Source organism: Streptomyces sp. NPDC050418 (assembly GCF_044458745.1).
Lineage (GTDB): Bacteria > Actinomycetota > Actinomycetes > Streptomycetales > Streptomycetaceae > Streptomyces.
In genome coordinates this window covers 229,593-286,602 of record NZ_JBITIG010000005.1, presented here as the reverse complement: position 1 = coordinate 286,602, position 57,010 = coordinate 229,593, and the positions used below count along the sequence as shown (strand labels likewise).

The following is a 57,010-nucleotide window of genomic DNA, read 5'->3' as shown; positions in this document are numbered from 1 at the left end:
TGATGTCAGATCTGGATGTCAAAGACCCCCAGCCATGATCGGCTGGGGGTCTTCGCCCATGTGCCCCCGGCAGGATTCGAACCTGTGACACCAGCTTCAGGAGCGAGGTTGGATCACGTGGCGGCTGACCTGCGAGTTCGCTCCCTGGGCTGATCTCCTTCAAGCCGCCCGTTGATCCTCGTTATTGCCCTTGCTCCCCACCTGATCTGGCACGGATGTGGCACGCCGCTAACCGAACGGCCCCTCTAGCCACTCACCCCGCATGATGCGTTTGTTGAGTGCGTCATCAAGGCAATTGACGTGGGCCCAGATGGTCTGCGTGCTCTGCACTCCGGCGCGGATGATGTCCAAGGTGACCCCGTCGCCGAAGACGCCCACGTCGCTACTCTCCATGCAGAACGCGCAGATCACCCGCTCCTCAACGCTCATGGCGGTCACCGTTCCTGCGAGCGTTGATGCCACCAGGCTTCCGCTGCCCACGTGCTCACATCCCGGATCCACGGGTCCGGGATGGTGCGTCGTTCGAACTCGTCATCCAGACGGGACACGATGGTCCCCAACTCGGCTTCGGCAGCCGGCGGCAGCCACGCGAGGGCGTCGTCCAGTTGGTCTCGGGCCTGTAGGGGATCGCAGCAAGGGCACCCGGGGTTGTCCGCTGACAGATAGCGGCAGGGCTGTCGCAGGAACTGGTGATAGGTGCCGAGCGCTTCCACTACTGCGTCGACCCAGAGGCGCTGTTCCTCCATGCGTTGGATCGCGAGGCGGGTGCGAGCGGAGACTGCGCGTATTCGGCGAACCGGTACTCCCGGGCGGGGGCGCCACTGTTCGGCGCGCAGTGAACCAGGGCGCCTACGCGGCATTGCCCCTTCGGTTGTCGGTCATAGGCGCACGGTACAGAGGGACCTGACGCGTGGCTACCGAATACTCCATGGTCGATGCTCTGCGCTTGGGAATCTGCGGTGATCGAGGGCCACGCGGCTGCTGAGCTGGCAGAACGGTGGGATCGAGGCGGGCGTCGCTGCATGTCGCAGACCGCGATTCCCCGTGGTTCACCGCTCGATCTGGTGCGGCTGTGGTGCGTCGGCCCGCTCGGCTAGACCTTCTGATCCGTAGCTCTAGAGAGAACGGTCGGTCACGCTCATGCCGGCCGAAGTTGAGCCCATGGCGGCAATGACGAGACGTGAGCGGCTGCTGTGGTTGCTGTATTTCGCTGCTGTACTCCAACGGTGGTTGAACGCCCTCACTCACTGACAGCCAGAACGATGAGCAGCGGCCCGTAGATCAACGCGACGGCAGCGCACAGTTGGCGCCATCTCACGGACCGGCGCAGTTGAACGGTGCCATCCCACTTGCCGCCACGACGGCCACTCTTGTGCGCCTCACAGAGACGACTGAATGCCTTCTGATAGGTCGGGTATCCCCGCAAGCCGCCGATCAGTGAGCCACCGAAGGCGATTGAGCCGAGTTCTCGGTCATCGCGCAGGCGGATGCACAGACCGTCGTCCGCTGTGATCTCTGCAACAGCTGGCCATGCAACTGTTGAGGTCACGACGATGTTAGTGACGGTCAGGTGAGCGTCCGTGAACCGGATGGCCGAGTGCCATCCCATCACCCAAAAGAAGACCACAGACCCCGCGACCGTCAACGGGGGCATGTACCCGTCCTCGCGCATGAAGACCGCAACCCACATTGCGCACGCGTAGAAGCCAACCCCCATTGCCGTCGACAGCCACGTGAAGAACGGCCGACGCACTACGGCCTCACTCATTTCCACATCACCCCGGAAGGATCTTCGGTTCCGGGAAGATACAGGTCAAGGGCTGCATCACAGGTCGGCTGCGCGGCTTTAACCGGTGTCCTGCCTGTTTGGGGTCGGGCTGGGTAGGCCGTGGAGCCGGCCGCTCCCGCCGATGGGCAACGACCATGGAAGCGGGTCCGTCGACATTGCACCGTCGCCGCGATCCGGCCTTAGTCGAAGCACAACGCGTCTTTGACCTGTACGTATGGCGTCCCCGTTTGCCCCTGTGACTGACCAGCGCCGCGCTCTGCGCGGCCCTCAATCCTCTGGATTGATCCTTCTGGACTTGGATCTACTTCGTGTCCTGGTGGTTCTTGGGGTTTCTGGGGTTCCGCCGGCACTGTGCCCGGCGAGATCAACCGACGCTCTTCTTTCCAACTCCCAGGCCGGATCGCGGCGGCGGGGCGATGTCGACGCGCACGCGTCACCACGGGCGTGATCACTTCAGGCGGGAGTGGCAGCGGTCTCCGAGGCGGATCCGTGAGCCCGGCCAGCGAGCGAAGCGAGCACTTGATGATGTAGGGAAACTTTGTCCGCGCGGCTGACCGGGCGGGTCTCGGGCTGTCGGTGCTCTGATCGGCGCAGCTACGGTGAAGTTCATGCCCTCCGCACTCGATACGCCTCAAGGTGCTGCCGCCCTGGCTGAGACCCTGCTGCCGCCGCTCGGGAACCGCTGGCTGCACACGCAGGCCGTAGCCGCGAAGGCTCAAGAGTTTGCGTCGGTGATAGCCGGAGGACGAGCGGGATCTCCTCGTGGCTGCGGCCTGGTTGCACGACCTCGGTTACGCCCCTGAGCTGCGGGACACAGTGCATGGCGCGATGATCCGCAAGACTCGGGGAGAGGACCGGCCGCCGACGAAAGTGGCACGTGAGTGGCACGGATTTGATCATGCCGAAGGGCCAGGCCCGGGGGAGCACCCCAGTCCTGGCCCTTCTCGCTGTGCCCCCGGCAGGATTCGAACCTGCGACACCAGCTTTAGGAGAGCTGTGCTCTATCCCCTGAGCTACGGAGGCCGGGATCTGTCGGAAAACGTGTCTGAAATTCCCCCATAGCTGGGCGAATCCAGTCAGCGTGGGATCCGTCAGTTCCGTGGCGGCGCAGCTGATCAGAGCTGTGTCGCCGCCGACAGTGTAGCGGGTGGTCTTGAGGGGGCCGTCAGGCCGAAGGGTGAGCGGGACCTGTGCGGGAAGATCGCCGGTCGGGTGTGGCGGCTGCCTTGACAGCTGCCGCACCCGACCTGTGAGCGTCAGGCCCTGCGGTGGCCGAACGCCCGAGCAATGGAGTTGCTGACCCAGGCGTAGCCGATGTACACGAGGAGGGCACCGATGGCCCCGTATGCTGGCACCCGCTCGTGTGGGTAGGACTGGTCGAATCGGGAGTGCTGGGATTCGCTGTCCTGTCGGAATCCCTTCAGCCGCTTGCCGGCCGGGGTGCCGGGTGCGATCTGCCTGAGGTGCTCGGTGCGATTGAATCGCTGCCGTTTTGTGGTGGCGTCGATTTCACGGTCTTCCTTTGTTTCATCGACTCGGACTCGGGTGTGGTGGGTCAGGCCCTTGCAGGGAATTTCGATGCGCTGATAGAAGCGCACCTGGTTCCCTTTGCGGCATTCGAGCTCTTCGACGGGAAGCGGTGAGTAGTGGGTCTCGCCGTCGATGGTGATGTGGCGTTCGCAGACGCGCCCCGCTGCCGCGTAAAGGTCGTGTCCGATGCAGGGGTTGTCCTTTTCCTCGTATTTGAGGAGGGGCTGGGGTTCGAGACCGCTGTGCTGGGGTGTGAACACCACGAGACCATCGGCGATGAGCGGGGCGCGGTGGACGCCGCGTAGTGCGGTGTCGTAGGTGAAGGCGCGCACGCCAGGGACCTTGCCCTTGATGTACTTGACCAGCCGGACTGTGGCCTTTCCTTCGTCCTCGCGGTGCGGATCCTTGGCGCGCGACTTGTGGCGTACCGACTCCAGCGCCAGGATGACGCGGCTGTGTGGGCGGTTCGCCATGCGGACAGCAATGGAGAGGAATTTATTTCCGTAGACCTTGCGGCCGCCGCCTTCGGTGGTGTGGCTTGCGTCTGGATCCACGCGATGGCGGCGGACTTCACCGGTCTCTTCGTCGTGCTCTTCAGCTTCGGTGTGGTCGGAAGGAGGGCAGGCGACGGTGGCATCGCCGTGCAGGACTTGTTCCCGCTCGGGATAGATCCAGTTCCCGCGGGACTTCCCGGTCATCATTCCCTGCGAAATAGCCTGCTCGATCCATGAGTCTCTGCTTGTGTCGCGTACGTCGTCTGCGACTCCCTTTAGGTGCTTATGGAAGAAGTAATTCCACTGGCTGCGGGTGGGTCCTGCAGCAGGCAGAGCCTCAGCCTCCTCGGGGCCGATGAACTCGTGGACGGCGGCCCGAATGGGTTCCCACCACATGGAGCGGGCGAGGTGGGCGGCGGTGCTGCGGGCCGACCCGAAGATGGAGATCGCGCAGAGGAAGATGAAGTAGACGTACGGGGGGAACGTCAGTGGCCGACCGACCTTCCCGGGCCCGCGGCTCGGCAGGACGCTCTGTGCGACGTCGTACAGGTCCGGGTTGCGGATCAGGTACTCGAAGCGCTGGTCAATCGCCAATGGCGGGGCTTCCGGGCTCGGTTGGGGTGCAGGGTCGGAGGCCGAGCCGAAGGCGTCGTCGGGGATCGGCCCGAGCAGCCAGGTCTTGCCCTCGTCCGACTTCTTCTTTGTGCTGCGGCGTGAGCGCCGCTTGGGAGCACTCACGCTGCATCTCCGCTCTCGGGAAGCCACTGGAGCGAAGCCATCGCGGCCGCGCTGTCGAGCGAGGAGTAGCCCAACTGACGAGCAACCTTTGAGAGTTGGCCGGTCCGGTCCAGGATCTGACGGGCGACGTAGCGGGTGACGTCGCGTGGTTCTACCTTACGCTGAGAGGTGGAGAGGCCGGAGCGGCGCGCGATGTCGCTGAAACCGGCGCCGACGCTGGCCTGCGAGCGGTATGCCGAGGACGCGCCGGTGACCAGACGCTGGGGGACTCCGGGCTCCGCCGTGCGCAGCAGATGTGCGGAGCGCAGTCCGAGGACGCGGACGGACCAGCTGTCCAGAGGACAGGAGCGACCGTAGGTGCGGGTCGCACCGGGGGTCCACACCGTGGCGCTGTCCAGGTCGAGGTCGTCGGTCGTTGCCTTGGCGATTTCGGCGCTGTGCAGGCCGGCAAGCAGCAAGGCAAGGAGCGCGGCGTGCCGAGTGCCGGGCATGCCACGCTCGGACTGAAAGCGCAGGCTCTGGATCTCGCCACTGCTTAGGTGGGTACCCTTTCGCCGCGGGCTGCGGGAGATGGGCGGTAGATCGACCGTTGGGGCCGCTTGGGTGAATCCTTGGGCGCGGGCCTCGGCGAACAGGGCCTCCACAGCCGAGCGTCGCTGACGACGGGTCCCGTTGGCCGGGTTGACGATGATCCCCTGATGCCGGTCATATCCCGGCGCCTCGATGAAGGCCAGAACGAGGGTCTGGGAGACGTCGTCGAAGCGGACGATCCCGTTGACCTCGGCGAACCGCTCCAGGTGCTCGGCCAGCCGGAGATAGAGGTCGAACGTCTCCAGACTCATCTCGCCGGTGGCAGTGCGCTGCCGCCAGGTGCGGGCGATGTGCGGCAGGGCGGGACGGATGTGATTCTTCCTAACCACGGAGGACCCCCTCGGTGAGTACCGCGTCCGAGTGGCGCGGTGACGGGAAGTGGTGGCTGGCGGAGGCGGGAGCGCTACGGTGGTCAGCGCCCCGCACCCTCTTGCGTGCAGGCATGCCAAAGCCCTTCGTGTGGGCCCGCGACGAAGGCCGCGGGTGCAGTCATGGGTTGAGGTAGGGGTCCGACAGCGCTCTCCGGCCAAGGAATCGGCGCTGCCGGACCCTTCTTGCGTGTTCGCGTGGATCAGTGCGAGCGGCGGCTCCGTAGTTTCGAGGCGGTATGGGCCAGCCCGGCGATGTGACCGTGCAGGTCCAGGAGGTCCTTGGAGGAGAGCCGGGCGAGGTCGGCCAGCTGCAAGGGCTGGCTAAGCAGGGCCATCAGGTCCTCGACGCCGCTGGAGGCGGGAGCGGCGTCAACCGGCGTGCGGGGCATGGGAATGGAGTCGGCGCTCTGCGCGGCCGGTGTCGGTTCTGCTGTCTCACCGGCGACGCTGGCTTCCACATCGCCTGCGGGTACGGCGGTGGGCGTGGGCGACGCCTTCTGCTCCTCGAACCAGGCGAGGTAACCGTTGCCCCGCGGCACGAGCATGCCGACGGCTGCCAGGAGATCGAGCAGCGTCTCGACTTCGAGCCGGTACCGCTCATCAACCTGAGCCAGCTGCATCAGCTTGGTGACCAACCCGGCGCGTACGCCAGGGCCCGCAGCGAGCCGCGTACGCAGCGACTTCGCGAACCACTGAGGGCGGAGCAGATTCCGGATGGCGAGCAACCCTTCGGCGTCCCCGGCCCTCCATGCGCGAGCTGTGGCCCTTGCCTTCGTTGAGGCGCGATACGTACCGCGACCGGGGACCTGCTCAAGCAGCCCGCAGTTCCGCCAGAACGCCAGTACCAGCTGGCACTTGTCCGCTGGTACGCCGGTCTCGACTGCCAGGTCCCGGGCTGTGAAGGGCCCGTCGTTCATGCACATCGCGCGGACGATCACGAGTTGCTGATCGGGGGGTGTCCGCCGAGTGGGGAGTGGGCGCGCGGAAGGGGGCCGGGGGCTTTGGCGTGCGGTCACCTCGCACCTCCCGCGGTCGCCGCGATCCGTCCGGCGCCCGTCGCGCGCGGAGGGAAGAGGGTGCACTGGAGCAGCTTCACACCCTCATGCTGCTTGAGTAGCATGCGAGAGGGGTGTACGCATCCCGGCGCCCCCTCGGTCACACTGGTCAGGTGCCTGGAGGAAGCGAACGTGCGAGAAAGCCCTACCTCTACGTTGTCCGCGGCCAGTGGCCGTACGCGGTGATGGAGCCGGACATCGCGGCACAGGTCGCCCAAGCGGTCGGCCGATCCCTGCTCGAGGCAATGACCCGGCAGGAACTCAGCGCCAACACGCTCGCCAAGAAGAGCCGGGTCAACCGGCAGGTCATCGCCCACGTGCTCGCAGGCAAGGCCTGGCCGGACCTCATGACCGTGGCTCGGCTTGAGAACGCCCTCGGAGTGATGTTGTGGCCCCGTCATGTCGACTGGCCGGCGGATGGCGAAGGCCGGTCGGTGGAGCCGCCCGCGGAGAACCCGGGGTGATGTGGCCTGGATCTGCCAGCGGTTCGCAACGTACGGCGAAATGGGCATGAGTGTTCGACCTCCCGTTAAGTGGGCAGGGTGAATTCGATCGAACACGCGTTATGCGCCCGGTCGCGGGCGTATAGGGTTTAGGTGTGCTCGACCGGACTGTCAGCTGACGTCTGGAGCGCAGGGGCCGCCGCCCGGACTGGCCAAGGGCTCGGAATCCGGAGCCAGTTCATCGGGCGGCGGCCGCAATGCCCTTACGGGCGTGCGGATATGGAGTTCATGCCGCCTTCCAGGCATGCGCGATGCGGTAGCGGACATACGAGTTGTCCTGGCCGGCGACATTCCGCTTCCTCGGCGACTGGACCTTCTTCAGAATTCTCTTACTGCAGAGGTAGTCGAGCCGGGTCCGGATCGTCCTGGTGCCGTCGTCGTTCGTCGGCTCACCGAGGCACTCGGCAACCTCCTGGGTGGTCCAGGCGTGCTGCGGGCGGCTGGACAACAAGCGCAGGAGCTGCAGCGAGCGTTCACCCGTGATCTTGATCGGCTCGGTGGCCTCACCGGCGGACGATTGAGGCTCCTCGGGCCCTGTATTGCCGGGCGCTCCGGGGGCGTCAGATGCGGCGCGGGGCGGCGGGACCTTCATCCACGAAGCCGCGGAGTCCTTCAAGGCCTGCATGCGCTGCATCGCGCCCTCGATGGTTTCCTGCGCGAGCTGCGCCTCGCTCTGTGCATCACGTACCTGCTGTCGCTCGGCCTCGACGGCGGCGACCGAAGCGCGGAGACGCTCAAGGGTGGCGTCATGGGCTTCGATGATTTCCCGGCAGTGCTGGATGAAGGTGGGGAGCCACTGGCTGGAATGGCCCGCATCGGATGCGGATTCCGCTCCTCCCGGATGGTCTGTGGTCGACCTCATGCGGACCACCCTAGGGCTGGGGATCACCGCCGAGGAAATCCAGAAGAGCCAAAAACCTGGGCCGGTCAGAGTTCGGCACTGAATGCCCAAAATTCAGTCAAGTATGGTCGACTTGTTCGAGGTGATTTCGGCTCCTCGTACGTGCGTTGCAACGACGATGCTCAAGCTGGCCCGAATGTTGGGTGTCTCATTCAACCCGGTCTCACGCTCCCACTGTTCCGGCCTTCTCGATGGAAGGCTTCCTTTCCACTTCGGGCATCGAGGCTGAACTGGTGCCGACTGTCGGAACGTTGAAGGGCTATCGATTCCGTAACTGGTGAGATGGCATGGTCGGTTCCTCGGTGAGAGGAACAGCGATCCATGCGGCGGGATGGCGCACCCAGGCGCGCTTGGTGTCGTAGCGATCGGTGTGGATCGGGTACCTGCGGGAGCTGCGATCGGCCTTTCCCTGCGAGCCGCTCCTGTAGGGATCCAGGCGGCGGCTGTTGTACTGCCGGCCTTCCACGGAGATGCCGTTGGCCGCGATCGTGCGGTGCCGAGAGGGGAGCAGCTTAGGGTAGTTGTCAGTCGGCAGCGGCAGGTGAACCCACCCCTGCCGCGCGACGCATGCGGCGTAGGCCCCGGTCGGTGTGGCTTCGAACTCGGGCCCAGCGATGTGGCGCAGCTCGGGTGTCCGGCGGTGCTGCCAGACGTGCGCCGCCCACTCCAGGGCGAGTGACTGGATCAACGGCTCGTTCCACATCGAAGCGTCAGGAACGCCGCCATGAGTGCGGAGGTAGTTGAGGAACTCGTTCGCGAAGATCGCGACCTTGGTCATGCCGGTACTGGGGCTCATGGGTGTGTGAGGCACCAGGTCCACCCCGAAGTTGCGGCACCTAGTCGCGAATCTGCGCGAACGCCCAAGGTGCGCGGGGTCGACGGCCACGCGCTCCGGCAGGATCAGCGGCAGACCGGCCCATGACGCTGATCCTGCACCGGCCAAATCGCCCTTTGGGGAGGCCGTCTCGGCGTCTGGCACGCGAGCTGTCCACCAGCGGGCTGTGAGAGAGAGACCGTCGACTGTTGTGTCGGCGGGATCGACGGCGAGGGCGCAGACCGACCACGTCAGCTCGTCCAGCGCGACTGTCAGCCCCAACCATTGCTTGGTGAACGGCAGTTGTATTTCCAGCGAGCCGACGATCATTCGCTGACCCGGACGGGACAGCCATGTCCCGCCCGCGATCGTCGCCGGCCTACCGTCGCGTGACAGGTTGTCCCGGTCCTCCGGGTCGGCATGAGCCGCCGACAGCTGCTTCAACAGCCGGTAGAAGGTGGCCCGAGATGGCAGCCACGTCTCATCACCGCCGTAACGTCCCTTCAGTACCTGCAAGGTGCGTTCGCGATAGAAGGACATGCTGTGTGCGCTAGTGGTCTCGTGTGCAGAGAGCACCAGCAGCAGGCACTCCAGCACGCGTGGGTCGGTCCGGGCGCCCGGCGTCGGCGTCCGTTTCGTCCGCTTGTCGATGAGGCCCGTCCATCCTTCGGCCTGATAGCGCTGGCGCTTGCGCCGCACCGTCCGGGCGGACGCAGCGGCGACACCCATCTCGGTGAGTTCGGCAGCCTTGGCAGCCTCGCGCTCGGCCAAGTCGTGAACGGCCGGGTTATAGCAGGGCCTGGGCTGCAGCACGCCAGTCCCGCCTGGTGGCACTCCGGTGATGACCTCGGTGAGGTGTCCCTCCCACCACTTCGCCCACGCAACTGAGTCATCGGCGGTGGTCTCCCGGGGCATGGCGTCCGGCGTGCGCGGGTACGGCCTCTGAGTCAGGACCTCGAACTCGTCGGAGCCTGCGAGTTGATGCACTGTCCGGCTGATTCGCCGCCCGGACTCATCGGCGAGGTCCACCAGGCCGCTCGGGAGGGCAATTACCGTCCAGGCACGCCCCTCATGGCGAACGCGGTCCCCCAACCCGATCCGCTTGCCTATCGATTGCCCCATCGTCTCCGCGCGCTCCGTCCGGCATGCCCACATGGCACTGCGGTGAGGCTGTTAAAACTATCGCGAATGAAAATGCCTGGCATCCACCCCGTTGATTTCGCCGCTCTCGCACTCTGAGCTTTGCTTCGGTTTGCAAGTGGTGAATCTCAGAGGCGCTAATGCACATGCCATCAAAGGTGGCTGCGCATCGCTTCGATGCACGCGGCTCGTGCCGCGGTCGACCGGTCGCGCGGGTACGCGGCGCCAAGGTTCATAGCGTCGTCGGTCGTGAACGTGGGCTGCTGCCAGGCGAGGCTCATCTGCGCTCCGGCTTCTGCGCGCGCTGTGGACACGAGGGTGGCATACGGGCCGGCGACGGATGATGCTTCGATCTGGAGCCAGGCCTGGTGAAAGGCCATGCGCGCCAGAAGACCGCTCACCTCGTCGGTCAACTGTTGGCGGACTTCCGCCGAGGACGCGGGTCGGCGACGTATGCGGTACGGCATCTCGAGGTACTCCTCGACTGCGGTGAGCGCCTCGGCGAAGGTCTTGGCTCGGCGCTCGCGGCGCGCCGCACGCTGGTTGAGGGCGTAGCTGGCGAAGGCACCGAACAGGGCGATGCAAGGGACGATCAGCGCGGTGGTCTGGGCCCAAGTCCACCCCGCCGCGCCAGGCGCTGCTTGCGCTGTCGTGATGACGTCCACACACCACTCCCCGGCAGCCCGTGCGGTGCATCCTCTACCAGCCACTGGCCACCATGATCACCGCCCGTCAGGCGCCAGTAGTGCTCGAGGAACAAGTGTGTGCGGACCATCTCGATGAGGTCCAGAAGGCCCTTCGAACTCCTCCACCGCCGTTCGTCCGGGTCGTATGGGTGCCACAAGCAGAGGGCATCGTCTTCGGCGTATCGGTGCTTGGAGGCGGCCTTGGGTTTGGCGTGCACACGGGGGAAGTCCTGGGGCTGCTGTCCGAACAGTTGGTACCTCGGGTGCTTGTAGAAGCTGATCGTGACATTGGTGGGGTCGGGTTCACCGATGACGTCGAGCCCGGACAACACGTACGTCAGTGAGTCACGGCTGTAGCGATGGATGAGTGATGAGCCGTGGCGAAGCCGGGCGTCCCGTTCCAGCGGGGCCCACCAAACAGGCTGGACCCCGTACCAGGTCGGCATGGAGTCAGAGCCCCCATGCCCGGCTCGGTGTGACGTGCCCGACTGTGAGACCGAGGCCCGAGGCGGCCGTCCCTCCCGCGCACACCGTGCTCCTCAAACGGGCGGCCTCCTCGGCGGTGCTGTCGGCATCCGGCACGAGCTCGGGGAGCACCTGATGCAGGCAGTGCTGTGCACTGAGGGGACGGCCCGCCTCCTCATGCTCGATAGCAAGGTTGATGTAGTCGCGTGCGGTGATCAGCCGCTTGTGCACCTCTTTGCGGGACATGTTCAGCGTGATCGGATCGGCGACACCGGCAGGATCCGGCGTCGGGCCCTGCCCGATCTCCTCAGCCGCATGGGTGAAGAAGATCTGGAGCGCGTCGATCAGCGGCATGGGCTGGTCAAGGCACCCCAGCGCAAGCACCTTGATGTTCCAGGAACACATGGGCTTGGAGTGCTTCTGGTTCCAGTGTTTGAGCAGCCGGACCGTTCGCGCGAACACCATCTCAGTGTCGGAGATCGCCTCCAGCACCATCCGCGTGTGAGCGATAGGGTCCGCACGGTCCCATCCAGCCGCGGTCTTCGTGTTGGGGATGTAGAGCCCTACCCCTGACGGATGAGGGAGCGCGGTCATCACGTCGGCGGTGAAGTCCGGCTGACCAAGTGTGACCGGATCACCGAAGCGCACCAGTACGGCTCGTCGGCGGTCCAGGACCTGGACGGTGAGGTTCGGGAACTCCTCCCCAAGATCATCACGGATTGCGTCGCGGGCCCGCTCCATGAGCGGAAGGGCATCCAGCTTGCCGGGACCGTAAGGCGCGGCATCCTGTGTGGGAAGGACGACTCCCAGGTCGACGTCCGCAAGTGGGGTGTTCGCATCGCCATGCGCGACGCTCCCATTGAAGTAGGTGACCGCGCCGGGGAACGCGCGGCACATGGAGGCGACCAAGAGCTGACGCCGACGCTTTGCCTCGACCAGCTCCTCATCGGTCACCTGGATCTTGCGGCGGCCCTCATCGAGATGCGCCGCAAGGGACTCTCTTTGAACCATTCGTACCTCGCTGTACTCAAGCCCCCCTGCGATTCCACTTTAGCAAACCACATCTGTTCCAGTATAAGCAACAGTGTTTGTGAGACTGGAAGCCCGGCTGCGAGTGCGAGAGGATGCGAACTGATGGACGAGTTCTATGAGGCGTTCGGGGACCGCGTCCGCAAGGCCCGTGCCGCCCAGGGGATGAACCAGCAAGAACTAGGGAGCGCCGTAGGTCTCAACCGCACCTCGATCAGCAACATTGAGAAGGGGCGCCAACGGGTCGCATTGCACATGCTTTTCGATCTCGCCGCCGCGCTGAGAGTTGAGCCGGAGGCTCTGCTGCCGTCCCCCGATGGGCAGTCGGACGTACTCGACGAGCTGCCGGAGGACGCGCGCGGATGGGCGCAGAGCGTCCTGGCCAATGCGCAGAAGGAGACCAGTCGTGACTAGACGCGCAGAACTACGGGCCGCCCGTCTCCTGGCCGAGGCGGGCGTGACCTCGGCTCCCGTCGAGGTGGAGCACTTGGCTGCGCTCCTCGGTGCAGTGGTCTCGCGAAGTTCATTCAAGGACGGGGACGTCTCAGGGATGCTCGTCCGCCAGGGCGGCCATCCACCCGTCATCGGAGTCAACGACACTCACTCAGCTAATCGTCAGCGGTTCACCATTGCCCACGAACTGGGTCACCTTGTTCTGCACCCAGGACGTGAGGTGGTGCTTGACCGGCCCGTGCGCGTCAACCTTCGGGACAAGACGTCGAGCATGGCCAGCGACCGCGAAGAGATCGAGGCCAATTCCTTTGCCGCGAGTCTGCTGATGCCTGCCGACCTGGTCAGAGCAGAGCTGGGGCAACTCTCAGCACCTGTGCGTCAGGACCCTGACCTATGTACCGAGGAGCTGGCCAGGATCTTTGCGGTCAGCCCCTCAGCGATGGGCTTCCGCTTGATCAACCTCGGCATGGTGAGCTGAGCCAGGTCGATGAGGCACGTACCGGGGGTCGGCTGACTGCGCAACCTGCGACGATCGTTTACGCCTGAACCGAGGCCTTCTACCTGAGGCGTTAGTAGGGCGTTTGGCCGCCGTGGTGGCGATGGTCGTTGCGGTAGTCCTCCCGTTCGCGGAGCTTGCTGTTGTAGACCTCGGCGTCGTCGATGATGACGCCGTCCAGGAGCCGATGGGTCTCCTGTGTCGACCCGGTGAGATCGTTCGACCACGCCGTTGAGCCGCAGCGTGTGGGGCTTGATGTAGGCGTTGCCGATGCCTTTGTCGAGTACGTGGAAGCAACGTGGACCCGAACTCTGCCCCGTTGTCTGTCTGGATCACCTCGACTTGGAAACAGTCGCTGCAGGACGTAGCCGACGAACTGGTTCGCGGTGGCCTGGTTGAGCATCGGATGGAACCTCGGCACGCTTAGCAGCCGCAGTCCGTCCTCGGCCGGGCTGCCGATTGCAGTCGTCGATCGCCGCGGTCTGGTAGTGCTCGTTCCGCCCGCCGCGACGGCCCTGGGGCATCGAGACAAACGGTTCGATGAACTCACGTTGATCTGCATCCGGAGGCCGGACAGCTGCTTCTCGTAGCGCTTCGAGCGGTGGTCGTGGCGCTTGTAGCGCTGTGAGCCGGCAGCCACTCCATGTCCATCCGCTCGAGGGTCCGTCATACACAGGACTTGCTGATCGTGACGTCGTGGTACCGCTGGAGGTACATCACGATCTTCTCGGGCCGAAGTGGTAGTTCTGCCGCAGATAGATGATCTTCCCGACCGCCTCGACATGGGTGGCGTTCGGCGACGTCTTTGGGGTCGTTGGGCGGGTGAGCAGGCCCTCGACGCCCTCGACCTTGAAGCGGCGATACCAGATGCAGCGCGCCTGCCGCCTGATCCCGAAGCGCTGCAGGGCATGGCGGCGTCCCGGTGGCTCTTCGACGTGGCGTATGACCGCCAGTTCCACTTGGCCTCATGGTCGAGCGGGTGTGTCTTAGGTATGTCGGATCAGGCGTCAACCATGATCGTCATTTTTGATGTATGGCAACAGAGCGTACGCGTCTGCAATGTTCTGTTCTATTTGTCGCGATGCGCCACATCGGAGTTGCGATACTGGCCGGGATTCGCATGTCTTGAGTCGCTGCTGCTGCCCCAATGGCACTTGACCGCTAATTGGACCTTCTATTTACTTGCCCAGCACATCTGAAGAGCTTGTGAAGTTGGGTGGGGAACGTGCGGATACGCAGGCACAATGCGTCGGTTGGGTATCGGTGGCGGGGGCCAGGGAAGGGCATAAGGGCGCTAACTGGAACTACTGCCCTGGCTGTTCTTCTGTCGGTGCCGACGCTGTGGGGGACGGCGTCGGCGGCTACCGTCGAACAGAAGGCGGGCCAGGGCCCGTCGATGACGCACGAGTCGGCGACGGCCCGTGCAGTGGCTTCGGGGGAGCCCGTCGAGGTGGTCAGTGAACGCACCGAGTACTCGACCACGATGGCGAACCCGGATGGCACCTACAGCTTTACGCAGTCGGCGGTGCCGCAGCGCGCCAAGGGTGCCGACGGTGCCTGGCACGCTGTGGACGCGACGCTTGAGAAGCGTGCGGACGGTTCGGTCGGGCCGAAGTCAGCAGTCGTCGACCTCTCCTTCTCGGGCGGCGGCGACGGCAAGGGTCTCGTAAAGATCAGCAACGATGAAGGCGCCGTGAAGCTTGGCTGGCCGGGCGAGTTGCCCGAGCCGCGGTTGGACGGTGCGAAGGCCATCTACCCCGAGGTCATCGCGGGCGTCGACCTGGAGCTCACCGCGACGGCCGAGGGCTATCGCGAAGTGCTGGTCGTGAAGTCTGCAGAGGCGGCTGCTGATCCGGCACTCGAACAGATCAAGCTGACATCCTCGTCGACCGACCTGCAGATCGTTCCGGGCGCGGGCGGAGGCCTGCGCGCGGTGGACGCGAATGGGAACACCGTCTTCAAGGGCCCGGCCGGGCAGATGTGGGACTCCTCGAGTCAGGCCGAGGGCCCGACCGCGGCGATGTCCCGTGCCGCGGCCGCTGAGGAGCCAGATCCGGTCGAGGAGGGCACCCAGCCACGTCCTGGCGACGCCAGTGCCGTGATGCCCGTGCATGTCGATGGTGAAGTTGTCAGTGTGAAGCCGGACCTGGATCTCTTGCGCGGCAAGGAGACGGTCTATCCGGTCCGGATCGACCCGTCGGTTGGCGTGGGCAAGTCCGAGCGGACTGTGCTGTCCTCGGACGGCGACAAGTTCTGGCAGTTCAACGGCGACTATGGGGTCGGCAAGTGCAGCGTCTCCGGCCCGTACTACTGCGGCAGCAACTACACCAACCGCATGTACTTCGAGTACGCGCCGACCCAGCTCGCCGGCAAGTACATCCTTGACGCCACGTTCCGCGCGTATGAGACCTGGTCATTCTCCTGCGACCCGAAGTGGGTCGACCTCGAGCGCACCAACAACATCTCTGAAGGCACCCGCTGGCCGGGCCCCTCGCAGCTCGACCAGATGGGCGACCGCTACGTCTCCAACGGACGCGGCACACAATGCAGCCCAGATCAGCCGGATGCCTGGGTCGAGTTCAACGACAACCCGGACGAGACCGACGAGAACCTCGCCTCCACTGTGCGCAAGTTCGCCGACGGCAAGATCTCGCGGCTGACGCTGATGCTGCGCGCGAAGGACGAAGGCGACCCGGAGGCCTGGAAGCGGTTCGACGACAACGCCGAGCTCAAGGTCAACTACGCCTACAAGCCTGGTGTACCGACCAGAGTGGGCGTGATCCCCGGCACCGGCACCACCGAATACTGCAACAAGTCCTCGTCGGACCCGCTCATCGTCACCACCATCACCCCGATGGTGCAGGCCTCCGTGCAAACGCTGGTCGAGCACCACGACGGTGACGAGGAGGGCTCTCTCCAGGCTGAATTCATCGTCGAGCGCGGCGATGACGCCGCCTGGCATCAGGTGTGGTCGGGATACCGGCCCGACTCCGGCTGGGACCCGGACGGCACGATCGAGAAGATGCCCACCTCCAACCGTGCGGATGGCGGGTTGTACCGGCTCAAGTCGCGCACGCAGTCCCACTGGTCGTACAACGGGAAGTCCGGCGACTTGTGGTCCGGGTACTCCTCCTGGTGCTACTTCAAGATCGACTCCACGGCTCCCAAGCCCCCGGTGATCACGACAGGCTCGCCGTACACCGAATGCACCGCGACGGTCTGCGAGGGCAAGGGCGGCCCCGGCGTGCCCGGCAGTTTCACCTTCAAGCCCAACGCCACAGACACGGACGTCATCGGATACCGATGGCGCCTGCTGACCACATCGGCGCAGCAGACCAAGACCGTTTCGGGCTCCACCGTTACCGTTCCGGACGTCACACCATCCCTGGCCGGCACACAAGTACTCTCCGTGGAAGCGCGAGACGTACGTGAGCGCTGGGGTCCCCCGACGGAGTTCACCTTCAAGGTTGCCCCGGCCGCTGGCCCCGTCGGCACCTGGCACTTCGACGACGGCGCGCCCGCATCCGGTGTGACGGTCGCGAAGGACACCGCAACCGAAGGCACCCGACACGACGCAACGCTGGCCAACGCGCGCGCCGGATGGACCGAACTGAGCCGCCGCGGCGGCACCGACCGTTCCCTGTGGCTCAACGAGTCGGGCACGACGGTTGACGGCTACGCAGCCACTGCGTCCCCGGCAGTGAACACGAAGGACTCGTTCACCGTTTCGGCCTGGGCGTACCTGACGGACAAGACATCCAACCACGTGGTGCTGTCTGCCCCAGGCGTGAAGTCCACGGCCTTCCAGCTCTACTACTCGTCCGACAACAACAAGTGGGTATTCAACCGGGCCCATGATGACGTCACCGGGCCGACCTACATCCGCTCGCTGGCAGACTCCAGCAACCCGCAGCTGAACGTGTGGACACACCTGGCCGGCGTCTTTGACACGAAGGGCGACACCGACAAGACGAACGACACGATTCAGCTGTTCATCAACGGACGGCCGCAGGGCAAGCCCGTCGTCCTCAACTCCGTGACGAGCGCCTACACCCCGTGGGTGTCGTCCGTGGGCATGCAGTTCGGCCGGACCATCGCGGGCGGATCGCACTTCCGCGGAGCCCTGGACGAGGTCTCGGTCTGGCAGAGCCCGCTGACTGGCGACCTGATCGCACAGCAGGCACAGCTTCTGGAGAACGGCATCCCTGCGAACGAACTCGTCGCGCACTATGACGCCGCGTCCTCCACCGGCACCGAGGTCAAGGAACTGTCCAACTACCCGGCGCCGAACCTGAAGCTGTCTGCGTCCGGTGCGACGCTCAACGATCAGTCCGGCCTCGTTTTCGACGGCGCGGCGGGGTACGCATCCGGTGCTGGTCCGATGACGGATGAGACCGGATCCTTCACCGTCACGGCCCGTGTGCAACTGGATTCCGTGAAGCTCGCTGCCAAGCCCGTGGGGTACGAGGCGCAGGTCGCCGGCCAGCAGGCTTCGGCCGGTGAGTCCTCGTGGGCTCTGTGGGTTGTGAAGCCAGCTGATGGCGTTTACCAGTGGAAGTTCACCCGCACTGCCGTCGGCGCCGACGGCAAAGTCACGCAGAGTGCTCAGGTGCCTGGCGGTGACGTGGCTGAAATCGACACGTGGGTCCAGGTGACCGGCGTCTTCGACGCTCAGGAGGCCTGGGAGTGGACCGACCCGAACGGGACAGCCCCGTCGGAGACGCGGTACGGGAAACTCCACCTGTATGTGGGCCAGTTCGATCAGCCCTCAGAGGGTGACTCCGGATTCTCAGCTGCCCAGCAGGGCGTCGGCACCCTAGCAGTGGGCCGAGGCAGCAAGGGCGGCACTATCGGGCACTACCTGCCTGGCGCCCTTGAGGAGTTGCGGGTCTGGACGGGCGCCATGACCGCTGACCAGATCGCCACACAGGTCGTCGGCACTATCTGATCCCGGCTGCTGGCTCCACCAAACAGGTGGAGCCAGCAGCCGGTCTGCATACGGGCGCTGCATTCCCGTACCCCCACAGTCCTGTGTCATCCCGTCGCACCCCGCAACCGCGCGGGGTCCAGCGCGCTGCCCCGGGCCGCGCGGAAAGAACCTGCCATGAATCCACTGGGTAAGAACCGGCTTCCACGAAGCCGGCCACATCGAATCGTCAGCGGCCGCTTGTTCCAAGGAATGACCTTGGGTCTCAGTGCGGCCATGCTGCCTGCACTGCTGACTCCCATAGCCTCCGCCGCGGGCAAGGATCCCCTCGGTCGACCTGACCTGGAGAAGCCGCGCTCCGTCAAGGTCTCAACGTTGACGAGGAAGGCCAATAGCAAGGCTCAGCGCGCTGTTACAGCCGGCTCCGCAGCTGATGCGGCCAGTGCCAAACGTGCCCGCGGTGACCAGAGCCGGTCCGTGACGTGGCCAGGGTCTGGGTCGGCGACACTGAGATTGCCTGAGAAGGGCAAGACGAAGGCGAAGGCAGGCAAGCTTCCGCTTGCCTTGGAGCGACCTTCGGGCAAGAAGAAGGTGGCCTCCGAGATCGAGGTGAACGTCCTTGATCAGAAGGCAGCCAAGGAACTCGGCGTCAAGGGTGTGGTGCTCACTGTCACTGGCCCAAAGGGCGGAGGCAGTGCTGAACTCGGTCTGGACTACTCGGCATTTGCGTCGGCCTACGGTGCCGACTGGGCGGGCCGCCTGCAGGTCATGCAATTGCCGGACTGTGCGCTGAACGATCCAGCCACGACCAAGTGCCGCAGTCGCGTGCCACTTGAGTTCACGAACCAGCGGGGCACCGAGGAAATCGTTGCACCGCTGGAGTTTGCGCCTGCGGCCCGGTCAGCGAGCGGCGGCGACACAATGGTGCTGGCTCTTGCGGCCGGCACACAGTCGGCGTCCGGCGATCTCAAAGCTACCCCCCTCGCGGCCTCCTCTACCTGGTCAGCCGGCGGCTCGAGCGGCACGTTCTCGACGTCGTACCCGCTGAGCGTGCCGCCAGCAGCAGCCGGACCGCTGCCCGAGCTCAAAATCTCCTACGACTCCGGCATGGTCGACGGCCGCACCGCCACATCCAACAACCAAGGAACCGTCCTTGGCGAGGGCTTCGACATCACGTCGTCATACATCGAGCGGCAGTACGGCTCCTGCGACGACGACGGCCAGGACGACAAGTTCGACCGGTGCTGGAAGTACGAAAACGCTTCGCTGGTGCTGAACGGCCAAGCCAACGAACTGGTCAAGGATGACACGACCGGCCAGTGGCACCTGAAGAACGATGACGCCTCCACCGTGAAGCGTCACACCGGCGCCGACAACGGCGACGACAACGGCGAGTACTGGACTGTCACCACCGGCCAGGGCGTCACCTACACCTTCGGCCTCAACAAACTGGACGGCGCCTCCGCGGACATGCGCACCAAGTCGGTGTGGACAGTCCCCGTATTCGGCGACGACGAAGGTGAACCAGGCTACGCCGACGGCACCAGCTTCTCCGGTCGAGACAAGAAGCAGGCATGGCGCTGGAACCTTGACCTGGTTGAGGACACCCACGGCAACGCCTCAACGTACTGGTACGAGGACGAGGCCAACTACTACGACAAGCTCGGGGACGACACCACCGGTACCGCGTACACCCGAGGCGGCTACCTCAAGGAGATCCGCTACGGGCAGCGCAAGGGCGCGCTGTTCTCCGCGACCCCGGCCGCCTCGAACAAAGTGGTCTTCTCCTATGCCGAGCGCTGCCTGGCGTCGGGTACCGGCTGTGACTCGTTGACCGAAGACACCCGGGACAACTGGCCCGATGTGCCCTTCGACACCGTCTGCAAAGAGGGCGACAAGTGCACCGGAAACGTGAGCCCCACGTTCTTCACACGTAAGCGGATGACTGGCGTCACTACCTACGCCTGGGATGCGGCGGCCGCCACACCCGACTATGCGCCGATCGATAACTGGTCGTTTAAGCAGCTGTACCTGGACCCGGGTGACACCGGAGACTCCACCGATCAGGCGCTGTGGCTGGACGAGATCAAGCACACAGGCAAGCGCGGCACCGACCTGGCACTGTCTCCGATCAAGTTCACGCACGAATTCAGGCCGAACCGTGTTGACGGACCCTCTGACGACATTCTCTCGTTCGAGAAGCCTCGCCTGAAGACCATCGTCTCCGAGACCGGAGCACAGACCATCGTTTCCTACATGGAGGCGGACTGCGTCTACGGGCAGACCATGCCGAAGGTCGACGAGAACACCAAGCGCTGCTACCCCGTGATGTGGGCGCCCAACGGCGAGCAGGAACCAATTCTGGACTGGTTCCAGAAGTATCCGGTCAGCGCGGTCTCCACGACCGACCCGTTCGGTGGCTCAGAAGCAGTGCAGCACACCTACCAGTACAGCGGTGGCGGAGCCTGGCACTACACCCATGACCCCATGACCCCCGCAAAGGAACGCACCTGGTCGACCTGGCGCGGCTACGAAAAGGTCACCCATCTCACCGGAGCCTCCGGGACCAACCAGCTCAAGAACGTCACCGTGTACATGCGCGGCATGAACGGCGACCGCGTACTCGGCCCGGACGGCAAGACCCCCGACCCCGACAAGCGCAAGTCCGTGTCGGTGACCGGTATCAAGGCCGGTGCGGCCACCGACAACGACTGGTACGCGGGCTTCACCCGCGAGACAGTCACATACAACGGAGCAGCAGAAGTCTCCGGATCGATCAACAGCATCTGGTCCAAGAAGACCGCCACCCAGCACAAGTCGTACGCCAACATCGAGGCGTACATGGTGCGCGATGCAGCACAGAACGGCCGCATCAACGTCACATCAAGCGGCACCGCCAAGGACCGCAACACAGCCGTCCTCTACACGTATGACGACTACGGCATGGTCACCACTGCCGAGAACGTCGGCGACAAGGCCGTCACCGGCGACGAGACCTGCACCCGCACGTGGTACGCGCGCAACGCTGACAGCGGCATCAACTCGCTGGTCTCGCGCACCCGCACGACATCCAAGACTTGCGCCACCGCAGACTCAAGCCTGGACCTGCCGACTGACAGCAGCCGTCCCGGCGACCTCATCACCGACACGGCCACCGTCTACGACAACCCCGCGGCAAGCGGCTGGTCGGCCGACCAGAAGCCGACCAAGGGCAAGGCCACATGGACCGGCCGGGCCAAGTCATACTCCGCTGGCACCCCTACGTGGCAGAAGGTCACCGGGACCACTTACGACAGCCTTGGCCGGCCGCTCGTTGTAACCGACACCAACGATCTCGCCATCAAGACGACGGTCTACACCCCGGCGACAAGCGGCCCGCTGACCTCGACGACTGTCGAGGACGCAAAGAAGTTCAAAACCACCGTCGTTGTGGACATCGCCGCTGGCAAGCCGGTTAAGACCACTGACCCGAACGGCAGGATCACCGAGTCCGAACTCGACAGCCTTGGCCGGGTGACGAAGGTCTGGCTACCCAACCGCTCCAAGGCACTGGGCAAGACCCCGAACCAGACCTACGAATACAACATCACCAACGCGGCCATGCCTTGGACCGCCACCAGCACCCTCAAGGGCGACGCCTCCGGCTACAACACCAGTTACGAATTCTTCGACTCTCTCTTGCGCCCTCGACAGGTCCAAAAGCCTTCACCGGTCGGCGGCCGACTGATCGGCCAAACACTGTACGACTCACGCGGCCTCGCAGTGTCAACACAATCAGACATCTGGAACGAATCGTCTGCTCCCTCGTCCACGCCCGTGGAGATCGATGGCGGCCAGGCTCCGATGCAGGTAGACACGATCTACGACGGCGCCGGGCGAGCGGTGAAGGCAGTCACCAAGAACTACAACGTCACTCGCTGGACGCTCGACACCGCCTACACGGGCGACACGGTGTCCACCAGCGCGCCGGCCGGCGGGCAAGCCAGCACGCTCGTGACCAACGCACTTGGCCAGACGGTCGAACAGCGCACCTACCCTGGCAGCAAGCCCGAAGGCTCCACCTACACCAGCACGAAGTTCACCTACCGGCCGGCGGGTCAGCAGGCGACCGTCACCGGTCCCGACAGCTCCAAGTGGACGTACGAGTACGACCTGTTCGGACGCCAGACCAAGAAGACCGATCCCGACACTGGCACCACAACGGTCGACTTCGACTCCCTGGACCGACCGATCACCTCCAAGGACGCCGAAGGCCGCATCCTCCTCACCGGGTATGACGATCTGGGCCGCAAGACCGGGCTCTGGCACACCAGCAAGACCGATGCAAACAAGCTCGCTGCATGGACCTTCGACACCCTTGCCAAGGGAAAGCAGGACACCGCGGTCCGCTACGACGGCGGCCTCGCTGGCAAGGCCTATACCGACAAGGTCACCAAATACACGCCAACCTACGAGGTAGAGAGCAGCCAGCTTCTCCTGCCCGCCGACGACGAACTGGTTAAGGCTGGCGTCCCTCAGACTCTCTCCTTCACCACCGGCTACCGACCCGACGGCACCGTGTCACAGACATCCCAGCCTGCGGTCGGTGGACTGCCCGCCGAGACGGTCTCATACACCTACAACGCAACCGGGCAACAGCTCACGTCGAAGGGCACAACCGGCTACCTGCAAGGCGCGAGGTTCTCACCGCAGGGTGACCTGCGCCAGCTCGCTCTGGGCATGGACAGCGCGAAAAAGGCGTACCTCAACTACGAGTACGAGGCCGGCACTCGACGCTTGATTCGCTCCTATGTCACCGACGACGTACACAGTTACATGCCGCAAGAGCTGAAGTTCACTCAGGATGATGCTGGCAACGTCACCTCAATTTTCGACCCCAGCTCCCAAGACGGCACAGGCAAGCCCGACTACCAGTGCTTCACCTACGACGGCTACAGCCGCATGACCGAAGCCTGGACCCCAAGAACCGCCGACTGCGCAACTGCAGGACGCACCCAGTCCAACATCGACGGTGCGGCCCCGTACTGGACCTCCTACACCTATACCGAGGGAGGACAGCGCGACTCGCAGACTGAACACACGCCCAGCGGCAACAGCACCACCGAATTCACCTACGGGCCCACGGGCAATAACCAACCCCACCCGCTGACGAAGACCGTCACCGGTACCAACACCGACACCTATGAGTACGACAAGACTGGCAATACCACCAAGCGTCCCGGAAGCCAGGGCCAGCAGACACTCGACTGGAACGCCGAAGGAAGGCTTGCCAAAACCATCGAGGTGACAGACGAGACCAATTACCTCTACGGCGCCGACGGCGAGCTGCTCATTCGGCGTGACAAGGGCGACGGCGACACCGTTCTGTACCTCGGGGCGACAGAAGTCCGCCTGACCACCCAAGGCGCCACCAAGAATCTCTCGGGCACCCGCTACTACACGGCCAACGGGCAGCAGATTGCCCTCCGCACCGCCGCCAGCGGCACCTCAGGCAGCAAGCTCACCTTCGTCGCTTCGGACCATCACGGCACTGCCGGCCTGGCTTTGGACGCCAACACCTGGGCAGCCACCAAGCGCTACACCACTCCCTTTGGTGAGAGCCGTGGTACCGAGGCGAGCAACTGGCCTGACGACAAGTCCTTCCTCGGTAAGCCGGCCGATGAATCCACTGGGCTCACGCACATCGGGGCACGCGAGTATGACGCCGCGATTGGTCAATTCGTCAGCGTCGACCCGATCTTGGAAGTGACCAAGCACCAGACACTCAACGGTTACAGCTACGCGGCGAACAGTCCCGTCACGTACTCCGACCCCACAGGAACGTGCCTCGATCCCGGGAACGGACACTGCCACCAAAGTACGACCAGCGGATCAGGCAAGGGCGGGAACACCTACGATCCTTCGTTCCCCATCAACACCAGCAGCAGCACAAGCGGCGACAGGGGGCCGACGCTCAATGACCTCAGTCTCGAAGCGTACGTCACGACGATTTGGCTCGCCGATACAGGAAAGGACTATTACCGAAACGAGGGAAACACCTCATACAGTGAGTTCCGGCGCGCCCTCATCAAATATCAGGGCGCGTACGACGGCCCCGTAAATGACGCACAGTGGCAGATGTGGCTTTACGGGTACTCGGAAGACGTCATCGACAATTTCGGCCCGTGTCTCATTTTCGACTGCAAGAAGGCAGTCAGCGTCGATGACCTCCGCACCATCCCTCTAAATAGCGAGGGATTCATGGAGATGTTTGGGCGAGCCTTCGTTGACGGGCTGGGCTCCCGGATTGGTCTCGAAAAGGGCGCGAAGGGTGGGGGCAAGGCGTCCCTTGGCGGATGCACGAGGTGCTTCTTGGCCGGAACCGACGTCCTCATGGCAGATGGCACGACCAAGAACATTGAGGAAGTAGAGCTTGGGGACAAGGTTCTGGCAACGGACCCTGAAACCGGCGAGCAAGGTTCTCGTGAGGTGACACGTCTCATTCGGACCGAAGACGACAAGCACTTCAATAGCCTCTCCATAGCCACAGGCGAAGGAATCGAAGAACTTACTGCAACCCACGAGCACCCGTTCTGGTCGCCCTCCGAGAAGCGCTGGATCCCTGCACGTGAACTCGCGGAAGGCATGACGCTTCTCACCGACAGCGGCGCCACGGTGACGGTGACTGCGAACAGGCCCTACACCGAGCACGCCCGCACATACAATCTCACCGTCGATGACCTGCATACGTTCTACGTATTGGCAGGGAAAGCCCCTATCCTCGTCCACAACAGTGGAGGCCACACCCCGGATGACGGCGACGTCACGGTCGGCCGCTGGATGTCATCGGCCGAGCACCAGGCAATGATGGAGACTGGAAGGGTTCAGCGCGGAGGAGGTGGATTTTCGTACGTCGTGTACCCCGCGAACCGAGAGGCATACATTTCGGCGCGCCCCGGGTCGGTGTATGTCGAGTTTGACGTACCTAGATCCGCATTGATCCCGGGCGGAAGGCCAGGCGATTACAAGATGTCAGATTCGGATACAATATTCGCTCGACTGGCCAAGAAGAAGGGTCAGCCGGTTCCGCAGCTGCCCGCAGCAAAAAACATCAAACTGGGGGGCTGGGGATGCTCATAGAATCAGAAATCCTTCGCGCCTTCATGGCGCTCATTCGCCAGGAACTGAGAGACACAGAGGGCTTGAGCGACATCTCCGAGATTTCGCTGTCGCCGAACGATGAGGCGCCGGAGTCGATTTCCTGGGTCCTCGATGCCGGTATTCGAATGGGGCAAGTCGTGCTCTGGAATACAGGGGAGTTCGAGGAGGACCTGGTCGACGTGGAGGCCGGTCAGGTTCGAACGCGAAGCGGCCGAATGACGTCAGATGATGTCAAATCCTTCCTCGTGAGAGTTAGGGATTGGGTCCTCCACGGCCACCTGTGAAAATCCGCAGCAGTGCGCCCCGCCTCGCCGGGGCGGGGCGCACTGCGCTCTGAATGAACCGTTCCGATGTTCCTACACGTCAACAGCAGTGGATCAACGGAAGGTTGCGTGTCGGTCCCGCGAGCAACGATGGGCGCGATCGTGTCGTGGATCAGGGCTGGGGGCGTATCCGCGGATCGCCATCGGCTGATTCCCCGGCCTCTGCCATCGCCTGCATGGCGCTCGGATGTGCGCCACGGCGCGGGAATTTCCGGAGCTCGTCTGGGACACTCACATCAAGAGCCGCGAGGACATGGAGAAGCTCGGGGAGGGTTTTCGGTTCGTTTGTGCTTCGCCTTTGCTAACTGACTATGGCGAGATGGCGTGATCCGACTGGATACTGCAGCTTCCTGTGCGATCGTTTATCCTGGTCTCCCCTAGGCGGCGCCAGTTCAGGCTGGCACGCCTTTCTGGAGGCGAGAGGTATTCCGCCCAGGAGCAGGGCCGCGCCCCTGGGCCGATCGAGAACGGCCCCTTTGCAGAATCATTGTTGGGGAGGATCCCGCGCCCAGCCGGGCGGATCCGCGGCTGATCACGACTCGCACTCGAGGCTCTCCGGCGATCGCTAATGGTGGAAGTGGGCGGGAGACGAAGGGCTTATAGGTCGTCGAGTGACAGCACCAAGGCCGCGGCCAGGGCGACGAATTCCGAGATCCCTAATCTGCGGTCTCCAGTTGCCTCGCCGACCTGGAGAGCGACGAGTTGGTGTCCGCGAGTGCCGCCGCAACCCGACCAGCCACGATCACCTATGGCCTAGCGAGTTCGGCGAGTGAGTCGCCACTGCTCTAAGAACGGCTAACACAATGAGGTGTATCGACCCTGGTGGCCGTGCCTGACAGGCGAGTTGGACGTTGTCCGGGCCGTGGGGACTTCACCGTGGATCGTGCCGGACGACTTGTGGGAGCGGATCGAGCCGCTGCTGCCGAAAAGGGAGCGGCGGTTCAGGTACCCAGGTCGCCTGCCGGTTCCGGATCGTCAGGTGTTGTGCGGGATCTTGTACGTGCTGCACACGGACATCCAGTGGGAACACCTTCCCCAAGAGCTCGGCTTCGGGTCGGGCATGACGTGCTGGCGGCGACTGCGGGACTGGAACGAGGCCGGTGTCTGGCAGCGCCTGCACGAGGTGCTGCTCGCCGAGTTGAACGCGGCGGCCCGGCTGACTGGTCCCGCTGCATCGTCGACTCCTCGCACGTCAGGGCCCTAAAAGGGGGATCCACACGGGCCCCTCGCCGGTCGACCGGGGCCGTGCCGGATCCAAGCATCACCTGATCACCGACGGGCACGGCATCCCGCACGCGGTCATCCTCACCGGCGGCAACCGCAACGACGTCACCCAGTTGATGCCCCTGCTGGACGCGATCCCTCCCGTCCGCGGCCGGGTCGGCCACCCACGCCGCAAGCCGGACTCGCTGTTCGCCGACCGCGGCTACGACCACGACATCTACCGCGACCAGGTCCGCGCCCGCGGCATCGTGCCGGCCATCGCCCGCCGAAACACCCGCCACGGCACCGGACTTGGCGTCTACCGGTGGGTGGTCGAGCGGACCTTCGCCTGGCTCCACGGCTTCCGTCGACTCCGCGTGCGCTGGGAACGCCGGGCCGACATACATGAAGCCTTCCTCAAACTGGCCTGCTGCCTCATCACCCACCGACAACTCAGGTCATTGTGTTAGCCGTTCTAACTCGATTGTGCTAGGTGGCGATTGGGCGGACGCACCGTGTGCGATGGCGAGGGACTGGGTGATCGGACCGGTGTACGGAGGCGGTCAGTCTGGTCCCTCCGCGCGATGACCGTGTCGTCGAAAGGGTGCTTCCTCGGGGCGCTGGCGTACCCGTGTGGCGCGCCATGCGGCGTCGAAGGAGAGGTTGCCAGCGCTGGCGCGCACGAGGCACAAGGCGCGCCAACTGGTCCGAGGGGACAGTAGAAGACGTGTGACGGTCGTCCTCATCGGCGGCGCCGGTCTACGGCCGGAGGTTGGCGCCCTGGCTCCATCATGTGTCGCTGGGGCGTTCGTTCGTCGATGGGTGTGTGTTGAGGAGGGCTTCGGTCCTGTCTGCGTGGTCAGGGCGCTTTGCGTGCCGCATGCCGGCCGCCAGGACCTCGTACACCATGCGCCTCTGTGGCGGGTCCTGGAAGCTGTCGAGGAAGTCACGGATGACTTCAAGAGTGGCGTACTCAATGGTGCGTTCGCGGTCGGTACGGTGCTCCGCGAAGGCGGCCGCTATGTTGCTGAGCTTCTCGGCATCCGGTAGGTCGCTCCACGTGTCCGCCTGCTGCTCAAGCCAGCGCACGAGTACTGCGGCGGGATCGGCGAGTTCCTGAGCCATGGCGTCGGTCTTCTGGCGGCGCAGCCTGTCGGCGACGGCCTGGCGGCGCTGTGCGGTGAGCAGGGCCGTGACGGCGGCCCGGTCGTCGGGGAACAGGTCGAGTACGAGCCGCGCGTGGAACTCGACGGGCGGGTTGGTGGACAAAGATCGGCGGGAGGCCAGGTGCCGCGCGATGGTGTCCTGGGCCGAGGTGAGATCGGCCGGCTCGCACTTCGGGGAGATGTCTGACGCCGCCTTGCGCAGAACAGAACGGATCGCCGCTGCAATCTCGTCTGTGCTCTGCGGGTACGGCGGCTCGGTGTGTACCGTCGCAGTGATCCTGGCCGTGAAGGCTATGCCGGGAACCGAACTGTCGAGTCGTGCTTCGAATTTGGACAGGCCTCGGCGTAGCGCTCTGCGTGCGCGCCAACGCGACCAGCGAGTGAAGGTCACGGATCAGGACTCCAGCGCTTCGTCGCCCGCAGACTGCGTGGGGGCAAGGATCGGAAGCTGGAGGTCTTTGCGCAGGGCGATGACGGGCTCGTCGTATTGAACGCCGGGCTCACCAAAGACAAATGCCGAGACCGGGCTCGAATACATGTGCTCAAGGACGACCTGGCGCAGGAGGTCGGTGATGAGTCCAGGGGGCACCAGGCCATCTGCACGGGCGTGCGCCCACGCGATCATCAGGTCGCGGCATTGGGCTGCTACGCGGGAGTCGGCCAGTGCCGCGTTCCATCCTCGAATGAGTGCCTGCCGGATATCAGGCTTCTCCTCGGCGGCAGCCATCATCACCTGGAGCACGTACGGGTTCTGCTGAGGATCCAGAAGAGAGAGGAACGCGCGGTGGCCCGCTAGATGGCCGTGCTCTGTCGCCCACTTGATGACCGTTGCCCAGACCCGGGGCAACTGACCAGTCCGGGCAGCAATGCTCTGCAGCGCTTCTTCAGCCGCCCGCACAGCGGTGTCCTCTTCGGCGCGGTCGAGGACATGCCGGAGGCGCACCAGGCTCTGCCGGGGGTAATGGTCCGCGAACTCGCTCTGGCAGACGAGGGCGACGACCGTGGTCACCGATGTCGACTGCTCTTGAGCCCAGTCGAGCAGACGGCTGCGTACCTTCGGTCCCAGGGCATCGGACTCGGCGGCCTTAGCGAACACACCGGCGATCAACTGTAGATGCTCGGTGCTGCTGTTGCCGCTGTCGATCCAGGTGCGGACCTGCTCAATGACCTTGATGTCGTTCTCGACGATGGCCAGCTCGACCAGCAGATCGCTGATCGCCCCCAAGCGCGGAACGCCGGGCTGGCCGGAGGCGGTGATGGCGTCGAGCCACTTGAGCAGGTGCGGGTGGATGTCGGGGCGCTGGCGCCACAGGTGGTTGAGCACGGCCTGCGCATATCCGGGCTGGTGGTCCAGCGTGGCGTGACGCCCAGTGACTTCGGCGCCCACTCCACGTAGCCGGGCAGACAGGTCAGGCCCGGTCAGGATGACTTCCACATCGTCTTCCGGATCCTTGCCCAGCAACGTGCCGGCTGCCTTCTGGATGGTGAGGGCCTCTTCACCGCCGAGGAAGAGCGTGGCAATAAGCAGGGCGCGGTCGGCCGGCTTCTTCTCGGTTGCCTTGAAGACGTCCGTGACCTGCGTCCGCCACTCTTGGAAGGCGGCCAGCGCCCTCTTGAGCCCTACTTCCGAGTCGTCGGTCCGGGCGAGTGCGGCGGCCAGCCGGGCGGCGTCGGCGGGAGCGGATGTGTCGGTCAGGAGGTGGGCGGCGCCCCCGACCATGCCCGAACCACTCCCGGAGGAGGCGGGGTTGAGCCACCGGATGCGCTCCGGCTTGTGGTGCAGATACTCAAGGTGTGCAGCGGCGACGCGGTAGGCGGAAGGGCGGTTCTTCGCCCGTACCACCACGCGGGCAAGGGTGCCGGACAATTCCTCGGGCCATCCGTGGTCATCGGCTATGACGACGAGATACGAGCCGATGAGCCGCAGATGTTCCGCATGGGTCACAACAGCCGCGGCGACCCGATCGGGCCTGTTCCATCCGCCGATCTCGGTGGCGATGTCCAGTAGGTATCCGGTGCCAGGACGCTCCGGGAGCAAGGAGACGTCAGGAGTTTCGGCCTTGTCCCAGTCGGGCCTGATTTCCGACAGTATGAAGGGCTCGCTGCCTGCCGCTACCCGCTCCGTCAGCGACACCTCCCACAGAGCACGGATCCCGGCGGTGCGCTTGCCGTAACCATCAGGTCCTGCGATCACTGCGAGCGCGGGTCCGTCGGAAGTGAGCAGGCCGACGGCGTCACTTGCGGTCGGGACATTGCCGTCCCCGAAGCCGGTGCTCACCCATGCTCGACGCACCACACTGAGCTCGGCCTGAGGGATGGCGGCCACGGGCAGAGGCTGCTTGCTGGTCATGTTCACATCGCGTCCCGCAATGAGAATCTGGGACCGATCCACGCCACGCACCGTCACGCGCAGACCCAGCAAGCCAGCCAGAGGATCAAGGTTTTCGGGCGGAGACGGCGGCGTGGGTGGCGGCACAGGGCCGGCGAAGCCTCCCTCGCTCACTTCTCGCCCTCCGGCACTCCGTAGGAGAAGTCCCCGGCCGTGGCATCGCGTCCTCCGATGACCACCTGAGTGCTGGTGTTGCCACGCACGTCCGCTTGTGCGCCGCCGCGGGTCCCAGAGTGGTCCGAGGCATCGACAAGGGCCTGCAACTCCTTTGCCGCCTCAGGGTTCTTCTGCAGGAACGCGGCCAGCTGGATCATCAGCTCCTGCTTGAGGGCGCCGACCACGGCGCTGCGTTCGGCCTCGGGGCTCTCGGTGAGCCGCGTCTGAGCGGAGTCGATCAACCGCAACTCCTGCTCAGCGGACTCCTCCCCGCCCCGACGGAAGAACCTCTTCACACCCTCACGGAACGAACTCCAGCCACTCTTGGCCATTTCAGCAACAAGAACTGCAGCGCCGGCAGTTGCCAGCTGCATGATCCCCATCCCATCACCCATGAACTACCCCCAAGGTGAACAGTCGGTGTCATATTCGCCGGTTCAGGGTGCGCGGGCTTGACCGGTCGCGGCAATCGAAAACCCTTGCGCCATCGAGGAATCGCCGCTTCCGGCTCGCTGTATTCCGGCCATTCAGTCGCGGAGAGAGGTGTTCCGGAAGCCGGGGTAGGTCAAGGGGCTGTGTCCTGGCTGGAGGGAAGACGATTGCAGCGTGTACCGAACTCGGCCATACTTGCCGCGAGATGTTTCCTCGCGATGAGGCGGGAATCGATCGCAACTGCAAGAGATCAGGATTCGCGAGCTAGCCCGCCGTGGCATCGCGCAACACGGCGAAAAATCTGCTTGCCGCAGGTCCGATCTCGGTGGACCAGCTGCGGGAAAGCGCCTCCCTGACCGCCTGATCAAGCATTCGATCCAGGGATTCCCCTAGTGCGGCCGCCTGTCCGTGCATACGTAATACGGCGGCAGGTGGCGCCGGGAAGTGGATCCCATATCCGCGTGCGTCATGAAATGAGTTATGGGTGATGCTGGAGGGGGTTGCTTGATCCAGCCTCTCGCAAACTCTATCGATCGCGTGACGCTCATTATGTGCGGAAACCAATACCCTCCAGCCTTCGCGTGATCCGGTCTGCTGATTTGAGAGGTGCACGGCAACTCGGATTTCGATACCTGCGCGCCCGAACGTGGATGACAGTTCGGCGACATAGAGGCGGAGGCAACTTTCCGCGTAGTCAGTAGAGGGAGATGGGGCCATCGGGAATCCATCCCTCGACGTATCCGGTAACGAGCAGGACCACGCCTTGAGGCGAGATCTCGCGCCGCCGCGCTTTCAGTTCTTCGAGCCCCCATCTGACGTGCGTCGCGGAACTCAGCTCGATCGCCGCCGACTGCCTGTTGCTGACGCGAGCAAAGAGGACGCGAGCCTCCGTGGCCCGATCGAATTCCCAGTCGTCGCCCGACCTCGACCGTCGAATCCCGTACACGGCGCCGAACCGGGGATCGGGCACTTGGAAGCGTTCGGCAAGGAACCTGGATGCTGCGGCTTCGAAGCTCTCTGCTTCGCGCAGCTGGACCTGCGGAACCGTGCGGCTGCCGCAGCATCCGCCGCACAGCAGGAGCCGGTGCTGATCGTCCAGCACCAGGAGGCAGACGCGACGCTCGGGCCGCTCTGTTGGGGTGGGAGATGTGGTCATACCTGGAGCTTCCAGGGATGCTATTCAACCAGCAACTTGGGAGGGCTGGGTGGATGACACTGTGGCACGCGCCTGGTCACCACAGGTCTGAGGTATCCCACCTGTGGCAGGCGAGCGGCTGCCGACCAGAGCTTGCGACACCTGGCGTGACCTGCGAAAAGGTCTCGAAAGCCGTTTGGGAATCGCGGTGGGGGCGTTTGGAGAGGCTCCAGCTCACGCGCCGTGACCTGGAGCGATGTAATTCTCGACAGATCCCACGGAGGCCTGGCACGTCCGCCGAGTGGGCGGACCTGGACAGCCTAGCGGATGGTCTCCTGGGGTCGGGGTGGCGTTGTTACGCTCGCCGCGTGGGTGGGGTGGCCGTGGTGCGGCGTGGGGTGGGGCCCGAGGTTCTGCTCGTGCATGGGGGTGCCGGGCCGCGGGTGACCTGGGGTGGGTTGGAGGGGTTGGCCGCGCGGTGGACGCTCGTGGCCATGTATCGGCGGGGGTTTGCGCCGAGTCCGAGTCCGCCCCCGCAGGGGCGGCAGGATTTTGAGGTTGATGCCGGGGATGTGGGGGCGCTGCTCTCCCGGCGGCCCCACGTCGTCGCGCATTCGTACGGGGTCCTGGGGACCCTGATCGCCGCCGCGGCCGCTCCGGGTGCCGTGCGGTCGCTCACGCTCATCGAGCCGCCGCTCCATTACCTCGTGCCCGGGGATCCGGATGTCGAGAGGCTGCAGCGGCAGGGGGACGCTGTGCTGGCGCAGGGGATGGGTGCCGATTCCGGTGATCTGCGGGCGTTCTTGAGGGCCGCGGGTGCGGAGGTCGGGGACGGGCCGTTGCCCGAGGCCGTCGTGCGTGCCGTGCGGCGGGCTGTCGGGACGCGGCCGACCGGGGAGGCGCGGCCTCGGCTGGACCGGATCCGGGACGCGGGGCGAGCGGGGGGTCTTCCCCGGCGCGGGGCATTTCGTGGCGGCCGCCCCGGGGTTCCGCGCGCAGCTGGAGAGGTTTCTCCAGGAGAGCGGCCTTCCGCGGCGCCGGCGCTGAGCTACGTGCAAGCAACCGCAGGTGCCGTACGCGATCAACCCTCCGGCCCCTCCGTGACGTAAAGGCGACAGGGCGGCTTTCCGACAGCGACAGGTGATTGCCCGGGCCCCGCCCGCCCGCGAATCCTGTGATCGCCCGGGCGTCGCGTCCACCCCGTACCACCCCCGCATCCCCCCTCGCGACGCCCGGTTCCGTCCGCCAGAGGAGAAACGATGACTAGAGGTACCGCGCGGCGCGGTGCGGCCCTGCTGTCGGCCGGCCTTGCGTTCGCGCTGCTGCCCTCGGCCGGTGCGAACGCGGCGCCGGACGGGCAGGACGTCGTCACCGCACCGGCCACCAAGGCCGTCCGTGCCGCCCAGACCGTGACGCTCGTGACCGGCGACAAAGTGACCGTGACCGACATCGGCGGCGGCAAGCAGTCCGTCGACGTCAAGCGTCCCAAGGGCGTCGACAGCCTGGTGCGCACCCAGGTCGTCGACGGCCGGATCAGTGTCATACCGGAGGAGGCCCGGTCGTATCTGGCCGAGGGCACCCTGGACCCGAGGCTGTTCGACGTCACCGGTCTGATCGAGCAGGGCCTGGCCGACAAGGACGCCGAGGCGACGCCGCTGATCGTCCGGTACAGCGGGAAGGCGGCGCGTACCGCGGCCGCCGCGCCCAAGGGCGCCGAGCGGACCCGGAAGCTGGCGGCGATCGACGGCGCGGCGCTCGAGGCCGACAAGGGCCGGGCGTTCTGGGAGAGCCTGACCACCAAGGACGGGTTCGCGGACGGGATCGGCAAGGTGTGGCTCGATGGCCGCGTCAAGGCCGAGATGGAGCAGTCCAACGCGCAGATCGGGACGCCCGAGGCGTGGGAGGCCGGGCTGACCGGCAAGGGTGTCAAGGTCGCGGTGCTCGACACGGGGTACGACACCACGCACCCGGACCTCAGCTCCCGGGTCAGCGCGTCGAAGTCGTTCATCGCGGGCGAGGAGGTCGCGGACGGCAACGGCCACGGCACCCACGTGAGTTCGACGGTCGGCGGCTCGGGCGCCGCGTCCGACGGCAAGGAGAAGGGTGTCGCCCCCGACGCCGATCTCGCCGTCGGCAAGGTCCTCTCGAACGAGGGCTACGGCGACGAGTCCGAGATCATCGCCGGCATGGAGTGGGCCGCCAAGGACGTCAAGGCCAAGGTCGTCTCGATGTCGCTCGGGTCCGATGTCGGCTCCGACGGCTCCGACCCGATGGCGCAGGCCGTCGACAGCCTGTCCGAGGAGACCGGCGCGCTCTTCGTGATCGCCGCGGGCAACGCGTACGGCCCCGGCACGATCGGCTCGCCCGGCGCCGCCGATTCCGCGCTCACCGTGGGCGCGGTCGACGCGAACGACGAACGCGCCGCGTTCTCCAGCCAGGGCCCGCTCGTCGGCAGCAACGCGCTCAAGCCGGATGTCTCCGCCCCGGGCGTGAACATCCTCGCCGCGCGCTCCTCCCTCGCGGAGGGCTCCGGCCCGTACACCTCCCTGAGCGGTACGTCGATGGCGACCCCGCACGTCGCGGGCCTCGCGGCGCTGCTCGCGCAGCAGCACCCGGACTGGTCGGGGCGGCAGCTCAAGGACGCGCTGATGTCGTCCTCGAAGCAGCTGAACGACTCGGCGTACGCGATCGGTTCGGGCCGTATCTCCGTCCCGGACGCCATCTCCGCGCAGGTCACGGGCACGGGCAGTGTCGATCTCGGCATGTACTCCTGGCCGTACGAGGAGAACGAGCCGGTCACGAAGACGGTGACGTACACCAACTCCTCCGACACCGCCGTCGAGCTGGACCTGGCGGTGCAGGGTTCGGGCGCCGCCCTCGCCACGCTCGCCGACGAGAAGCTCACCGTCCCGGCGCACGGCACCGCCTCCACCACCGTCACCGGTGACGGCGCGAAGGCCGCAGTCGGCACCAACTCCGGCCAGATCGTCGCTACTTCGCACGGCAAGCCTGTCGCGCACACCGCGTTCGGCATGGTGAAGGAGGAGGAGCGCTACACGCTCACCGTCCATGTGAAGGACCGCGACGGCGCCCCGACGGGCGCCCAGCTCTCCTTCATGCGGATGGCCGAGGGCGAGCAGTCCTCGTCCGCGGTCGTCGGCGAATCCGGCACCGTCGAGCTGCGCCTGCGGCCGGGCTCGTACTACCTGGACTCCTTCCTCGACGTGCGGGGCACGCACGGCAAGGACTCCCTCGGCCTCGGCTACCTCTCGAACCCGGAGATCAAGCTCGACGGCGACCGCGAGATCACCCTCGACGGCTCGAAGCTGCGCGAGGTCTCGACCCGCGTCGCCAAGGACACCGAGCCGCACCAGACGCTCATCCAGTACGACCGCAACGCGGGCGGCCTCGACGCCTTCGGCATGGTCCTGCTGCCCATCAAGTACGACACGCTGCTCGCCGCGCCGACCGAGAAGGTCACCGACGGCAGCTACGCGTTCCGTACGACCTGGCGTGAGGCGCAGCCGCAGATCGCGGTCAAGGGCGTCGAGGAGACGTGGAACCAGCCCGGTTCCACGCTGGTCGATGGCCGCCACAAGCTGCCGCTGGTGAACGCCGGTGCGGGCGCGCCCGCCGACTACGAGGGCAAGGACGTCAAGGGCAAGGCAGTCGTCGTCCGCGTCGACGGCACGCTCACGCCCGCGCAGATCGCGCAGGCCGCCCAGGACGCGGGCGCCAAGGCCCTGTTCGTCGCGGACAACAGCCCCGGCCGTCTCAACACCCTCTTCTACAACGAGGACGGCACCTCACGGCCGCTGCAGATCGCGTCCGTGGACCTGGCCGACCACCGTCGCCTGCTCACGCTGTCCGAGCGCGGCGGCGTCATCGAGATGACCGGCACGAAGGCCGCCGAGTCGGACTACGTGTACGACCTGTCGAAGGGCTACAAGGGCGGCATCCCGGACCGCAGTCTGGTCTTCGCGCCCGGCCGGAAGCAGCTCGCCACGGTCGACACCACCTTCTACGGCAACCAGAAGCAGGAAGGCTCCGAGTACCGCTACTCGATCGACCCGGCGTTCCGCGTCGCCGGCGGCTTCCGCGAGTACCGGCAGCTTCCCGGCAAGCGCACCGACTACGTCTCCGTCGAGGACGGCCAGTCCTGGCACGAGACGGTCTACCGGGGCGAGGACCTGGAGCAGCGCAGCGGCCACGTCACGTACGCCGCGGGCAAGCGCACCGAGCTGAACTGGTTCAAGCCGGTCTGGCACCCCTACGGCGGCAGCGGCCTCGGCTGGGGTCAGGAGCGCCGCGGTGACTCGCTCCGCTTCAACATCCCCGGCTGGGGCGACGGCGGTCCGGACCACACCGGCTTCGGCGACCCGTACAAGCAGACCTCGGGCATGAAGCAGTACACGGAGGCCTGGGCCGACGGCGAGAGCGCCGGCCGCCGCGTGGGCAGCTCCGCGCAGTTCGGTGTCACGGACGGGTCCGTCCTGCCGTTCAAGGTGGCCACCGACACCGAGCTGGACCCGGAGGTCTGGGGCATCGGCACCACCGCGCACAGCGAGTGGGAGTTCCGCTCGGGCACCACGCCCACCGACAAGTACAGCTTCCTGCCGCTGATCAACCTCAACTACGACCTCGACACGGACCTCGCGGGCAAGGTCAAGGCGGGCAGGTCGCTGCCGGTCGGTCTCTCCGCGGAGTACGTGAAGGGCGCCATCGACACCGGAAAGCTCGGCGGCGGCACTCTTGAGGTCTCGTACGACGAGGGCGAGACCTGGAAGTCCGTCACCCTCCGCGGCTCGGGCGCCTCGTGGACGGGCAGCCTGAACATCCCGCGCGACGCCACCTCCGTATCCCTGAGGGCGAGCGCGAAGGATGACAAGGGCGGCGCGGTCCGCCAGGAGATCATCCAGGCCGTGGCCGTGAAGTAACCCTGCACGGTGCGGCGTCGAAGGCCCGGGTCCCGGAGGGGATCCGGGCCTTCCCGCGTTCCGTGTCCCGCGCGCCTCAGTCCGCACTCCGCGGCAGATCCCACACCACCCGCCGCTTCCGCGGTCCCCGCAGCAGGCCCTTCGTCTGGGCGGTGACCGCGGCCAGGGCGTTCAGGATCCAGTACGCCAAGGGGTAGAGGGGGAGCAGAAGGCAGGCGTACGGGAGGCGGGGGTCCAGGCGGCGTTCGACGACGACCGCGATGGCGATCTGCAGGACGGCGATCACCGCGATACCGACACCCCAGGCGATCATCCAGCGGAACTTCGCGTCGCCGGGGTGGCTGATCCAGTGGACGACGCCCCAGACCGTCGCCACCAGCATCGTCAGGACCCAGACGTACGAGAGCAGCGCCTCGGCCGCGATCGGCCAGAGCGCCCAGTGGCGGGGGCGGGCGACGGTCCGCGCGTGGGTGCGCAGGACCTCGCCCTGGCCGCGGGCCCAGCGGGTGCGCTGGGCCCAGATGCTGGACAGGGTCTGGGGGACCTGCATGCCGACCAGGGCGCGCGGGGCGAAGCCCGTGAGATAGCCGGCCTCCAGGAGGCGCCAGGTCAGTTCGATGTCCTCGGTGGCCATCTTCGGGTCGTAGCCGCCGACCGTGAGCACCGCGTCGCGGCGGAACAGGCCGAGGACCCCGGCGACCGTGCCCACGCGGCCCGCGAGGGCGTGGGTGCGGCGCATCAGGCCGATCAGCGAGGCCGCCTCCAGCATCTGCATCGTGGCGAGCACCCCGCCGCGGTTCGTCACCCGCGGGCTGCCCGCGACGGCCGCGTAGCGCGGGGAGCGCAGGATCCGGGCTGCCAGATGGCGTACGGCGTCGCGGTGCAGATGCGTGTCCGCGTCCGTGACCAGGACGAGGTCGTGGCGGGCGCGGCGCATGCCGTCGTTGAGACGGTCGGCCTTGCCCAGGTTCACACCGTCGTCGAGGACCGTGACGCGCGGGTCACCGGCCGCGGCCGCCGTCGCGACGGCGACGGTGGCGTCCGCCGAGCCGTCGTTGAGGACCAGGATCTCCAGGTCGCCCGGGTAGGCGACGGCGCGCAGCGCCTCGACGCAGCGGGCGATGACCTGCTCCTCGTTGTACGCGGGCACCAGGACCGTCACGCCGGGCCAGCCGCCGGGCGGTGTCCCGGGCTCGCTGTCGTCCTGCAGGACGCGGAAGATCACCCCGCCGGCCATCCAGGCGGCGCCGGTGACCACGGGGTAGAAGGCGAGGAACGTGAGGAGGACGCCGAGGAAGGTCATACGGCGCCCCCGGGCGACGGGGGTGACGGGGGCGACGGGCGTCCCGAGGGCGGAGAGGGCGGCGTACGGGGAGGCGGGGGAGGCTCACGCTCCTCGCGGCGGCGCAGTGCGATCGCGCCGAGCAGCGCGAGGCCGAAGACGGCCCAGGAGACCGCGACGGCCAGGAGCAGGCTGCGCAGGATGTAGCTGTGGCCGAGCAGCACCACGGCGAGGACGCCGGCCGCGAGCCAGACCAGTGCGCCGAGCAGGAACGCGAGGACCAGGCGGCGAGTCGTGACCGGCCGGGTGGGTTCGAAGACGGCCATGGGCTCACCTCGCGGCTGGGAGTCCTGCCACCTTATGATCCGTTAAGTCCGTTATGCACCTCAGGGAAGGCGGTTCTCCGTGCCCAGTGGCCTGAACGTCGACACCATCGGCCCGGTGGACGTCGCGGTGATCACCTTCGAGGGCAACCGTTTCAACGGCGAAGTCGCGCCCGCGCTGCGGGAGTTGCAGCAGAGCGGGACCGTACGCGTGCTCGATCTGAGTTTCGTGCGCAAGGGCGCCGACGGGAGCGTCGAGATCGTGGAGCTCGGGGACGCGGAGGTCGAGGAGGACTTCCACCACGTCGCCGAGACCCCGTTCGACCTGTTCAGCGACGAGGATCTGCACTCCATCGCGGACGGACTGCCCGAGCTGTCCTCGGCGCTCGTCGTGGCCTGGGAGAACAGCTGGGCCGCGCGTCTGGGCACCGCGATCCGCGACTCGCACGGCGAGCTGCGCCTGTTCGAGCGGATCGACCGGGACACGGTCACCGCGGCCGTCACGGCGCTCGACGCCGCCTGACGCCCCCCGCCTGACGTAGGAAAGGGATCCGTATGCCTCAGCGTTTCGGACGGCCCGGTCTCCTCGGCACGATCGCCCGTACCGCGGTGATCTCCGGTACCGCCTCCGCCGTCTCCAACCGCGTCAACCGCGGCATGGCCGAGCGCGATATGCGCCGCCAGGCCGAGGAGCAGGCGCAGATGCAGCAGGCCTGGGCGAACCAGCCGCCGCCCGCGCCCGCACCGGCGGCCCCGGCGCAGCCCGCGGCGGCCGGAGCCCCCGTGGACCGCGTCGCCCAGCTCACCGCGCTCGCGGACCTCAAGGCCCAGGGCCTCCTGACGGACGAGGAGTTCGCCACGGAGAAGGCCAGGGTCCTCGGGTCCTGAGCCCTCTCACTCCCACAACGCCGAGGTCTCACCCCCGCAACGCCGAGGCGAAGATCCCGGCCAGCCGCCACGCCTTCCACGGCCCGCGGTCCGCCGTGTACGCGGTGAGGCGGCGCATCGTCGTCCGCCCGGTCCGGTTCGTCACGAAGTACGGCGGCCGCGGGGACAGCGAGGGCGAGCCGGTCAGGAGGCCGCGCGGCGCCGGGGCGAACGGTGCGCGCAGGACCGTCTTCTCGACGTCCTCCAGCAGGAACGCGTTGTGCACGAAGCCGATCCCGCTGCCGATGTCCTGCCGGGTGTGCCCGGGGTGCGCGCCCCACGGCGTGTACCCGAGCAGGAACCCGAACGCCGACCAGCAGTTGACCCCGAGCGTGCCGTACCGCAGCGCGCCGACCGCCTCGTCGACGGCCGCGCGGTGGTCGCGTTCGGTGCGCGGGTGCACGAGAAGGGTCGCCCCGAGCGTCCCGGGCAGCCGCTCGTTGGCGAACTCGACGGCCGCGGCGAGGAACTGCTCCGGGTCCGCGCCGGGCAGCCGCACCACGCCGAGCGCGGACGCGAAGACCTCGATGCCGAGCAGCGGGTCGTCGGAGTCGGCCGCGACGTCCGGTACGAGGACGCGGCAGACACCGTCCTCGCCGTAGACCTCGGCGTGCTCATGCGCCGTGTCCCCGGCCGTGGTGAGCGCGATCCGCCCCGCCGCCCCCGGGTAGTAGTCGTCGCGCGGCGGCAGCGTGCGCAGCAGCCGGCGGATCTCATCGAGCAGCCGCTCGGTGCCGTCCCAGTCGCGCGGGACGAGCAGCAGCTGGGTGGCCACGCAGTTGTGGCCGGAGTTGTTGAGCTTGCTGGTGACGATGTGCTCGGCCTGGAAGCGGAGGTCCGCGTCGGACCACGGCCCGGGCGTCACGATGCAGGGGCTGACCCCGCCCAGTTCGCTGCTGAACGGCTTGTCGTTGACCGGGGTGTCGGCCGCCCTGCGTTCCTCGGCGTGCTCGTCCGTGCCCCAGACGATCGCGTCGTGGGTGCGCTCGCTGCCGGTCACATGGATGGCGTCCACGCCGTCGTGCGTGGTCAGATACGCGCCTTCGGCCGCGCCCCCGTCCACGAACCGCACCCAGCCGCGCTCCACGTACTCCCCGAACACCGCCTCGAAGTGCGGCCGCAGATAGGCGTTGACCGGGTTCATCTTGGCGAGCACCACCTGCCCCTCGGCGTACAGCTTGTGCAGGATGTCGAGGGGCGTGATGGCGGGGACGTTCCCGGCGCCGAGCACCAGCGCCACGCCCGCCTTGCCCGGGCGGCCGAGGTACTCGCCGCCCGCCCGCGCGAGGACCTGCTCGGGGGTGGTGCCGGACCGGGTCCACACCTCGGCGGTGAAACCGTTGAGGAGCAGCCGGTCGGCGACGGTGGCCGGGAAGACATCGACGACGGTACGGGCGCCGTCCCCCACGTCCCGGCGGCGAACGGCCGCCGCGGGTACGGGAGTCCGGCCCGACTCGATCCGGCGCAGCACGTGCAGATACGCGGTGACGGTCTGGGCCAGCGCCCAGGGCGCCGTCACCCAGTCCTCGGCGGCCCACGGGGAGTCGGCCGCGTACCCCTTGGCGGCCGCGGCGTCGGCGACCATCGAGGGCGCCCCGGCCGCGATCCGCGGCAGCAGCCGCTCCAGGAGGGCGATGCGTTCGGCGAGCGGTGTGGCGGTCCAGGCCACGGCCCGGTCCGCGAGCTCGCCGACGGCGCGGTCGAGCGGTGCCGTGTCGAGTTCCGTCGGCGTGCTCATGGAGTCAACTCCTAGCTGTACGAGAGGTTTTCAGGCGGCGAGGCGTGCGGTGTCACGGGCCGGGTCGATCAGCAGGAAGGAGGCGACGGCGCCCGCGACGAGCAGCAGGCCGGCAAGCAGGACCGAGTTCTGGTACCCGGCGTCCCCCTGCGCGTCGACGAGGGCGCCGACGACGGCGGGTGCGGCCAGTCCGGACGCTGTCACCACCGCGTTCATCGCGCCCAGCGCGCCACCGCCCCGCGAGGGCGGCGCGAGCTCGGCGACGGCGGTCGCGGCGACGGTGGCGTACGCGCCGCCGAGGCCGAGTCCGAGCGTGATCAGCACGGTCTTCGCCGTCGGTCCGTCGGCGAGCGGTACCGCGAGACAGCACACGGCCCCCAGCGCCAGCAGCCAGCCGCCCACCCAGCCGCGGGCCTTGCGGCTGCCGGCGCCGCGCCGCATCAGCCGCCCGGTGACGGCGGCCTGCGCGAGCAGCACGACGGCGCCGACCACCCACGGCCCGGCGACGATCCTCCCCGCGGTGTCGGCGGAGTAGCCGAGGCCGTTGCGCAGATAGGACGGCAGCCAGGTCAGCATCATGGCCACGGTCCAGTAGCTGGTGAAGTACGCGAGCGTCGCACCGATCCACGTACGGGTGCGGAAGATCCGGCGGTACGGGATGTCCGGCGCCGTGACCGACGGGGTCTGCTGCGTGGGCCGTTCCCCGTCCCGTACGCCATGCCGCCCGTCCGCCCCGAACACGGCCCACGCCGCCGCCCACACCAGACCGACCCCGACGAGCACCCACAGCGCGGCGCGCCAGCCGTGCTCCTGGATCACCCAGGACAGACCGGGCGCGGAGACGATCACGCCGAGCGTGACACCGAGGGTGATCAGGGCGCCCGGCAGATTGCGCCGGTGGTCGGGGAACCAGGCCAGGGTGGCCTGCTGGGCCACGGGGAACGCGGGCCCCTCCGCCGCGCCGAGGAAGACCCGCGAGGCGACCAGGACGGCGAGCCCGCCGCCGATCGCCGCCGGCACCTGGGCCACGGACCACAGCAGCGCCATCACCAGGAGCAGCAGCTTCGGCGAGACCCGGTCCGCGGCGAGCCCGACGAGCACCGCCGCGACCGAGAACAGCAGGAAGAACGCGCTGTTGGCGAGCCCGAACTGCGTGGCGCTCAGGCCGAGATCGGCCCGTATCTCGTCCGCGGCGAGCCCGAGGACGGACTTGTCCGCGAAGTTGACCATCATGAAGACGACGAGCAGCAGCGTCACGGTCCAGGCGCGGCGATCGTGCCGCGCCGCTTTTCCGGCCCCCGGAGGGGCGGCGGCGGGTGCCGTGGTGCTCATGAGAGCGGGACCCCGGCGATGGCGATGCGCTCCATCACCCGGCGTGCGGGGAAGTAGTCGTTGACCGCGTAGTGCTGGGTGGCGATGTTGTCCCAGATCGCGATCGAGTCCGGCTCCCAGTGGAAGCGGATCTGGAACTCGGGGATACGGGCCTGCAGCACGAGGATGTCGAGCAGCTCGCGGTTCTCGGCCTCGTCGAGCCCCTTGATGAAGCGCGTGAAGGGCTCGTTCACGTAGAGCGTCTTACGGCCGCTGCGCGGGTGGCGGACGACGACGGGGTGCTCGACCCGCGGCCAGTTCGCGCGGAAGGCGGCCTTCTGCTCGTCGTTCATCAGGGCGCCCCAGCTGGCTTCCCAGTCGTGGACGGCGACGAGGTCCGCGATCCGCTCCTTGAGCTCCTGCGGCAGGTTGTCGTACGCGGCCGCCATGTCCGCCCACATCGTGTCGCCGCCCGCGGCGGGCACCTCGACGGCGCGCAGCACGGCGCCGAGCGACGGGTTGGCCATGAACGAGTGGTCGCTGTGCCAGATGTTCTTGTTCCCGGCCGCCTTGGCGTCCTTGGCGAGCCGCGAGATACCGGGCGTCCCGGTCTGCGCGAAGAACGGGTTGGGCTCCGGAGGCCCCCACACCGCGGAGAGCGCGACCTGGTGCTCGGCGGTGAACCCGCTCTGACCCCGGAAGAAGATCACCTTCCATTCGAGCAGTGCCTGGCGCAGCTCGGCGGCGAGTTCGTCGGTGACCGGTCCGGTCAGGTCGACCCCGCCGAGCACGGCGCCGAAGTGCGGGGTCAGCGGGCTGACGTCGAACAGGCGGTACGCGGGCTGCTCCGCGCCGGGCGCGAGCCGGTCGAGGGTGCGGCGCCCGTAGTGCATCAGGGGCTTGTCCAGTACGGGCTTGGGGTCGGCCACTGGGGCCGTCGCGACGTCGTGCATGAGTCCTCCCGGACAGCGAACGTGGATGCCGTAACGGATTACGTAACCGGCAGTATCGATATTTGGGCGCGACGGGGCAAGGGGTTGGAGGTGATGGATTTCCGCCGGGCGCGCCGGTGCTGATCAGGGGTTTTCGGGCAGGCGGAAGCGCGCGCCCGCGGCCTCGGGCCTCACGGCAGGGCGACGCCCCCGGGCCTCACGGCCGGACCGCGACCGCCCGCCCGATCAGCTCCACAAGGGACTCGACGAGCGCCTCGTCCGGCGCCTGCTGCTCGCCGACCAGCCGGAAGAGCAGCGAGGCGGCCACCAGGGTCGTGGTTGCCGTCAGATCGGCGTCGCTCCGTACGTCGCCGCGCTCGACCCCGCGGTCGAGGACATGCCGGGTCTCGCTCGTGACGCGCTCGGTGTAGGCGCGGTACGCCGCCGGTTCGGCGTCCGCCTCCGCGGCCGCGCCGATCACGCCGGCGAGCAGCCGCCCCATGCCCGGCTGCCGGTACGCCTCCATGCGGGTCATGAGCACCACCCGCAACTCGGCCCGGAAATCCCCGAGATCGGGCACGGCCAGCGGCCCGATCCGGGATTCGGCGGTGGCGATGACGAGGTCCTGCTTGGTGGGCCAGCGCCGGTACACGGCCGGCTTGCTCACCCCGGCGCGCGCCGCGACGGCGTCCATCGTCAGCGCGCCCATCCCGGACTCCGCGACGAGGTCGACCACGGCGTCGAGCACCGCCCGCGTCATGTGCTCCTGCCGCGGCCGGCCCGGCCCCCGCCTGCGCTGCCCCTGCTCATCGGCCATGCGGCGACCCTACGCGGCGCCCACCCTCGGTGCCGCACCGGCCAGTTCATCCCGCAGCACATGCTTCGTGATCTTCCCGGAGGGCGTACGGGGCAGTGCCTCGCGCAGCACCAGCTCCCGCGGGATCTTGTACTTGGCCAGGCGCGGCTCCAGCCACTCCCGGATCTCGTCGGGACCGGGCGCCGTCCCGGCGCGCGGCACGACGAAGGCCACCACCGTCTCTCCCCACTGCGGATGCGGCCGCCCCACCACGGCCACGTCGAGCACGTCGGGGTGTCCGCGCAGTACGCCCTCGACCTCCTGGGAGGCGACGTTCTCGCCGCCGGTGATGATCATGTCCTTCATCCGGTCGACGATGGTCACGAACCCGTCCTCGTCCACCCGCCCCACGTCCCCGCTGCGGTACCACTCGCCCGCGAACACCTCGGCCGTGGCCGCCTCGTCGTCGAGGTAGCCGACCATGCGGGTGTCCGCGCTGAGCCAGATCTCACCGCTCTCGCCGGCCGCCGCGTCGCTGCCGTCCGGGCGGACGACCCGCAGGTCCACGCCCGGCATCCCGCCGCGCCCGATCGACCCGGCCTTCACCACCTGTTCGGCCGGAGTGAGCGAGGAGCCGACGGGCCCCATCTCGCTCATCCCGTACACCTGGTGGAAGTTCTCCGACCCGTACGCCTTCATCAGACGGCGCGCGGTGTCCGCGTCCAGCGGCCCGGCCCCGTAGATCCAGGCCCGCACCGACGTGAGGTCGAAGGAGGCGAAGTCGGGGACGGCCTGCACCGGGGCGATCAGGGCGATCGGGGCGCCGAACAGCGCGGTGATCCGCTCGCGCTCGATCGTCTCCAGCATCAGCCGCGGCTCGTACTCGCGCTGCAGCACCACGGTCGCGCCGAGCAGCAGGGTGCTGAGCGTCCAGTTGTTGAGCGGGGACGCGTGCCAGATCGGCATGCAGATCAGGAAGCGTTCGTCGCGCTGCAGCGGTACGGCGGCCGCGCTGTACGTGGCGGCCAGGGCGATCCCGCGGTGCGTGTGCACACAGCCCTTGGGGGTGCCCGAGGTGCCGGACGTGTAGAGGATCTGCGCGATCTCGCTGTCCGGTCCGTGCGTGCCGCTCCACGGGTCGGCCGCCGCGACCAGGGCCTCGAAGGAGTCCGCGGGCTGTACGTCCGCGTCGGGGTGGCTGACCAGCCAGCGCACCTCGGCTTCGGCATCCGTGGCCCGCTCGCCAATTTCCGCGTCCACGAGCGCGAGGCGTGCACCGCAGTGCTTGAGCTGCCGCTCCACCTCGCCGGTCTGCAGCTTGTGGTTGACCGGCACCAGCGTCGCCCCCGCGTACCAGGCGCCGAACGCCGCGAGCAGGAAGGCGGGGGTGTTGTACGTCATCACGGCGAGGCGGTCGCCGGGGCGCAGCCCGGCCTCGGTCAGGACGGTCGCCGCGCGCCGGGCGGCCGCGGCGAACTCGCGGTAGGTCCAGCGCTGTGCGCCGTAGACCACGGCGTCCTTGTCACCGGCGGATCTGACCGCGCTGTCCAGCAGGGCGCTGAGGTGCATCACATTCTCCTGTACGACCGTGGCGGGAAGGTCTGAATGATGGTTCACTTCTTTCATGGCCTACCGCAAGACCCCAGCCGAAATCAGTCGCCTCGAAGCCGCCCGCGACCGTCTCGTCGCCTGCGCCACCGATGTCGTGGCCGAGGTCGGCTGGGCGCAGGCGTCCGTGAGCGCCGTCGCCGACGCCGCCGGGATGGCGGCGGGCTCGGTGTACCAGCACTTCCCGTCGAAGGCCGCGCTCGCCGTCGAGGTGTTCCGGCGTGCTGCCGGACGCGAGGTCGAGGTGCTCGGGGAGGTGCTGCAGGGTCCCGGCGATCCCGTCGAGCGGCTGCGCTGCGGCATCGACGTCTTCGCCCGCCGCGCCCTGGAGCGCCGCGGCCTCGCGTACGCGCTGCTCGCCGCGCCCGCCGAGGCGGCCGTCGGCGCCGAGCGCCTCGACTTCCGGCGCCGCTACCGCGCGCTGTTCGCCGAGGTCGTACGGGAAGGGGTGAGCGCCGGCCGACTGCCGCCGCAGAACGCGGAGATCACCGCCGCCGCCCTCACCGGCGCGATCGGCGAGGTCCTCGTCGACCCGCTCGCCGCCCCCGACGCCCAGGCCGCGCCCGCGCTGCTCGCCGACCTCACCGCCGCCGCACTGCGCTGCGCCGGAGCACCCACCGACTGACCGCACGGACCGGCCACCCGGTCCACCGCACGGACCGGCGGCCGGTCCATCCCTCAGGAAACGGAGTCCTCATGCCCGCCACGCACGAAGTCACCAATCAGGCACCGCCGTTGACCGGCCACAACCCGGCCGACGACGCCGTGCTCCTCGACGGCATACGGCGCGAGGGCGCCGCGTGGCACGTCGAGGACCTGCTCGCCTTCGGCAAGGTCACCGGCGGCGAGGAGGCCCGCACCTGGGCCGACCAGGCCAACCGGCATGAGCCCGAACTGCGCACCCACGACCGCTACGGCCACCGCATCGACGAGGTCGACTTCCACCCCGCGTACCACGCGCTGCTGACCACGACGGTCGGCGCGGGCGCGGCCGGGTCCGCCTGGGCCGACGGACGGACCGGGGCGCATGTGGCGCGCGCGGGCACCTTCATGGTCGCCACGATGATGGAGCAGGGCCACATGTGCCCGGTCTCGATGACGTACGCCGTCATCCCGGCACTGCGCCGCGCGCCCGAACTCGCCGCGGTCTACGAGCCGTTGCTCACCAGCCGCACATACGACCCGGGGCTGCGCACCCCCACCGGCAAGCAGGGGCTGCTCGCCGGGATGGGCATGACCGAGAAGCAGGGCGGCACCGATGTGCGCGCCAACACCACGGCGGCGGTCGAGCAGGCGGACGGGACCTGGCTGCTGCGCGGTCACAAGTGGTTCACGAGCGCGCCCATGAACGACCTGTTCCTGGTCCTCGCCCAGGCGCCCGGCGGGCTCTCCTGCTTCCTCGTCCCGCGCGTCCTGCCCGACGGCACGCGCAACACCTTCCGCATCCAGCGTCTCAAGGACAAGCTCGGCAACCGCTCGAACGCCTCCAGCGAGCCCGAGTTCGACGAGACCGTGGCCTGGCTCGTGGGGGAGGAGGGACGAGGCGTACGCACCATCATCGACATGGTCACCATGACGCGCCTCGACTGCGTCCTCGGCTCCGCGGGCCACATCCGCGAGGCCCTCGCCCAGGCCGCACACCACACCCGGCACCGCTCGGTGTTCGGCGCGAAGCTGATCGACCAGCCGCTGATGCGCAACGTCCTGGCGGACCTCGCGCTCGAATCCGAGGCGGCGACCACGCTCGGACTGCGCCTGGCGGGCGCCGCGGACCGTGCGCAGCGCGGGGACGCGGGGGAGCGGGCGTTCCTGCGTCTGGCCACCGCGGTCGGCAAGTACTGGGTCTGCAAGCGGCAGCCCGCGATCGTCGCGGAGGCCCTGGAGTGCCTCGGCGGCAACGGCTACGACGAGGCGTCCGGGATGCCGCGCCTGTACCGCGAGGCGCCGCTCAACGGCATCTGGGAGGGCTCGGGCAACGTCAACGCCCTCGACCTCCTGCGCGCGATGGCCCGTGAGCCGGAGTCCCTGGCGGCCTTCCGTACGGAGATCGAGGCGGCGCGCGGCGCGGACGCCCGCCTGGACGCGGCGTGGTCCGAGCTTCAGGGCCAGTTGACGCTGACCGAGGACGCCGAGGTACGGGCCCGCCGCGTGGTCGAACGCGCGGCGCTCGTCCTGCAGGCCTCGCTCCTGGTCCGCCACGCGCCGCCCGCGGTCGCCGACGCGTTCTGCGCCTCGCGCCTGGCGGGCGACGGCGGCTTCGCCTTCGGCACGCTCTCCCCGGCCACGGACTTCACCGCACTCCTGGACCGCCTCCCGGCCTGAGAAGCTGTTGTGAGCTCACCCCGCGGGCGCGGTCCACTCCTCCTTGTGCCCGAACCCGCGGGAGTTGTCGATCACCCGCAGCCATCCGGGAACGAGTTCCCACCACGCCGCCGAGTCCACCGCCTTCACGAGGCGGGGGTCCTCGGCGACGTACGGGAACGCGCGCAGGTAGACCTCCCGTGCCGCGGCTTCCCCCTGCTCGGAAACCCGCCGCACGAACCCGCGCCCCTGCACCCCGCTGATCGTCGTCCACTCCTGCTGATCCCGCTGCACGGTGAACGCGACGCGTGCGGCGGGCTGTTGGGCGGCGAGGGCCGCCCCGTGCACGGTGGACGGAGAGCTCAGGAAGAGCAGGGTGCCGGAGGGGGAGGGCGCGTAGAAGACGGCGCAGGCCTGGGGGGTTCCGTCGTCGACGTAGGCGAGGCTGAGGGTGGTGTGCGCGGAGAGGGCCTGGACGATGGGGCCGGGCAGTGCGGGACTCATTGACTCAACCTAAGCCCGCCACAGGCGCCGGCCACCCGCACCGACAACGCACCCGCACCCACCACTCACCCTCGCCGAACCCGCACCTTGAACCGCCCGTCGGCCTCCTCGCCCACCACCGATATCCGCACACCGTGGTCACCGTCCACGAACGTCTCACCGACGGCATAGGGCGCATCGGACAGCTCCGCATGCACGTTGGGCCGCCGCGTGCACCCCCCGGAATCCTGCTCCGAGTCGGCGACCGTCACCGGCCCCTGCCCCGTGTCCACATCCGCGTCGACGCGATAGACGAGCACACCCGGCTTGCACACGGCCTCGTCGTTGCCCTCGCGCGTACGGACCTCGATCGCGTACCCCATCTGCTCACTGAGCGGCACGAACGTCAGCTTCGTGCCGTCGCTCCTCGAGGCCAGCGGCGCGAGGAGATGCTCGGAGACCCCGGAGACCGCCGCGCACCGCACCTGGTTGTCGTCGAGCCAGCCCAGCTTCCACTTGTGCCAGCCGAGCAGGTCGTTGTTGGCGCCCCAGTCCTCGCTCATGATGTCCCAGTGCCCCACGGCCCCGCCCCCGTCGGCGGTGTAGAGGTCGGGCAGTCCGAAGACATGGCCGTTCTCGTGGGGCAGCACCCGGTAGCCGGTCTCCGCGTAGGAGCCGGAGCCGTCGTCCTGACGGCTGTAGACGAACGACGCGTTGGAGATGGGCACTCCGTCGGCCATGGGCGCCTCGTGGTTGCCGGCGAAGGTCACGGAGAGCACGGTGTCCAGCGCGGACGGACCGGCGTTCGGGGTGACGAGGATGTTCACGAGGTCGTACGCCTTGAAGTCCACCTCGGGGTCGGCGGCCCGCACGATGTCCGCGACCAGCGACCGGTAGCCGGGGTCGAACGGGGCGCCGCGCTCTATCCCGTACGCCGAGAAGCCGCGGGGCATCCGCAGCCAGTCCTTTATGGGCGCGTCCGGCCGGTAGTCGAGGCGCCCGTAGGAACTGGCCTCGAACCACTTCTGCGTCTGCGGGAAGAACTCGCCGTAGCGGTCGAGCGCCGCGCCCTCACCGGGGGCGTCGGGGAAGTCGACCATCAGGTTGAGCGCGCGGATGGTGCCCGTGGAACGGGAGTAGCCGGCCGCCGTGGGCACGCCCTCGGACATCTGGACACCCATCGAGCCGGTGATCATGCACGGGCCGAGTGCGGAGTCGCGTGCGGCGGACACGGGTCCCGCCGCGCTGCCCGTACGGGCGAGGAGCTGTCCGGTGCTGGCCGTCGCGGTGAGGGAGAGGACGAGCGCCGCGGCGGCGGCCAGCAGGCTGCGGCGCGGCCTGCGTATCCAGCGACGGGACAGCTGCATGCGAGGGCCTTCCGGTCCGGCGGCACGGAGCCGCGTCCATGACGATCACCCTGTGCCGGGTGCGCGACACGCGCGCGCTGGGTGCGCCGATCGTGGGTTTCTCGCCCTCGGAAGGTGTGAGCCAGGTCACATCCGAACGGGGAAATAAGTGGGGAGGGCCTCCCCGTTTAGACCTGTGTCCGCGTGAAACGGGGATCCACTCCCCGGATCCGTGGACCGAAGCCCCGGAAGGGTTTCGCGGCGGCTCGCCGGCCGCCCGGGAGCACTCCGGAAATTAGAAGTGGACAGATGTCCGGTACGGAAGGCAGGATGGTTCATGGCCACCGCAGCAACCGCTGAACGGTCGCGTCGCGCCCCGCGCCCGCGGGCCGACGCCCTGCGCAACCGTGAGCGGATCATCGTGGCGGCCCGGGAGATGTTCGTCGAGTTCGGACCCGAGGTCCCGTTCGACGAGATCGCCCGCAGGGCCGGCGTCGGCAACGCCACCCTGTACCGGCACTTCGCCGACCGCGCGGAGCTCGTCCGCGAGGTCGTCTGCCACGTGATGGACCACATCGCGGAGCAGGCCGAGCGCGCCCTCACCGAGGAGGACGACGCGTTCGCGGCGCTGCGCCGCTTCGTCCACGCGGCCGCCGACGAGCGGATCGGCGCCCTGTGCCCGATGCTCGCCGGTGACTTCGACAAGGAACACGCGGGTCTCGACGCGTCGCGCGAGCACCTGGAGGACCTTGTCGACCGGCTCATGGACCGGGCGCGCACCGCGGGCCAACTGCGCACCGATGTCGCCGTCGGTGACCTGATGGTCGCGCTCTCCCAGCTCACCCGACCCCTGCCGGGAACCGGGTGTGTGAACTTCGACCAGTTCGTCCACCGCCACCTGCAGCTGTTCCTCGACGGTCTGCGGGCTCCGGCCCGATCCGAACTCCCGGGAACGGCGGCCACGTTGGAGGACCTCCGCCGGAAGGCCTGACCTACCGGCCCCACAAGCCTTGCAGTAGCGCTCTTATCACTCGTCCCGTCACCGATTCCTTCATCGCGCGCCGCCGTGTGCTGTCCCGCGCGCGAAATTTCAAGACATACCGAGGTGGGTACCCCCATGTCCGAAACAGCCCTCAAGCCCGATACCGGGCTCGACCCGAAGCGCTGGAAGGCCCTTGTCTTCATCGCGCTCGCCCAGCTCATGGTCGTGCTCGACGCGACGATCGTGAACATCGCACTGCCCTCCGCCCAGGTGGACCTGGGGATCTCGGACGGCAACCGTCAGTGGGTCATCACCGCCTACGCCCTGGCCTTCGGCGGTCTGCTGCTCTTCGGCGGCCGTATCGCCGACCTGTGGGGACGCAAGCGCGCCTTCCTCGTGGGCCTGGTCGGATTCGCCGCGGCCTCCGTGCTCGGCGGCGCGGCCAACGGCGAGGCCATGATGCTCGGCGCCCGCGCCCTGCAGGGCGTTTTCGGCGCACTGCTCGCGCCCGCCGCGCTCTCCCTTCTCGCGGTGATGTTCACCGACGGCAAGGAGCGCGCCAAGGCCTTCGGCATCTACGGTGCGATCGCCGGTGGCGGTGGCGCCGTGGGCTTCATCCTCGGCGGTCTGCTCACCGAGTACATGGACTGGCGCTGGACCTTCTTCGTCAACGTCCCGTTCGCGATCGTCGCGGCCGCGGGTGCGTACTTCGTCATCCGTGAGCCCGCCGAGGGCCGCAACCGCTCTTCGCTCGACATCCCGGGCGTGCTCCTGTCGACCCTGGGTCTCGTCGCGCTCGTCTACGGCTTCACCCGCGCCGAGTCCGCGGGCTGGTCGGACGGCCTGACGGTCGGCATGTTCGTCGCCTCGGCCGTGCTGCTCGCCGCGTTCCTGCTCGTCGAGTCCAAGGTCAAGGCCCCGCTGCTTCCGCTGCGCGTCCTGACCGAGCGCAACCGCGGCGGTGTCTACCTGTCGCTGGGTCTCGCGATCATCGCGATGTTCGGCACGTTCCTCTTCCTCACCTACTACCTGCAGGTCGTGCAGGGCTACTCGCCGGTCAAGACCGGCCTCGCCTTCCTGCCGATGGTCGCGGGCATGATCACGGGCTCCACGCAGATCGGCGCCCGCCTGATGACCCGCGTCGCACCGCGCCTGCTCATGGGGCCCGGCTTCCTGGTCGCCGCGGTCGGCATGCTCTTCCTGACCCGGATGGAGATCGGCGGCTCGTACGCCACGATCGTCCTGCCGGCGCTGGTGCTGCTCGGTCTCGGTATGGGTACGGCGTTCATGCCGGCCATGTCCCTGGCCACGCACGGGGTCGAGCCGCGTGACGCCGGTGTTGCCTCCGCGATGGTGAACACCTCGCAGCAGGTCGGCGGCGCGATCGGTACGGCGCTGCTCAACACCATCGCCGCCTCGGCCACCACGGCCTACGTGGCGGCGCACGCGGCGGACGCGACCACCCCGGCCGCCCAGAAGCTGCTCGCACTGCAGTCGCAGGTGGACGGTTACGCCACCGCCACCTGGTGGGCCGTCGGCATCCTGGTGATCGCCGCGGCGATCGCGCTGACCTTCATCAACACCGGTGCGCCGAGCGCCTCCCAGCCCGTCGCGTCCGGCGGCGGCAAGGGCGCCGACGAGGACCTTCAGGTCCCGGTCATGGCGCACTGACCCTCGTAGGACCTCTGTAGCGGGTCAGCGCAACCAGGGCAGATCCGCACCCGCCTCGCACGGCTGAAGTCCCTCGGCGACGATCTTCATGATCTCGCCGAGGGACTTCTGCTGTTCCGGGGTGAGCCGGTCGAAGAGCGCCTGGCGTACGGCGGTGACATGGCCGGGCGCCGCACGGCGCAGGACCTCGGCGCCCTCGTCGGTGAGGATCGCGTTCTGGCCGCGCTTGTCGCTGCGGCAGTCCTCGCGGCGCACCCAGCCGTTCTTCTCCAGGCGCGCGACGGCGTGCGAGAGCCGGGAGCGGGTGATCTTCGCCTGCCGGGCCAGCTCGGTCATCCGCATCCGCCGGCGCGGGGCCTCGTCGAGCTGGACGAGCAGCGCGTAATAGAGGTGCGGCAGCTTGGCGTCGCGCTGCAACTGGCGGTCGAGGTGGTCGTCGAGAAGCATGGTGGCGTGCAGATACGCGCGCCAGACGTGCTGTTCCTCGTCACTGAGCCAGCGGGGTCCGTCCTCGGGCGCGGTGGCCGCCGCCGTGTCTGCACTGGTCGCCATGTCTCCACTGTACGTACGGCTCACTTGAAGGTTGAACAAAGAGCGGTCGGGGAGTACGTTCGATGTGTGCTTGAAGTTTCAAGCATCAGGATCGGGTGAGGGAGTCGCCATGAATGCCACCGCCACCGAGCGCATGCCCGCGCTCTACCTCTCGCACGGCGCCCCGCCGCTCGCCGACGACGCGCTCTGGCCCGGCCAGCTCGCCGGCTGGTCCGCGGACCTGCCGCGCCCGAAGGCGATCCTCATGGTCTCCGCGCACTGGGAGGAGGCACCGCTCGCCCTCGGCGCGACCACCACGATCCCGCTCGTCTACGACTTCTGGGGCTTCCCCGAGCACTACTACCAGGTGCAGTACGCGGCCCCCGGGGCGCCCGGACTCGCCGAGTCCGTACGCAAGTTGCTGAGCGCACCCGGCACCCCCGTGCAGGACATCGAGGACCGCGGGCTCGACCACGGCGCGTACGTACCGCTCGTCGAGATGTACCCCGGCGCCGACATCCCCGTCCTGCAGATCTCCATGCCCACCCTCGACCCGGGCCACCTCATGGACATCGGACGCAAGCTCGCGCCGCTGCGCGACGAGGGCGTGCTGATCGTCGGCAGCGGCTTCTTCACGCACAACCTCGCGGCGCTGCGGCACAGCGGCATCCCCTCCTGGTCCACGGAGTTCGACGCGTGGGGCCACGAGGCCCTGGAGGCCGGTGACGTGGACGGGCTGCTCGACTTCCTCCACAAGTCCCCGTCCGGCGCCCTGGCCCACCCGCGCACGGAACACTTCGCGCCGCTGTTCGTGACGATGGGAGCGGCGGACGCGGCGGGCGACCTGGACACGCAGCAGTCGGTGATCGACGGGTTCTGGATGGGGCTGGCCAAGAGGTCCGTGCAATTCGGGTGAGGGCGGGCCGGGGCGAGAGGGCTAGGCGGTCAGCGGCTCGCTGAGTTCCACCGCGCGCAGGGCCGCCGCGAGGGCGCGCTCGTCGCCGAAGTCCAGTGCGGTGTCCGTCAGTTTGATGACGTGCTCGTCGCCGTGCGCCAGGGCCCGCTCCAGAACCTCCTCGGCCGTGAAGGAGCCCGGCGGCTCGTACGCGACGGGGGCGTCCGGTGCGTACATCGCGGTGACCGCGGCGGACGCCGTCCATGCGGCGTGCAGGCTCGGCACCCACAGGGTGCGCGGCAGGGCGGGCAGCGTGCGCAGCACCGCGTTGGGCGCTGTCGCCGCGTGCACGAGCATCGTCTCCTCGCCGTGGCCGTGCGTGGCATACCGGTGCGTGGCGGCCCGCACCAGCTCGGTCAGCCGGCGCCGTGCCTCCTCGGGATCGTCCACCGAGGGGGCCCAGACCGGGAGTTGGGCGACGCGGCCCAGGCGGGCGGGGAAGCCGCCGTCCGCGCCGTCCGGGATGGGCGGTACGGCGTCCAGCGCGTCGGCCGCGCTCTCGGCGCCCGGCACCGGGGTGATGCCGGTGACGGGGTGGTGGCGCGCGGCCCAGTAGCCGAGGCCGTGCGCGAGCTCCGCGAGGCGGGGCGCCGTCACCCCGCCCTCCTCCAGGGTGCGCACGGCATGACCCACGCGGATCACCGGGTGCGTGGAGCCGCCGTACATGCCGGGCAGCAGCCGCGGCCACCACTCGGCGAGCACCTCGCGCCAGGGTTGCGCCGGATCGCCCGCCTCGGCCATGCGCCGCTCGAAGTAGCCGATCCAGTCGGCGGCCCGGCGCGGATCGCCCAGTGCGGTACGCCAGTCGGCGTCGGTGACCGGCGAGACCCGGGCGGGGAACTCCTCCAGCTTGGGTGCGTACAGGTCGAGCCAGCGGTGAACGGCGCCCGACAGTCCGTGCGCCGCGAGTGCCTCGACGGCCATCGGGGCGTGATTGGTCAGCCTCCCCAGCCGCTCCGGCCCGCTCGCGTGCAGCCGCTCCAGCGCCTCGTCCAGGATTCCCGTCGTGTCTGTCATGGGGCCGACGCTAGGGCCGGACCTCCCGCGGCCGTAACGGGCCGCGGACCTAGGGCGGGGGCTGCGTCGGGACTAGGACTTGAGGCGGGTGGGGCGTCGGTGCGGGGCGCGGTGGGCGGGCGGGTCCCTCGTGGCGTACGGGAACTGTTGGCGCGTTCGGGCCGTTCACCGATTCGGAGCTTTGGGGCAACCAGGACGCGGTCCCGGCCGTCTTCCCCGGCGGGGGGAGCGGGCCGCCGCAGGCGGCGGAGCAGGCAGAACGTGTGACGCCCGTCTCATTTCCCCGGCGCCGAAGAAGCCGCCGGAGGGGACGGGGCCGACCCGGCGTACCGGGCCTGACCTGCACCTCTGTGGGACCGACAGGATGTCGGTCCGTGGTGTGGCGGCACAGGGTACTGCAAGATCACGAAAAACGTTGGGCAGCTTGGGAATTCTGTCCGGATTCCAGTCGTTGTTTCCTTCGGAAGCGGTAGTCAAGCGTTACTGAGCAGGCAGCGCCCGGCCACCGCCCCTGGAGTCCCGAAGACCACCAGCAGGCCCCACTCATCGCAAGGGAGCACGCATGGCAACCCGTGCCGTCGCCCGTCGTAAGTCCGCCAAGGGCGACACCGACGCGGCAAGCAGTGTTCGCGTCGGAACCGGTGAAATCGCCGACCGCGACCTGGTCGGCATGTATCTGGACGAGATAGCCCGCACCCCGCTGCTCGACGCCGCCAAGGAGGTCGAGCTCTCGCAGATCATCGAGGCGGGCGTCTATGCCCAGCAGATCCTCGACGGGACGCTGGAGCAGGCCAGTGACACCGGCAAGGACGCGCAGCGCGAGGAGCTCGAGGCGCTGATCGCCGACAGCGAGCGCGCCAAGGACATCTTCATCCGCTCCAACCTCCGTCTGGTCGTCGCGGTCGCCCGCCGCTACCCGCGCTCGGGCCTCCCGCTGCTCGACCTGATCCAGGAGGGCAACGCGGGCCTGGTGCGCGCCGTCGAGAAGTTCGACTACCGCAAGGGCTTCAAGTTCTCGACGTATGCCACGTGGTGGATCCGTCAGGCCATCACGCGCTCGATCGCGGACCAGTCGCGCACGATCCGGCTGCCCGTGCACCTCGTCGAGGAGCTCGGCCGGATCCGCCGGGTGCAGCGGGAGTTCAACCGCGAGCACGGCCGCGACCCGGAGCACACCGAGATCGCCGCCGAGCTGGGCTCCACCCCGGAGCGCGTCGGGGACGTCCTCGACTGGGCCCGCGACCCGGTCTCGCTGAACATGTCGGTGGACGACGACGGGGACACCCAGTTCGGTGACCTCCTGGAGGACACCTCCGCCGTCTCGCCCGAGCAGTCGGTGCTGACGCTGCTGCGCAGCGAGGAGCTCGACGGTCTGATCGGCCGGCTCGACCAGCGCACCGCGTCCATCATCAAGATGCGGTACGGCATCGAGGACGGCCGCGAGCGCACCCTGACCGAGGTCGGCAAGGAGCACGGGCTGACCCGCGAGCGGATCCGCCAGATCGAGAAGCACGCCCTGCTCGAACTGAAGAAGCTCGCCCGCGACACCGGCTTCGACGCGGCGGCCTGACCCCGAGCGGCCTCCTGGCCGCTCACCCGAAGCGGCCCACGCGGCCGCCCCAGAACCGAACCCCTGGCGCCCACCCCCCCTGGCGTCGGGGGTTCGTCACGTCGGCGGGGGCCCCTCCGCCTCCGCGATCTGTGCCTTCTCCACCCGGATCCCGTACGCCGTCACCGCCACCAGGCACAGCGCGATGACGCCCTCCGCCCACAGGAACGCCGCGTAGTCGATGAGGGAGCCGAACGGCGGGGTGCCCGGGGCCGCGTTGCGGAAGCCGGCCAGTGCGAAGAGGGTCGCCGCCATCCAGCTCATCGCCGCCCACACCAGGCCCTTGCGGTGGTCGATCACGAACCAGGTCGCCGCGAGTACCGCGAGCGCCAGGC

At 67.8% G+C, this 57,010-nt stretch carries 45 protein-coding genes, 1 tRNA gene and 1 pseudogene (1 of these 47 running past the window's edge); 18 read left to right on the top strand and 29 right to left on the bottom strand.

Going from position 1 to position 57,010, the window contains the following annotated elements; all coding sequences use genetic code 11:
• Window positions 1–228 precede the first annotated feature (228 nt).
• From ACIBI4_RS14025 to ACIBI4_RS13995, 7 genes are all read right to left on the bottom strand, one after another.
• Window positions 229–429 carry a hypothetical protein gene (locus ACIBI4_RS14025; RefSeq protein WP_399204041.1) on the bottom strand — a complete coding sequence of 67 codons (201 nt, stop codon included), beginning with the start codon at window positions 427–429 and terminating at the stop codon, window positions 229–231.
• A 5-nt stretch (window positions 430–434) separates the two neighbouring features.
• On the bottom strand, window positions 435–746 hold the full coding sequence (locus ACIBI4_RS14020) for a hypothetical protein (RefSeq protein ID WP_399204040.1): 312 nt from the start codon (window positions 744–746) through the stop codon (window positions 435–437).
• A 494-nt stretch (window positions 747–1,240) separates the two neighbouring features.
• Window positions 1,241–1,768, bottom strand: a complete 528-nt coding sequence (locus ACIBI4_RS14015) for a hypothetical protein (protein ID WP_399204039.1) — start codon at window positions 1,766–1,768, stop codon at window positions 1,241–1,243.
• Window positions 1,769–2,739: 971 nt separating this feature from the next.
• Window positions 2,740–2,812, bottom strand: a tRNA-Arg gene (locus ACIBI4_RS14010).
• Window positions 2,813–3,045: 233 nt separating this feature from the next.
• On the bottom strand, window positions 3,046–4,551 hold the full coding sequence (locus ACIBI4_RS14005; RefSeq protein WP_399204038.1) for a hypothetical protein: 1,506 nt from the start codon (window positions 4,549–4,551) through the stop codon (window positions 3,046–3,048).
• A complete protein-coding gene (locus ACIBI4_RS14000; protein WP_399204036.1) occupies window positions 4,548–5,471 on the bottom strand; it encodes a hypothetical protein in 924 nt (307 codons plus the stop codon). Before ACIBI4_RS14000 ends, ACIBI4_RS14005 begins: the two co-directional genes overlap by 4 nt.
• Window positions 5,472–5,713: 242 nt before the next feature.
• Window positions 5,714–6,451, bottom strand: coding sequence for a hypothetical protein (locus tag ACIBI4_RS13995; protein ID WP_399204035.1), 738 nt, complete (start codon window positions 6,449–6,451; stop codon window positions 5,714–5,716).
• A 230-nt stretch (window positions 6,452–6,681) separates the two neighbouring features.
• On the opposite strand from ACIBI4_RS13995, the gene ACIBI4_RS13990 reads away from it, so the two are divergent.
• On the top strand, window positions 6,682–7,032 hold the full coding sequence (locus ACIBI4_RS13990; protein WP_399204034.1) for a multiprotein-bridging factor 1 family protein: 351 nt from the start codon (window positions 6,682–6,684) through the stop codon (window positions 7,030–7,032).
• Between the two features lie 265 nt (window positions 7,033–7,297).
• Here the strand turns inward: ACIBI4_RS13990 and ACIBI4_RS13985 are convergent, their stop codons facing one another.
• The 3 genes from ACIBI4_RS13985 to ACIBI4_RS13975 all read right to left on the bottom strand — a co-directional run bounded on the left by ACIBI4_RS13985 (window position 7,298) and on the right by ACIBI4_RS13975 (window position 10,591).
• Window positions 7,298–7,933 (bottom strand): hypothetical protein, encoded by a 636-nt coding sequence (locus ACIBI4_RS13985; RefSeq protein ID WP_399204033.1) that lies wholly within the window; start codon window positions 7,931–7,933, stop codon window positions 7,298–7,300.
• Window positions 7,934–8,231: 298 nt separating this feature from the next.
• Window positions 8,232–9,908: a helix-turn-helix domain-containing protein gene (locus ACIBI4_RS13980; protein WP_399204032.1), complete on the bottom strand. Its 1,677-nt coding sequence runs from the start codon at window positions 9,906–9,908 to the stop codon at window positions 8,232–8,234.
• A gap of 170 nt (window positions 9,909–10,078) precedes the next feature.
• Window positions 10,079–10,591 (bottom strand): hypothetical protein, encoded by a 513-nt coding sequence (locus tag ACIBI4_RS13975; protein ID WP_399204031.1) that lies wholly within the window; start codon window positions 10,589–10,591, stop codon window positions 10,079–10,081.
• Between the two features lie 53 nt (window positions 10,592–10,644).
• Here ACIBI4_RS13975 and ACIBI4_RS13970 point away from each other — a divergent pair, with 53 nt between their 5' ends.
• Window positions 10,645–10,956, top strand: a complete 312-nt coding sequence (locus tag ACIBI4_RS13970) for a hypothetical protein (RefSeq protein ID WP_399204030.1) — start codon at window positions 10,645–10,647, stop codon at window positions 10,954–10,956.
• 106 nt (window positions 10,957–11,062) lie between these two features.
• Here the strand turns inward: ACIBI4_RS13970 and ACIBI4_RS13965 are convergent, their stop codons facing one another.
• The gene (locus ACIBI4_RS13965; protein WP_399204029.1) at window positions 11,063–12,088 is read right to left on the bottom strand and encodes a hypothetical protein; all 1,026 of its coding nucleotides are present in this window, start codon (window positions 12,086–12,088) and stop codon (window positions 11,063–11,065) included.
• A 123-nt stretch (window positions 12,089–12,211) separates the two neighbouring features.
• Here ACIBI4_RS13965 and ACIBI4_RS13960 point away from each other — a divergent pair, with 123 nt between their 5' ends.
• Window positions 12,212–12,520 carry a helix-turn-helix domain-containing protein gene (locus ACIBI4_RS13960; protein WP_399204028.1) on the top strand — a complete coding sequence of 103 codons (309 nt, stop codon included), beginning with the start codon at window positions 12,212–12,214 and terminating at the stop codon, window positions 12,518–12,520.
• Window positions 12,513–13,037, top strand: a complete 525-nt coding sequence (locus ACIBI4_RS13955; RefSeq protein ID WP_399204027.1) for an ImmA/IrrE family metallo-endopeptidase — start codon at window positions 12,513–12,515, stop codon at window positions 13,035–13,037. The genes ACIBI4_RS13960 and ACIBI4_RS13955 overlap by 8 nt, the downstream gene beginning before the upstream one ends.
• A 91-nt stretch (window positions 13,038–13,128) precedes the next feature.
• On the opposite strand, the gene ACIBI4_RS13950 is transcribed toward ACIBI4_RS13955, so the two are convergent.
• Window positions 13,129–13,695: a hypothetical protein gene (locus ACIBI4_RS13950; RefSeq protein WP_399204026.1), complete on the bottom strand. Its 567-nt coding sequence runs from the start codon at window positions 13,693–13,695 to the stop codon at window positions 13,129–13,131.
• Window positions 13,696–13,771: 76 nt separating this feature from the next.
• Window positions 13,772–14,014 carry a leucine zipper domain-containing protein gene (locus ACIBI4_RS13945; protein WP_399204025.1) on the bottom strand — a complete coding sequence of 81 codons (243 nt, stop codon included), beginning with the start codon at window positions 14,012–14,014 and terminating at the stop codon, window positions 13,772–13,774.
• Between the two features lie 437 nt (window positions 14,015–14,451).
• Here ACIBI4_RS13945 and ACIBI4_RS13940 point away from each other — a divergent pair, with 437 nt between their 5' ends.
• The 4 genes and pseudogenes from ACIBI4_RS13940 to ACIBI4_RS13925 all read left to right on the top strand — a co-directional run bounded on the left by ACIBI4_RS13940 (window position 14,452) and on the right by ACIBI4_RS13925 (window position 27,118).
• Window positions 14,452–18,003 carry a LamG domain-containing protein gene (locus tag ACIBI4_RS13940; protein ID WP_399204310.1) on the top strand — a complete coding sequence of 1,184 codons (3,552 nt, stop codon included), beginning with the start codon at window positions 14,452–14,454 and terminating at the stop codon, window positions 18,001–18,003.
• Window positions 18,004–18,234: 231 nt separating this feature from the next.
• Complete coding sequence (locus ACIBI4_RS13935) at window positions 18,235–25,101, top strand: polymorphic toxin-type HINT domain-containing protein (protein WP_399204024.1); 6,867 nt, start codon at window positions 18,235–18,237, stop codon at window positions 25,099–25,101.
• The gene (locus ACIBI4_RS13930; protein ID WP_399204022.1) at window positions 25,092–25,406 is read left to right on the top strand and encodes a hypothetical protein; all 315 of its coding nucleotides are present in this window, start codon (window positions 25,092–25,094) and stop codon (window positions 25,404–25,406) included. Before ACIBI4_RS13935 ends, ACIBI4_RS13930 begins: the two co-directional genes overlap by 10 nt.
• Before the next feature lie 901 nt (window positions 25,407–26,307).
• Window positions 26,308–27,118 (top strand): annotated as a pseudogene (locus tag ACIBI4_RS13925) (IS5 family transposase).
• 319 nt (window positions 27,119–27,437) lie between these two features.
• Here the strand turns inward: ACIBI4_RS13925 and ACIBI4_RS13920 are convergent.
• The 4 genes from ACIBI4_RS13920 to ACIBI4_RS13905 form a co-directional block, all read right to left on the bottom strand.
• The gene (locus tag ACIBI4_RS13920; RefSeq protein WP_399204021.1) at window positions 27,438–28,205 is read right to left on the bottom strand and encodes a hypothetical protein; all 768 of its coding nucleotides are present in this window, start codon (window positions 28,203–28,205) and stop codon (window positions 27,438–27,440) included.
• A 3-nt stretch (window positions 28,206–28,208) separates the two neighbouring features.
• On the bottom strand, window positions 28,209–30,164 hold the full coding sequence (locus ACIBI4_RS13915; RefSeq protein WP_399204019.1) for a hypothetical protein: 1,956 nt from the start codon (window positions 30,162–30,164) through the stop codon (window positions 28,209–28,211).
• 149 nt (window positions 30,165–30,313) lie between these two features.
• A complete protein-coding gene (locus tag ACIBI4_RS13910; protein WP_399204018.1) occupies window positions 30,314–30,742 on the bottom strand; it encodes a hypothetical protein in 429 nt (142 codons plus the stop codon).
• 743 nt (window positions 30,743–31,485) lie between these two features.
• Window positions 31,486–31,947, bottom strand: a complete 462-nt coding sequence (locus ACIBI4_RS13905) for a hypothetical protein (protein WP_399204017.1) — start codon at window positions 31,945–31,947, stop codon at window positions 31,486–31,488.
• Between ACIBI4_RS13905 and ACIBI4_RS13900 the strand changes: the two genes are divergently transcribed.
• Both ACIBI4_RS13900 and ACIBI4_RS13895 read left to right on the top strand, forming a co-directional pair.
• Window positions 31,938–33,035, top strand: a complete 1,098-nt coding sequence (locus ACIBI4_RS13900; protein WP_399204016.1) for an alpha/beta fold hydrolase — start codon at window positions 31,938–31,940, stop codon at window positions 33,033–33,035. The two genes, ACIBI4_RS13905 and ACIBI4_RS13900, sit on opposite strands and share 10 nt — an antisense overlap.
• Window positions 33,036–33,185: 150 nt before the next feature.
• Window positions 33,186–36,863, top strand: coding sequence for a S8 family serine peptidase (locus ACIBI4_RS13895; RefSeq protein ID WP_399204015.1), 3,678 nt, complete (start codon window positions 33,186–33,188; stop codon window positions 36,861–36,863).
• A gap of 76 nt (window positions 36,864–36,939) precedes the next feature.
• Here the strand turns inward: ACIBI4_RS13895 and ACIBI4_RS13890 are convergent, their stop codons facing one another.
• Both ACIBI4_RS13890 and ACIBI4_RS13885 read right to left on the bottom strand, forming a co-directional pair.
• Window positions 36,940–38,166 carry a glycosyltransferase family 2 protein gene (locus ACIBI4_RS13890; protein WP_399204014.1) on the bottom strand — a complete coding sequence of 409 codons (1,227 nt, stop codon included), beginning with the start codon at window positions 38,164–38,166 and terminating at the stop codon, window positions 36,940–36,942.
• A complete protein-coding gene (locus ACIBI4_RS13885) occupies window positions 38,163–38,471 on the bottom strand; it encodes a hypothetical protein (protein ID WP_399204013.1) in 309 nt (102 codons plus the stop codon). Before ACIBI4_RS13885 ends, ACIBI4_RS13890 begins: the two co-directional genes overlap by 4 nt.
• A 79-nt stretch (window positions 38,472–38,550) precedes the next feature.
• On the opposite strand from ACIBI4_RS13885, the gene ACIBI4_RS13880 reads away from it, so the two are divergent.
• Window positions 38,551–38,991 carry a DUF6325 family protein gene (locus ACIBI4_RS13880; protein ID WP_399204012.1) on the top strand — a complete coding sequence of 147 codons (441 nt, stop codon included), beginning with the start codon at window positions 38,551–38,553 and terminating at the stop codon, window positions 38,989–38,991.
• A gap of 32 nt (window positions 38,992–39,023) precedes the next feature.
• On the top strand, window positions 39,024–39,356 hold the full coding sequence (locus ACIBI4_RS13875) for an SHOCT domain-containing protein (RefSeq protein ID WP_399204011.1): 333 nt from the start codon (window positions 39,024–39,026) through the stop codon (window positions 39,354–39,356).
• 28 nt (window positions 39,357–39,384) lie between these two features.
• On the opposite strand, the gene ACIBI4_RS13870 is transcribed toward ACIBI4_RS13875, so the two are convergent.
• The 5 genes from ACIBI4_RS13870 to ACIBI4_RS13850 all read right to left on the bottom strand — a co-directional run bounded on the left by ACIBI4_RS13870 (window position 39,385) and on the right by ACIBI4_RS13850 (window position 45,741).
• A complete protein-coding gene (locus ACIBI4_RS13870) occupies window positions 39,385–41,133 on the bottom strand; it encodes an aldehyde dehydrogenase family protein (protein WP_399204010.1) in 1,749 nt (582 codons plus the stop codon).
• 30 nt (window positions 41,134–41,163) lie between these two features.
• On the bottom strand, window positions 41,164–42,465 hold the full coding sequence (locus ACIBI4_RS13865; protein ID WP_399204009.1) for an MFS transporter: 1,302 nt from the start codon (window positions 42,463–42,465) through the stop codon (window positions 41,164–41,166).
• Window positions 42,462–43,397 carry a TauD/TfdA dioxygenase family protein gene (locus tag ACIBI4_RS13860; RefSeq protein WP_399204008.1) on the bottom strand — a complete coding sequence of 312 codons (936 nt, stop codon included), beginning with the start codon at window positions 43,395–43,397 and terminating at the stop codon, window positions 42,462–42,464. Before ACIBI4_RS13860 ends, ACIBI4_RS13865 begins: the two co-directional genes overlap by 4 nt.
• A 196-nt stretch (window positions 43,398–43,593) precedes the next feature.
• The gene (locus ACIBI4_RS13855; RefSeq protein WP_399204007.1) at window positions 43,594–44,193 is read right to left on the bottom strand and encodes a TetR/AcrR family transcriptional regulator; all 600 of its coding nucleotides are present in this window, start codon (window positions 44,191–44,193) and stop codon (window positions 43,594–43,596) included.
• Window positions 44,194–44,202: 9 nt separating this feature from the next.
• Entirely contained in the window at window positions 44,203–45,741 is a 1,539-nt protein-coding gene (locus ACIBI4_RS13850) for a class I adenylate-forming enzyme family protein (protein ID WP_399204006.1), read from the bottom strand.
• 55 nt (window positions 45,742–45,796) lie between these two features.
• On the opposite strand from ACIBI4_RS13850, the gene ACIBI4_RS13845 reads away from it, so the two are divergent.
• Window positions 45,797–46,405: a TetR/AcrR family transcriptional regulator gene (locus tag ACIBI4_RS13845; RefSeq protein WP_399204005.1), complete on the top strand. Its 609-nt coding sequence runs from the start codon at window positions 45,797–45,799 to the stop codon at window positions 46,403–46,405.
• Between the two features lie 71 nt (window positions 46,406–46,476).
• Window positions 46,477–48,102, top strand: a complete 1,626-nt coding sequence (locus ACIBI4_RS13840; protein ID WP_399204004.1) for an acyl-CoA dehydrogenase family protein — start codon at window positions 46,477–46,479, stop codon at window positions 48,100–48,102.
• 15 nt (window positions 48,103–48,117) lie between these two features.
• On the opposite strand, the gene ACIBI4_RS13835 is transcribed toward ACIBI4_RS13840, so the two are convergent.
• Together ACIBI4_RS13835 and ACIBI4_RS13830 are read right to left on the bottom strand one after the other, a co-directional pair.
• Window positions 48,118–48,585, bottom strand: a complete 468-nt coding sequence (locus ACIBI4_RS13835) for a pyridoxamine 5'-phosphate oxidase (protein ID WP_399204003.1) — start codon at window positions 48,583–48,585, stop codon at window positions 48,118–48,120.
• Between the two features lie 65 nt (window positions 48,586–48,650).
• Window positions 48,651–49,931 carry a M6 family metalloprotease domain-containing protein gene (locus tag ACIBI4_RS13830; RefSeq protein WP_399204002.1) on the bottom strand — a complete coding sequence of 427 codons (1,281 nt, stop codon included), beginning with the start codon at window positions 49,929–49,931 and terminating at the stop codon, window positions 48,651–48,653.
• Window positions 49,932–50,247: 316 nt separating this feature from the next.
• Between ACIBI4_RS13830 and ACIBI4_RS13825 the strand changes: the two genes are divergently transcribed.
• Together ACIBI4_RS13825 and ACIBI4_RS13820 are read left to right on the top strand one after the other, a co-directional pair.
• Window positions 50,248–50,901 (top strand): TetR/AcrR family transcriptional regulator, encoded by a 654-nt coding sequence (locus ACIBI4_RS13825; RefSeq protein WP_399204001.1) that lies wholly within the window; start codon window positions 50,248–50,250, stop codon window positions 50,899–50,901.
• Window positions 50,902–51,027: 126 nt separating this feature from the next.
• A complete protein-coding gene (locus ACIBI4_RS13820) occupies window positions 51,028–52,563 on the top strand; it encodes an MFS transporter (protein ID WP_399204000.1) in 1,536 nt (511 codons plus the stop codon).
• 24 nt (window positions 52,564–52,587) lie between these two features.
• On the opposite strand, the gene ACIBI4_RS13815 is transcribed toward ACIBI4_RS13820, so the two are convergent.
• Window positions 52,588–53,115 (bottom strand): MarR family winged helix-turn-helix transcriptional regulator, encoded by a 528-nt coding sequence (locus ACIBI4_RS13815; RefSeq protein WP_399203999.1) that lies wholly within the window; start codon window positions 53,113–53,115, stop codon window positions 52,588–52,590.
• Window positions 53,116–53,224: 109 nt separating this feature from the next.
• Between ACIBI4_RS13815 and ACIBI4_RS13810 the strand changes: the two genes are divergently transcribed.
• Complete coding sequence (locus ACIBI4_RS13810; protein ID WP_399203998.1) at window positions 53,225–54,010, top strand: dioxygenase; 786 nt, start codon at window positions 53,225–53,227, stop codon at window positions 54,008–54,010.
• A 21-nt stretch (window positions 54,011–54,031) separates the two neighbouring features.
• Here the strand turns inward: ACIBI4_RS13810 and ACIBI4_RS13805 are convergent, their stop codons facing one another.
• Complete coding sequence (locus ACIBI4_RS13805; RefSeq protein WP_399203996.1) at window positions 54,032–55,066, bottom strand: questin oxidase family protein; 1,035 nt, start codon at window positions 55,064–55,066, stop codon at window positions 54,032–54,034.
• A 562-nt stretch (window positions 55,067–55,628) separates the two neighbouring features.
• Here ACIBI4_RS13805 and ACIBI4_RS13800 point away from each other — a divergent pair.
• Window positions 55,629–56,636: an RNA polymerase sigma factor RpoD/SigA gene (locus ACIBI4_RS13800; RefSeq protein ID WP_399203995.1), complete on the top strand. Its 1,008-nt coding sequence runs from the start codon at window positions 55,629–55,631 to the stop codon at window positions 56,634–56,636.
• 96 nt (window positions 56,637–56,732) lie between these two features.
• Here the strand turns inward: ACIBI4_RS13800 and ACIBI4_RS13795 are convergent, their stop codons facing one another.
• Window positions 56,733–57,010 carry the final stretch of a DUF4436 family protein gene (locus ACIBI4_RS13795; protein ID WP_399203994.1) on the bottom strand. The gene runs 655 nt beyond the window's last position, so only the last 278 of its 933 coding nucleotides appear in the window; its start codon lies off the right edge, out of view; the stop codon is at window positions 56,733–56,735.

What these genes read in the sequence shown, in the direction of transcription:
- ACIBI4_RS14025 (WP_399204041.1), bottom strand. Translation starts at nt 429, where the DNA reads ATGAGCGTTGAGGAGCGGGTGATCTGCGCGTTCTGCATGGAGAGTAGC.
- ACIBI4_RS14020 (WP_399204040.1), bottom strand. Translation starts at nt 746, where the DNA reads ATGGAGGAACAGCGCCTCTGGGTCGACGCAGTAGTGGAAGCGCTCGGC.
- ACIBI4_RS14015 (WP_399204039.1), bottom strand. Translation starts at nt 1,768, where the DNA reads ATGAGTGAGGCCGTAGTGCGTCGGCCGTTCTTCACGTGGCTGTCGACG.
- ACIBI4_RS13985 (WP_399204033.1), bottom strand. Translation starts at nt 7,933, where the DNA reads ATGAGGTCGACCACAGACCATCCGGGAGGAGCGGAATCCGCATCCGAT.
- ACIBI4_RS13980 (WP_399204032.1), bottom strand. Translation starts at nt 9,908, where the DNA reads ATGGGGCAATCGATAGGCAAGCGGATCGGGTTGGGGGACCGCGTTCGC.
- ACIBI4_RS13970 (WP_399204030.1), top strand. Translation starts at nt 10,645, where the DNA reads ATGATCACCGCCCGTCAGGCGCCAGTAGTGCTCGAGGAACAAGTGTGT.
- ACIBI4_RS13965 (WP_399204029.1), bottom strand. Translation starts at nt 12,088, where the DNA reads ATGGTTCAAAGAGAGTCCCTTGCGGCGCATCTCGATGAGGGCCGCCGC.
- ACIBI4_RS13960 (WP_399204028.1), top strand. Translation starts at nt 12,212, where the DNA reads ATGGACGAGTTCTATGAGGCGTTCGGGGACCGCGTCCGCAAGGCCCGT.
- ACIBI4_RS13940 (WP_399204310.1), top strand. Translation starts at nt 14,452, where the DNA reads ATGACGCACGAGTCGGCGACGGCCCGTGCAGTGGCTTCGGGGGAGCCC.
- ACIBI4_RS13935 (WP_399204024.1), top strand. Translation starts at nt 18,235, where the DNA reads ATGACCTTGGGTCTCAGTGCGGCCATGCTGCCTGCACTGCTGACTCCC.
- ACIBI4_RS13930 (WP_399204022.1), top strand. Translation starts at nt 25,092, where the DNA reads ATGCTCATAGAATCAGAAATCCTTCGCGCCTTCATGGCGCTCATTCGC.
- ACIBI4_RS13915 (WP_399204019.1), bottom strand. Translation starts at nt 30,164, where the DNA reads ATGACCAGCAAGCAGCCTCTGCCCGTGGCCGCCATCCCTCAGGCCGAG.
- ACIBI4_RS13910 (WP_399204018.1), bottom strand. Translation starts at nt 30,742, where the DNA reads ATGGGGATCATGCAGCTGGCAACTGCCGGCGCTGCAGTTCTTGTTGCT.
- ACIBI4_RS13900 (WP_399204016.1), top strand. Translation starts at nt 31,938, where the DNA reads ATGTGGTCATACCTGGAGCTTCCAGGGATGCTATTCAACCAGCAACTT.
- ACIBI4_RS13905 (WP_399204017.1), bottom strand. Translation starts at nt 31,947, where the DNA reads ATGACCACATCTCCCACCCCAACAGAGCGGCCCGAGCGTCGCGTCTGC.
- ACIBI4_RS13895 (WP_399204015.1), top strand. Translation starts at nt 33,186, where the DNA reads ATGACTAGAGGTACCGCGCGGCGCGGTGCGGCCCTGCTGTCGGCCGGC.
- ACIBI4_RS13890 (WP_399204014.1), bottom strand. Translation starts at nt 38,166, where the DNA reads ATGACCTTCCTCGGCGTCCTCCTCACGTTCCTCGCCTTCTACCCCGTG.
- ACIBI4_RS13885 (WP_399204013.1), bottom strand. Translation starts at nt 38,471, where the DNA reads ATGGCCGTCTTCGAACCCACCCGGCCGGTCACGACTCGCCGCCTGGTC.
- ACIBI4_RS13875 (WP_399204011.1), top strand. Translation starts at nt 39,024, where the DNA reads ATGCCTCAGCGTTTCGGACGGCCCGGTCTCCTCGGCACGATCGCCCGT.
- ACIBI4_RS13870 (WP_399204010.1), bottom strand. Translation starts at nt 41,133, where the DNA reads ATGAGCACGCCGACGGAACTCGACACGGCACCGCTCGACCGCGCCGTC.
- ACIBI4_RS13865 (WP_399204009.1), bottom strand. Translation starts at nt 42,465, where the DNA reads ATGAGCACCACGGCACCCGCCGCCGCCCCTCCGGGGGCCGGAAAAGCG.
- ACIBI4_RS13860 (WP_399204008.1), bottom strand. Translation starts at nt 43,397, where the DNA reads ATGCACGACGTCGCGACGGCCCCAGTGGCCGACCCCAAGCCCGTACTG.
- ACIBI4_RS13855 (WP_399204007.1), bottom strand. Translation starts at nt 44,193, where the DNA reads ATGGCCGATGAGCAGGGGCAGCGCAGGCGGGGGCCGGGCCGGCCGCGG.
- ACIBI4_RS13850 (WP_399204006.1), bottom strand. Translation starts at nt 45,741, where the DNA reads ATGCACCTCAGCGCCCTGCTGGACAGCGCGGTCAGATCCGCCGGTGAC.
- ACIBI4_RS13845 (WP_399204005.1), top strand. Translation starts at nt 45,797, where the DNA reads ATGGCCTACCGCAAGACCCCAGCCGAAATCAGTCGCCTCGAAGCCGCC.
- ACIBI4_RS13840 (WP_399204004.1), top strand. Translation starts at nt 46,477, where the DNA reads ATGCCCGCCACGCACGAAGTCACCAATCAGGCACCGCCGTTGACCGGC.
- ACIBI4_RS13835 (WP_399204003.1), bottom strand. Translation starts at nt 48,585, where the DNA reads ATGAGTCCCGCACTGCCCGGCCCCATCGTCCAGGCCCTCTCCGCGCAC.
- ACIBI4_RS13830 (WP_399204002.1), bottom strand. Translation starts at nt 49,931, where the DNA reads ATGCAGCTGTCCCGTCGCTGGATACGCAGGCCGCGCCGCAGCCTGCTG.
- ACIBI4_RS13825 (WP_399204001.1), top strand. Translation starts at nt 50,248, where the DNA reads ATGGCCACCGCAGCAACCGCTGAACGGTCGCGTCGCGCCCCGCGCCCG.
- ACIBI4_RS13820 (WP_399204000.1), top strand. Translation starts at nt 51,028, where the DNA reads ATGTCCGAAACAGCCCTCAAGCCCGATACCGGGCTCGACCCGAAGCGC.
- ACIBI4_RS13815 (WP_399203999.1), bottom strand. Translation starts at nt 53,115, where the DNA reads ATGGCGACCAGTGCAGACACGGCGGCGGCCACCGCGCCCGAGGACGGA.
- ACIBI4_RS13810 (WP_399203998.1), top strand. Translation starts at nt 53,225, where the DNA reads ATGAATGCCACCGCCACCGAGCGCATGCCCGCGCTCTACCTCTCGCAC.
- ACIBI4_RS13805 (WP_399203996.1), bottom strand. Translation starts at nt 55,066, where the DNA reads ATGACAGACACGACGGGAATCCTGGACGAGGCGCTGGAGCGGCTGCAC.
- ACIBI4_RS13800 (WP_399203995.1), top strand. Translation starts at nt 55,629, where the DNA reads ATGGCAACCCGTGCCGTCGCCCGTCGTAAGTCCGCCAAGGGCGACACC.